Annotated in this window: 46 protein-coding genes and 1 tRNA gene; 21 read left to right on the top strand and 26 right to left on the bottom strand. The window is 52.6% G+C overall.

The window, feature by feature from the left end:
• Positions 1-16 precede the first annotated feature (16 nt).
• From HMPREF1141_RS04605 to nifJ, 4 genes are all read right to left on the bottom strand, one after another.
• Positions 17-544: a flavodoxin domain-containing protein gene (locus HMPREF1141_RS04605; RefSeq protein WP_009061492.1), complete on the bottom strand. Its 528-nt coding sequence runs from the start codon at positions 542-544 to the stop codon at positions 17-19.
• Between the two features lie 20 nt (positions 545-564).
• A complete protein-coding gene (gene fabG, locus HMPREF1141_RS04600; RefSeq protein ID WP_009061512.1) occupies positions 565-1,323 on the bottom strand; it encodes a 3-oxoacyl-ACP reductase FabG in 759 nt (252 codons plus the stop codon).
• Positions 1,324-1,325: 2 nt separating this feature from the next.
• Positions 1,326-2,081: a 16S rRNA (uracil(1498)-N(3))-methyltransferase gene (locus HMPREF1141_RS04595; protein WP_035316555.1), complete on the bottom strand. Its 756-nt coding sequence runs from the start codon at positions 2,079-2,081 to the stop codon at positions 1,326-1,328.
• Positions 2,082-2,694: 613 nt separating this feature from the next.
• Entirely contained in the window at positions 2,695-6,252 is a 3,558-nt protein-coding gene (nifJ, locus tag HMPREF1141_RS04590) for a pyruvate:ferredoxin (flavodoxin) oxidoreductase (RefSeq protein WP_009061450.1), read from the bottom strand.
• Between the two features lie 429 nt (positions 6,253-6,681).
• Here nifJ and HMPREF1141_RS04585 point away from each other — a divergent pair, with 429 nt between their 5' ends.
• Complete coding sequence (locus HMPREF1141_RS04585) at positions 6,682-8,178, top strand: hemolysin family protein (RefSeq protein WP_009061524.1); 1,497 nt, start codon at positions 6,682-6,684, stop codon at positions 8,176-8,178.
• A gap of 173 nt (positions 8,179-8,351) precedes the next feature.
• Here the strand turns inward: HMPREF1141_RS04585 and HMPREF1141_RS04580 are convergent, their stop codons facing one another.
• The 4 genes from HMPREF1141_RS04580 to HMPREF1141_RS04565 are packed head-to-tail and all read right to left on the bottom strand — an operon-like array spanning position 8,352 to position 11,935.
• Positions 8,352-8,576, bottom strand: a complete 225-nt coding sequence (locus HMPREF1141_RS04580; RefSeq protein WP_009061531.1) for a hypothetical protein — start codon at positions 8,574-8,576, stop codon at positions 8,352-8,354.
• Positions 8,577-8,582: 6 nt separating this feature from the next.
• Complete coding sequence (locus HMPREF1141_RS04575) at positions 8,583-9,947, bottom strand: TRAP transporter large permease subunit (protein WP_009061470.1); 1,365 nt, start codon at positions 9,945-9,947, stop codon at positions 8,583-8,585.
• A 30-nt stretch (positions 9,948-9,977) separates the two neighbouring features.
• On the bottom strand, positions 9,978-10,940 hold the full coding sequence (locus HMPREF1141_RS04570) for a 2-hydroxyacid dehydrogenase (protein ID WP_009061530.1): 963 nt from the start codon (positions 10,938-10,940) through the stop codon (positions 9,978-9,980).
• The gene (locus HMPREF1141_RS04565; RefSeq protein ID WP_035316557.1) at positions 10,937-11,935 is read right to left on the bottom strand and encodes a 4-hydroxy-2-oxovalerate aldolase; all 999 of its coding nucleotides are present in this window, start codon (positions 11,933-11,935) and stop codon (positions 10,937-10,939) included. The genes HMPREF1141_RS04570 and HMPREF1141_RS04565 overlap by 4 nt, the downstream gene beginning before the upstream one ends.
• Positions 11,936-12,160: 225 nt before the next feature.
• Here HMPREF1141_RS04565 and HMPREF1141_RS04560 point away from each other — a divergent pair, with 225 nt between their 5' ends.
• The 4 genes from HMPREF1141_RS04560 (at position 12,161) to HMPREF1141_RS04545 (ending at position 16,258) form a co-directional block, all read left to right on the top strand.
• Positions 12,161-13,150, top strand: a complete 990-nt coding sequence (locus HMPREF1141_RS04560; protein WP_009061494.1) for a LysR family transcriptional regulator — start codon at positions 12,161-12,163, stop codon at positions 13,148-13,150.
• Positions 13,151-13,362: 212 nt separating this feature from the next.
• Positions 13,363-13,707: a PadR family transcriptional regulator gene (locus HMPREF1141_RS04555; protein WP_009061491.1), complete on the top strand. Its 345-nt coding sequence runs from the start codon at positions 13,363-13,365 to the stop codon at positions 13,705-13,707.
• Positions 13,691-14,368: a hypothetical protein gene (locus HMPREF1141_RS04550; RefSeq protein WP_009061538.1), complete on the top strand. Its 678-nt coding sequence runs from the start codon at positions 13,691-13,693 to the stop codon at positions 14,366-14,368. The genes HMPREF1141_RS04555 and HMPREF1141_RS04550 overlap by 17 nt, the downstream gene beginning before the upstream one ends.
• Before the next feature lie 1,008 nt (positions 14,369-15,376).
• Complete coding sequence (locus HMPREF1141_RS04545; protein WP_009061533.1) at positions 15,377-16,258, top strand: IS30 family transposase; 882 nt, start codon at positions 15,377-15,379, stop codon at positions 16,256-16,258.
• A gap of 688 nt (positions 16,259-16,946) precedes the next feature.
• On the opposite strand, the gene HMPREF1141_RS04540 is transcribed toward HMPREF1141_RS04545, so the two are convergent.
• The 8 genes from HMPREF1141_RS04540 to HMPREF1141_RS04505 form a co-directional block, all read right to left on the bottom strand.
• On the bottom strand, positions 16,947-18,323 hold the full coding sequence (locus HMPREF1141_RS04540; protein ID WP_009061502.1) for a hypothetical protein: 1,377 nt from the start codon (positions 18,321-18,323) through the stop codon (positions 16,947-16,949).
• 307 nt (positions 18,324-18,630) lie between these two features.
• Positions 18,631-20,502: an asparagine synthase (glutamine-hydrolyzing) gene (gene asnB, locus HMPREF1141_RS04535; RefSeq protein WP_009061517.1), complete on the bottom strand. Its 1,872-nt coding sequence runs from the start codon at positions 20,500-20,502 to the stop codon at positions 18,631-18,633.
• Positions 20,503-20,626: 124 nt separating this feature from the next.
• Entirely contained in the window at positions 20,627-21,259 is a 633-nt protein-coding gene (locus tag HMPREF1141_RS04530) for a CpXC domain-containing protein (RefSeq protein ID WP_009061469.1), read from the bottom strand.
• A 20-nt stretch (positions 21,260-21,279) separates the two neighbouring features.
• Positions 21,280-22,347 (bottom strand): tRNA 2-thiouridine(34) synthase MnmA, encoded by a 1,068-nt coding sequence (gene mnmA / locus HMPREF1141_RS04525; RefSeq protein WP_009061529.1) that lies wholly within the window; start codon positions 22,345-22,347, stop codon positions 21,280-21,282.
• Entirely contained in the window at positions 22,344-22,859 is a 516-nt protein-coding gene (locus tag HMPREF1141_RS04520) for an NAD(P)H-dependent oxidoreductase (RefSeq protein ID WP_009061476.1), read from the bottom strand. Before HMPREF1141_RS04520 ends, mnmA begins: the two co-directional genes overlap by 4 nt.
• A 12-nt stretch (positions 22,860-22,871) precedes the next feature.
• A complete protein-coding gene (locus HMPREF1141_RS04515) occupies positions 22,872-23,402 on the bottom strand; it encodes a hypothetical protein (RefSeq protein ID WP_009061474.1) in 531 nt (176 codons plus the stop codon).
• Positions 23,403-23,551: 149 nt separating this feature from the next.
• On the bottom strand, positions 23,552-24,016 hold the full coding sequence (locus tag HMPREF1141_RS04510; RefSeq protein WP_009061483.1) for an ImmA/IrrE family metallo-endopeptidase: 465 nt from the start codon (positions 24,014-24,016) through the stop codon (positions 23,552-23,554).
• Positions 23,997-24,383 (bottom strand): helix-turn-helix domain-containing protein, encoded by a 387-nt coding sequence (locus HMPREF1141_RS04505; protein ID WP_009061514.1) that lies wholly within the window; start codon positions 24,381-24,383, stop codon positions 23,997-23,999. Before HMPREF1141_RS04505 ends, HMPREF1141_RS04510 begins: the two co-directional genes overlap by 20 nt.
• A 357-nt stretch (positions 24,384-24,740) precedes the next feature.
• Between HMPREF1141_RS04505 and HMPREF1141_RS04500 the strand changes: the two genes are divergently transcribed.
• The 6 genes from HMPREF1141_RS04500 to HMPREF1141_RS04475 all read left to right on the top strand — a co-directional run bounded on the left by HMPREF1141_RS04500 (position 24,741) and on the right by HMPREF1141_RS04475 (position 27,822).
• Complete coding sequence (locus HMPREF1141_RS04500; RefSeq protein ID WP_009061467.1) at positions 24,741-24,977, top strand: hypothetical protein; 237 nt, start codon at positions 24,741-24,743, stop codon at positions 24,975-24,977.
• Positions 24,952-25,260 (top strand): sigma-70 family RNA polymerase sigma factor, encoded by a 309-nt coding sequence (locus HMPREF1141_RS04495; protein WP_009061520.1) that lies wholly within the window; start codon positions 24,952-24,954, stop codon positions 25,258-25,260. The genes HMPREF1141_RS04500 and HMPREF1141_RS04495 overlap by 26 nt, the downstream gene beginning before the upstream one ends.
• 77 nt (positions 25,261-25,337) lie before the next feature.
• A tRNA-Arg gene (locus HMPREF1141_RS04490) sits at positions 25,338-25,414 on the top strand.
• 153 nt (positions 25,415-25,567) lie between these two features.
• Entirely contained in the window at positions 25,568-26,131 is a 564-nt protein-coding gene (locus HMPREF1141_RS04485; RefSeq protein ID WP_009061459.1) for a cyclase family protein, read from the top strand.
• A complete protein-coding gene (locus HMPREF1141_RS04480) occupies positions 26,132-26,611 on the top strand; it encodes a MarR family transcriptional regulator (protein WP_009061478.1) in 480 nt (159 codons plus the stop codon).
• 335 nt (positions 26,612-26,946) lie between these two features.
• The gene (locus HMPREF1141_RS04475; protein ID WP_009061468.1) at positions 26,947-27,822 is read left to right on the top strand and encodes a MurR/RpiR family transcriptional regulator; all 876 of its coding nucleotides are present in this window, start codon (positions 26,947-26,949) and stop codon (positions 27,820-27,822) included.
• 215 nt (positions 27,823-28,037) lie between these two features.
• Here the strand turns inward: HMPREF1141_RS04475 and HMPREF1141_RS04470 are convergent, their stop codons facing one another.
• The 3 genes from HMPREF1141_RS04470 to HMPREF1141_RS04460 form a co-directional block, all read right to left on the bottom strand.
• Positions 28,038-28,517: a flavodoxin gene (locus tag HMPREF1141_RS04470; RefSeq protein ID WP_009061462.1), complete on the bottom strand. Its 480-nt coding sequence runs from the start codon at positions 28,515-28,517 to the stop codon at positions 28,038-28,040.
• 22 nt (positions 28,518-28,539) lie between these two features.
• The gene (locus HMPREF1141_RS16810; RefSeq protein WP_155863493.1) at positions 28,540-28,899 is read right to left on the bottom strand and encodes a 4Fe-4S dicluster domain-containing protein; all 360 of its coding nucleotides are present in this window, start codon (positions 28,897-28,899) and stop codon (positions 28,540-28,542) included.
• A 355-nt stretch (positions 28,900-29,254) separates the two neighbouring features.
• Positions 29,255-29,818, bottom strand: coding sequence for a PadR family transcriptional regulator (locus tag HMPREF1141_RS04460; protein WP_009061489.1), 564 nt, complete (start codon positions 29,816-29,818; stop codon positions 29,255-29,257).
• A gap of 324 nt (positions 29,819-30,142) precedes the next feature.
• On the opposite strand from HMPREF1141_RS04460, the gene HMPREF1141_RS04455 reads away from it, so the two are divergent.
• A complete protein-coding gene (locus HMPREF1141_RS04455; RefSeq protein WP_009061519.1) occupies positions 30,143-30,646 on the top strand; it encodes a pyridoxamine 5'-phosphate oxidase family protein in 504 nt (167 codons plus the stop codon).
• A gap of 207 nt (positions 30,647-30,853) precedes the next feature.
• Here HMPREF1141_RS04455 and HMPREF1141_RS04450 read toward each other — a convergent pair whose 3' ends face one another.
• The 5 genes from HMPREF1141_RS04450 to HMPREF1141_RS04430 all read right to left on the bottom strand — a co-directional run bounded on the left by HMPREF1141_RS04450 (position 30,854) and on the right by HMPREF1141_RS04430 (position 36,661).
• On the bottom strand, positions 30,854-31,198 hold the full coding sequence (locus HMPREF1141_RS04450) for a winged helix-turn-helix transcriptional regulator (RefSeq protein WP_187119611.1): 345 nt from the start codon (positions 31,196-31,198) through the stop codon (positions 30,854-30,856).
• Between the two features lie 292 nt (positions 31,199-31,490).
• Positions 31,491-32,924: an aldehyde dehydrogenase family protein gene (locus tag HMPREF1141_RS04445; protein ID WP_242824558.1), complete on the bottom strand. Its 1,434-nt coding sequence runs from the start codon at positions 32,922-32,924 to the stop codon at positions 31,491-31,493.
• Positions 32,925-32,969: 45 nt separating this feature from the next.
• Entirely contained in the window at positions 32,970-34,013 is a 1,044-nt protein-coding gene (locus HMPREF1141_RS04440) for a substrate-binding domain-containing protein (RefSeq protein ID WP_009061504.1), read from the bottom strand.
• A gap of 165 nt (positions 34,014-34,178) precedes the next feature.
• Positions 34,179-35,171 carry an ABC transporter permease gene (locus HMPREF1141_RS04435; RefSeq protein ID WP_009061536.1) on the bottom strand — a complete coding sequence of 331 codons (993 nt, stop codon included), beginning with the start codon at positions 35,169-35,171 and terminating at the stop codon, positions 34,179-34,181.
• Positions 35,168-36,661 carry a sugar ABC transporter ATP-binding protein gene (locus HMPREF1141_RS04430; RefSeq protein ID WP_009061527.1) on the bottom strand — a complete coding sequence of 498 codons (1,494 nt, stop codon included), beginning with the start codon at positions 36,659-36,661 and terminating at the stop codon, positions 35,168-35,170. Before HMPREF1141_RS04430 ends, HMPREF1141_RS04435 begins: the two co-directional genes overlap by 4 nt.
• Positions 36,662-37,002: 341 nt before the next feature.
• Between HMPREF1141_RS04430 and HMPREF1141_RS04425 the strand changes: the two genes are divergently transcribed.
• The 4 genes from HMPREF1141_RS04425 (at position 37,003) to HMPREF1141_RS04410 (ending at position 42,930) form a co-directional block, all read left to right on the top strand.
• Positions 37,003-38,964: a DUF5107 domain-containing protein gene (locus HMPREF1141_RS04425; protein WP_009061488.1), complete on the top strand. Its 1,962-nt coding sequence runs from the start codon at positions 37,003-37,005 to the stop codon at positions 38,962-38,964.
• A 339-nt stretch (positions 38,965-39,303) separates the two neighbouring features.
• On the top strand, positions 39,304-39,714 hold the full coding sequence (locus HMPREF1141_RS04420) for an Rrf2 family transcriptional regulator (protein ID WP_009061480.1): 411 nt from the start codon (positions 39,304-39,306) through the stop codon (positions 39,712-39,714).
• Positions 39,715-39,777: 63 nt separating this feature from the next.
• Positions 39,778-41,688, top strand: coding sequence for an acyl-CoA dehydrogenase family protein (locus HMPREF1141_RS17065; RefSeq protein WP_009061498.1), 1,911 nt, complete (start codon positions 39,778-39,780; stop codon positions 41,686-41,688).
• Between the two features lie 21 nt (positions 41,689-41,709).
• Positions 41,710-42,930 (top strand): FprA family A-type flavoprotein, encoded by a 1,221-nt coding sequence (locus tag HMPREF1141_RS04410; protein WP_009061472.1) that lies wholly within the window; start codon positions 41,710-41,712, stop codon positions 42,928-42,930.
• A 398-nt stretch (positions 42,931-43,328) separates the two neighbouring features.
• Here the strand turns inward: HMPREF1141_RS04410 and HMPREF1141_RS04405 are convergent, their stop codons facing one another.
• Both HMPREF1141_RS04405 and HMPREF1141_RS04400 read right to left on the bottom strand, forming a co-directional pair.
• Entirely contained in the window at positions 43,329-44,756 is a 1,428-nt protein-coding gene (locus tag HMPREF1141_RS04405) for a flotillin family protein (RefSeq protein WP_009061496.1), read from the bottom strand.
• A gap of 40 nt (positions 44,757-44,796) precedes the next feature.
• Positions 44,797-45,492 (bottom strand): hypothetical protein, encoded by a 696-nt coding sequence (locus HMPREF1141_RS04400; protein WP_009061522.1) that lies wholly within the window; start codon positions 45,490-45,492, stop codon positions 44,797-44,799.
• Positions 45,493-45,679: 187 nt separating this feature from the next.
• On the opposite strand from HMPREF1141_RS04400, the gene HMPREF1141_RS04395 reads away from it, so the two are divergent.
• The 5 genes from HMPREF1141_RS04395 (at position 45,680) to tnpA (ending at position 50,010) form a co-directional block, all read left to right on the top strand.
• On the top strand, positions 45,680-46,168 hold the full coding sequence (locus tag HMPREF1141_RS04395; protein ID WP_009061486.1) for a helix-turn-helix transcriptional regulator: 489 nt from the start codon (positions 45,680-45,682) through the stop codon (positions 46,166-46,168).
• Positions 46,169-46,610: 442 nt separating this feature from the next.
• Positions 46,611-47,618 (top strand): type II CAAX endopeptidase family protein, encoded by a 1,008-nt coding sequence (locus HMPREF1141_RS04390; protein ID WP_009061509.1) that lies wholly within the window; start codon positions 46,611-46,613, stop codon positions 47,616-47,618.
• Between the two features lies 1 nt (position 47,619).
• The gene (gene tadA / locus HMPREF1141_RS04385; RefSeq protein WP_009061460.1) at positions 47,620-48,135 is read left to right on the top strand and encodes a tRNA adenosine(34) deaminase TadA; all 516 of its coding nucleotides are present in this window, start codon (positions 47,620-47,622) and stop codon (positions 48,133-48,135) included.
• 161 nt (positions 48,136-48,296) lie between these two features.
• The gene (locus HMPREF1141_RS04380) at positions 48,297-49,295 is read left to right on the top strand and encodes a choloylglycine hydrolase family protein (protein WP_009061471.1); all 999 of its coding nucleotides are present in this window, start codon (positions 48,297-48,299) and stop codon (positions 49,293-49,295) included.
• 250 nt (positions 49,296-49,545) lie between these two features.
• Positions 49,546-50,010: an IS200/IS605 family transposase gene (gene tnpA / locus HMPREF1141_RS04375; protein WP_035316352.1), complete on the top strand. Its 465-nt coding sequence runs from the start codon at positions 49,546-49,548 to the stop codon at positions 50,008-50,010.
• Positions 50,011-50,116 lie beyond the last annotated feature (106 nt).

Raw genomic sequence — 50,116 nt, 5'->3', positions numbered from 1 at the left:
GGACACAACGCGCTTTTCAGAGCAATCCTCTTACATATTCCACCAAGGGAGCGATCGATGCTTCCTCGATAAAATCCACGGATTTTCCATACGTTTCCAGCATCAGACGATCCTCGTCCGTCCGCTCTTCCGGCGCTTTCGAATCAATCGTCATTTTCTTCATCATCGCCATCATGCCCCGGTGAACCGGCCCCAGCCTGCCGTAATCCATCGCACCGCGCAGATGGAACACCTTGAGCTTTTCCCTTTGCTCCGGGGAGAAATTCCGATTCAGAATCTCCGAATAATCCGTTATCGCCGGGTTTGCCAGCCCCACTGTAAATACCACCAGCGGCGGACAGGGATACTTCGCCACCAGGTCCACGCCGGCAATCCCGCCGGCATACAGACCGCCGCCATACACAACCACATCATATTCCCGCAAAGATGCCGGCGAAACGGCAGAGCGCTCCAGAAGCTCCGCTCCCAAATCGCGGGCAATCCACTGCGCGTATTGCCTGGTCGAACCGTATTTTGACTGATAGATCACCGCAATGCGCTTCATTTGTGTTCCTCCATCCTCTGTTATCCGATCACCATGCCGCCATTGACGCCAAGCACCTGGCCGGTGATAAAATCCGACCGGCTATCCGCCAGAAAGAACACAGCCTCCGCAATGTCACGGCAGGTGCCGAGCATACCGAGCGGCGTTTCTTCGCAGAGCTGCTCGAGCGTTTCCGCCGAAAGCGCACCGTTCATCTCGGTGTCGATTACCCCGGGGGCCACACAGTTCACCTGAATGCCCGAAGGCCCAACCTCTTTTGCCAGGGCGCGCGTCATACCGATCACCGCGGCCTTGGCGGCGGAGTAATGCACCTCGCACGAGCCGCCGATCTGCCCCCACATGGAAGAAACGTTGATGATCTTCCCGCTGTGGCGTTGGATCATCCCCTGCAGCGCACGGCGGCTGCAATAGAACGCGCCGTCCACGTGTACCGCGAACATCCTGCGCCAGTCGTCGTCCGTCAGGTCGGTAAACAGCTTCTGCTGTGCGATTCCGGCATTGTTCACCAATACGTCGACTCCGCCGAAGTGCACCTCCGCCTCGTCAAACATCCGCTCCACCTGCTGCCGGTCGGCAACGTCGGCGCGAACGGGCAGAACCCGTTCTCCCGCGCAAACACCAAGCTGCCGCTCCAGCAAATCCGCCAGTTCCCGCGCCTGTTGTTCACTCGTATTGTAATTCAGCGCCACCCGGTACCCTGCAAGAGCAAAGCGGCGTGCGATCTCACTGCCAATGCCCCGCGAGGCCCCGGTGATCAAAACTGTTTTGCGCTGTTCCAAGCTCATTCCTCCCAAACCGCGTCCTGTTCCATGTTCCCGGTCAGCATCATCAGCACTGAAAGAGCCGCAACCGGGGCCGTTTCCGTGCGGAAAATCCGCGGGCCCAGTGTCGCCACCTGCGCGCCGTTTTGCCGGGCCAGCTCTACCTCGTCCTGCGCAAAGCCGCCTTCCGGCCCAATGAACAGAGAAATCCGCTCCTCGTTTTCCAGACCCAGGCTGCGCAGGCTCTGCCCGCCGCCCTCGTAAAAGAACAGCAGCCTGCCGCCGTCCGCCGCGGCCTGCTCCACCGCCTTCGCATACGGCGTAATTTCCGCAACCTCCGGCACGATTCCACGGCCGGACTGCTTCGCCGCCTCCAGCGCGATTTTCTGCCAGCGCTCCGTCTTTTTCCGCACCGCTTTTTCGTCCGGGCGGGACACACACCGCGCGCTGAGCACTGGCACCACGCGGCACGCGCCGCACTCAACTGCCTTCTGCACTACAGAGTCCATCTTGTCCGCCTTGGGCAAAGACTGATACACCGTCACAAAAACAGAGGGTTCGCTGATGCTTTTCGCCTGCTCCAGCACACGCACCTGTGCGCGGTTCGATTCTGTCTGCAGCAGCACACAGCGGTAATCCGTCCCGCGCCCGTCGCACAGGGTCAGCGCTTCCCCCTCCCGCATCCGCAGGGATTTGACGATATGCGCCCCGTTTTCCCCATCCACCCAGGGCTCGTCCCCCGGTGTGCAGGGAAAATCGATAAAAAATCTCGGCATGCAATCTCACTCTTTCCGGCCGGCGGCCTGTTCTCATCATTCGCTTTATTATATTCCAGGCAAAAAGGGAAAGTCAATCCCAGCAAGGCGAAGAGAACTTTTCCTTCTTTTTGTCGGGAGAAAAACCGCCGGTTTTGCAGTAAAAAGATCAGAAAGCAGCTTCTTTCAATATCATCAAAACTTGCTCTCGATTTTCGCTCCAAAACCGCTTTTCTCCTCAACCCTACATCTGTTTGGCCCGTAAAGAAATAAAGCATTTGGAAAATTTTTCTGTAATAATACGATTTTACTGATGATCAGCTCGTTATTTCAGCCCTGAAAAGCAGCCGCCGCAAATAAGGAAATCGTCTTGCCATCATCATCGAAACTTGCACTTCTCACAGCGCAGGCAGGAAATCCAACCCGCATTTCACGGGTCAGGCAACCGGGTCACCTATTTAAAAGCAAAATTCTCTGTCTCTTGCTTCGCTTTGTGGCAGGCTTTCCCCACCCCGATCGCTCATCCAAAAACGACACAAACGTCAGAATCCCCCGCCGGGCCCGGCGGGGGATTCTGTTCACACCGCAGGCATAAACCGCGGCAACTCTATTATTTGGTCCAACGAAAACGAGATTATTCCTTCGCTCTCGCTTCCAGATCTTCGTAAGCCTTCTTCGCATCTTCCTCGGCCTTGTCGAACAGCTTCTCCGCACGATCGGGGAACGCACGGGTCAGCGAGCTGTAACGAACCTCGCCCAGAATAAAGTCGCGATAGCTCTCGGTGGGAGCCTTGCTGTCCAGCTGGAAGGGATTCTTGCCCTCGTCTGCACGGCGGGGATCGAAGCGGTAGTTGTGCCAGTAACCGGAAGCAACCGCTTTCTTCTCTTCTGCCTGTGCAACGGTCATGCCGCCCTTAATACCATGGTTGATGCAGGGAGCATAAGCGATGATGAGGGACGGGCCATTGTAGCTCTCCGCCTCGTGGAACGCCTTCAGGCACTGGTTGTAATCAGCGCCCATCGCAACATGAGCAACATATACATAGCCGTAGGTCATGGCGATTCCGGCCAGATCCTTCTTCTTGATCGCCTTACCGGTCGCCGCGAACTGAGCCACAGAGCCGGTAGGTGTCGCCTTAGACGCCTGTCCGCCGGTGTTGGAGTACACCTCGGTATCGAATACCAGGATGTTCACGTTCTCGCCGGAAGCGATGACATGATCCAGACCGCCGAAGCCGATGTCGTATGCCCAGCCGTCGCCGCCGAAGATCCACATGGATTTCTTCGCGAGGTAATCGCTGTCATCCAGAATCAGGCCTGCCAGTCTTGCGAGCTCGCCGCCCTTCTGCAGAGCCTTCTCCAGCTCTGCCAACAGAACAGTGGCAGCCTTCTTGTTTTCACCGCTGCTCGGCAGGGTGTCGATATATTTCTGGCAAGCTTCCTTCAGCTCTGCAGGTGCCTCATTCAGCGCCAGAATATTCTCAACATAATCGATCAGGCGGTTGCGGACGGCCTTCTGGCCCAGAGCCATACCAAAGCCAAACTCGGCGTTGTCCTCAAACAGGGAGTTCGCCCATGCGGGGCCGCGGCCCTGACGGTTCACGGTATAGGGAGTCGCAGGTGCGGAACCGCCCCAGATGGAGGAGCAGCCGGTCGCGTTCGCGATAAACATTCTGTCGCCGAACAGCTGGGTCGCCAGCTTGGCATAAGGAGTTTCACCACAGCCCGCGCAAGCGCCGGAGAATTCCAGCAGCGGCTGGTGGAACTGGCTGCCCTTTACGGTGGTTTCCTTAAACTTCTCAAGCACTTCCGGCTTCTCAGAGAGAGTTCTGCCGTATTCAAATACTTCCTCGCCGGCCAGCTGAGTGTCGATCGGCTTAAGGACCAGAGCCTTGTTGCCCTTCATGCCCGGGCAAACCTGCGCGCAGGAGCCGCAGCCGGTGCAGTCGAGGGTGGAAACAGCGATGGTGAACTTCAGGCCCGGCAGACCGTTCAGGTCTTTGGACTTGGTCTGTGCGGGAGCGTTCGCCAGCTCTTCGGGAGTCATGACGAGCGGGCGGATAACCGCATGCGGACATACATAGGAGCAGAAGTTGCACTGAATGCAGTTTTCGGGCTGCCACTCGGGAACATCCACAGCGATGCCGCGCTTCTCATAAGCGGCGCTGCCCTGCGGCACGGTGCCGTCCGCGTAATCCTTAAAGGTAGAAACTGTCAGCTTGCTGCCGCGGAATGCGTTGACCGGGTCAAGAACGTTCTTCACATAGCTGACCAGCTCGGGACGGTCACCCTTGATCACCTTCTCAGCCTCAGTATCGGGAGCATTCTTCCAGCTCTCAGGTACCTGAACCTCAACAAAGCCATCCACACCGCGGTCAATCGCCGCATGGTTCATCGCAACAACCTTGTCGCCCTTCTTGCTGTAGGACTTGGTTGCAGCTGCCTTCATGAATTCCACAGCCTGCTCAATCGGGATGATGTTCGCGATTTTAAAGAACGCTGCCTGCAGAATCGTGTTAATGCGTCCGCCAAGGCCCAGTTCCTTACCAATCTTGATACCGTCGATGGTGTAGAAGTGAATGTCGTTCTGCGCGATGAATCTCTTCATCTTGCCGGGCAGACGATGATCCAGCTCTTCCACATCCCACGGGCAGTTGAGCAGGAAGCTTCCGCCCTTTTTCAGGTCTTCCACAATATCGTACTTGTCGATATAAGAGGGGTTGTGGCAGGCAACGAAGTCCGCCTGAGAAATATAGTAGGTGGATTTGATCGGCTTGTCACCAAAACGCAGGTGAGAAACCGTCAGACCGCCAGATTTCTTGGAATCGTAATCGAAATAGCCCTGCGCGAACATGTCGGTGTGGTCACCGATGATCTTAATGGAGTTCTTGTTTGCGCCAACGGTACCGTCCGCGCCAAGGCCCCAGAATTTGCAGGAATGTGTTCCCTTGGGAACCGTGTTTACACGCTCAATGATGGGCAGAGACAGGTGAGTCAGGTCATCCACAATGCCGATGGTGAATCTCTTCTTCGGCGCCTCGGCCTGCATGTTGCGGTATACGGCGATAATATCGTCCGGGGTGGTGTCTTTGGAACCGAGGCCATAACGGCCGGAGTACACGGACACATCAGAGAAATCGCTGTCGGACAAAGCAGCCAGAACATCCAGGAACAAGGGCTCGCCAATGGAACCAGGCTCCTTCGTTCTGTCGAGAACAGAAATCTTCTTCACGCTCTTCGGCAGCTCGTCAAGCAGATACTTCGCAACGAAGGGACGATACAGGTGAACCTTCAGCAGACCAACCTTTTCGCCTGCGGCGTTCAGGTAATCAATGACCTCTTCGGTACAGTCGCAAACAGAGCCCATGGCCACAATGACACGATCTGCTTCGGGGTGTCCATAATAGTTGAAAGGCTTATAGTCTGTGCCGAGTTTCGCGTTGACCTTGTTCATGTAGTCAATCACAATCTCGGGCACGGCGTCATAATAAGGGTTGCTGGCTTCTCTGGCCTGGAAGAAGATATCGCCGTTCTGGGCGCTGCCGCGCAGTACGGGATGCTCCGGATTCAGCGCACGGCGGCGGAACGCAGCCACAGCGTCTTGATCGAGCATATCGTCCAGATCCTTGTAATCCCACACAGAAACCTTCTGAACCTCGTGAGAAGTACGGAAGCCGTCAAAGAAATGGAGGAACGGAACTCTGCCGCGGATAGCAGCCAGATGCGCAACCGCACCCAAATCCATAACCTCCTGCGGGTTATTGGAGCACAACATGGCGAAACCGGTCTGGCGACAGGCATAAATATCGGAATGATCGCCAAAGATAGAAAGTGCATGAGTTGCAAGGGCACGCGCAGAAACATGAATTACTGCGGGCAGCAGCTCGCCAGCCATCTTGTACATGTTCGGAATCATCAGAAGCAGGCCCTGAGAAGCGGTATAGGTTGTCGTCAGCGCGCCTGCCGCCAAAGAGCCATGCACCGCACCGGCCGCACCAGCCTCAGACTGCATTTCCGTAACCTGAACCTCTCTGCCGAACAGATTTTTCAGTCCATTTGCGGCATACTTGTCCGTTTCATCCGCCATCACAGAGGAAGGCGTGATCGGATAGATGGCAGCAACGTCCGTAAACGCATAAGATACATGCGCCGCGGCGGTATTGCCGTCTATGGTTTTTGTTTTTCTTGCCATGTAATAATTTCCTCCTTTAAGGATACAAATTAGGAAGCGAGCGTATCAGTTTGCACAGCCCTATACCTTTCTGTGCCTTCGTTTATTCTAACATTTTTTTACTATAGTGTAAAGGCTGACGGTTCCGAATTTTGGCTTTTCAGTGTATTTTTCGAAAAAGCAATTAAAGCAACTTTTTGGCTCAAAAAATGTCGGCTCTGCCGGGTCGGGGGCTATTTTTCCCCATTTTGGCGGCAATCGGGGCAAAATAGTCGGGCATTGGATTCTATATCCCGCTTGCAGGGTCTCAACTGCGCGCGCCCTGCGCTGCACGGGCGCAGGCGGTTTGACATGTCTGCTCCCGATACGATACAATAGAAATTAACTAATCTGATCGGGCTCTTCGGAATGTCACCGAGTTATTTTACAATTTGAAAGGGGAAAAAATACATGCCTCCCGAACCTGCGGGCATATTATCCGGCGCACCCATGCTGCTCAGCATGCAAACCGCCGAAACCGTCAATCCAGACTTTAATCCGTTTGTTTCACTGCTGATTCTGTTTCTTCTGATTCTGGTCAACGCATTTTTCGCGGCTTCTGAAATCGCCATCATTACGCTCAACGACAACAAGATTCGAAAAATGGCGGAGGACGGCGATAAAAAAGCGGAAAAAATTCTGAGGCTGACGGAAAACTCCAGCCGGTTTCTTTCCACCATCCAAATTGGCGTTACGCTTTCCGGATTCCTGACCTCCGCATCGGCTTCCCAAAGCTTTGCGGCGATTCTGGCGGAAAAATTGAGCTTCCTGCCGATTTCCACCTCCTTGCTGCACGGCGTCTCCACCGTACTTATCACCATCATCCTGTCTTACTTCTCGCTTGTCCTGGGTGAACTGGTGCCGAAGAAGATCGCCATGCAAAAGGCCGAGGCGCTCAGCTTTCGCTTTATCGGCATTTTAAGCGCCACAGCTTCGATCTTCAGCGTTTTCATTTCGTTCCTCACGGTTTCCACTAACTTTGTTCTGAAACTGCTGGGCCTTGACCCGAACACCACGGAAGATACCGTCACAGAGGAAGAGATTCTGATGATGGTCGATGTTGGCGAAGAAAAGGGCCTGATCATCGGCAGCGCCAAAGACATGATCGAAAACATTTTCGATTTTGCCGACACCACAGTGGAAGAAATCATGACGCACCGCACCGACGTGGGCGCGGTAGAGGATACCAGCTCCATCAGCGACGTCGTGGCCCTGGCCATAGAAGAGGGGTATTCCCGCATTCCGGTATTCCATGAGGACCTGGACACAATCCTTGGCATTATTTATGTGAAGGATTTGCTGAAATATGTAGGCAGCGAGATCAACAGCAGCGTAAAAATCACCGATCTGATGCGCCCCGCGTACTTTGTGCCTGAAACAAAGCGCTGCACGCAGCTGTTTACCGAAATGACCGAGAATAAAGTACAGATTGCCGTGATCGTCGACGAATACGGCGGCACCTCGGGCATCATCACGATGGAAGACCTGCTGGAAGCCATCGTGGGCAACATTCAGGATGAATTCGACGATGAGGAAGAAGAAATCCGCCGCGTCAGCGACAACAGCTACACAGTGGAGGGCAGCACCTCAATCGATGAAATATCCGACCTGGTGGGCGTCGACCTGCCGGAGGGCGATTACGATACCATTGCGGGCCTGGTGGTCGAAAATCTGGGCCGCATTCCAAAACCCGGCGAGCATCCCACAGTTCGCGTGCAGAATCTGGCGCTGACCGTGCAGGAGGTAGAGGAAAACCGTATTTCCCGCCTGTTGATCGTCAAGGATCTCACACCGCCGCCCCCGGAGGGGCAAAGCGGGGATAAAAACGCTCTGTCGGCTAAGGCGGACTCCTCTAAGGAGCACCACCACCATCACCACCTCTCCTCGTTTATCGATACGGAATCGTAATTCATTCGTAACTGTCAGCCCCGCGCCGAATGCTCGGCGTGGGGCTTTTATTCTGCCTACACCATAACTCTTTAGAATTCATTTACAAATGCGCCCCGATCGGTTTTAGGAGCCGATCGGGGCGCATGTTTCGTACTCACTTTGCAGTCAAAGTTTTTTCAGCGTGCCGTCTTTCAGTTTTCCTTTGCCGGTTTAGAAAGATAGCTCATCGCGAAAGCAATCAGTGCGGAGAAAGAGCAGAGGATACAGACGGGAGTCTGCAAGGTGCTTTTCGCCCAAATGGCCAAAGAGCCATTAACAGTGACCACAGAAACGATTTGAATCGCAACCAGGCAAAGAGCGGTCAGTATCGCTAAGATCAAGAAGAAAAGAAAAATATTGTTTATTACACCTTTCATCGTACATCAACCCCCTATAATGGGCAAAAACCCCAAAGCGACCAAGGCGCCTACCAGAACGAGCGGAATCAAATAATGGAAAATCAAAGGCTTGAACATCACGCTGACATTTTCCACCCCGGCAATACTGCTGGAGATAAAAATCGGGGAGGACATCGGGGGCGAGCAGCCCTCTGTAGAAACAAAGAGCAGGAAAGCTACCACAGCGGTAACGGGGGGAACACCCACAGCCACCATGGCGGAATATGCAACCAGGCCAAGGCTGACCGTGGTTGCGGTAGCATTCAACGGGCCGGCCACGAGCGCGATGACGAATCCGATCAGAAGGATCATGGCAACCTTCGGCAGATTCAGGCCTCCCAGAAGAGTGCTCAGGCCATCTCCAAAACCGATCAAAGTCAAGGCGGAGCTCCCGGTCAAGGCAAACAGAGAAACCGCTCCGCAGGAACAAACTGTTTTGGAAGTAGAAGAGAGAAGCTGCTTCCAGCCGTCCCAGGTTTTCGGCAGCAATTTACGGCCCAAAACCAGGCAGATGGACATGATCAATACCGGAACCCAGATGATAATATTGATGGCGCCCACGGCCTTCTCACCAAAGGAAGCCTGATTTTTCAGCACGGAGCTGACAGGGCCAATGGTCAGAAGCAGCGGTACGATGATGCCCAAAAACATAAGTAACGACGTGCCGCCCTGTTTGATCGCAACGCTCAGTTTTTCTGCCTTGCTGGATAAAGCGGGAATCTTGTATTTCGATACATAGTAACGGACTACAAGCAGGCGATAGGCCAGGGCCCAAAATGCACCGCACAGCAGGGGCAGGTACAGATCCCCATAACTGACGGCCTGCGCGATGGGAGCAAAGCTCAGCATCAGGAACAGAGAAGAAGCAGCCGGGCCACAGATGCCAAGGTCTGCATTGCCGGTGTTCATGGTGGCGGCCACATCCTTCGGCCATCCGGATTCCAGCATCCAGGGAACGGTGATGGAACCCACTGTGGCGGAATTGGCGCTGCTCGCGCTTGCTACCATTCCAAACAACCCGCTTGCACAGGCAGAAACATAGGCCGGGCCGCCGCGGACACGCCCCAACAGGGAGTTCAGAATGTTAACCAGATGGTTGATGATGCCCGTTTTTGTCATGATAGACGCCATCACGGTAAACAGGATAATGGCGGCCATAACGTTTTCCTGTATCGCATCGGTAAAACTGCTGGCCAGTGTGGCGGGAATCTGATTAACCCCGTTGAAAGCGCAGGCGATGATCATTCCTAAAAACATCGCCTCCGCGATGGTCCGTTTTAATCCCAGATACCAAAACATAACAAACAGAATATAGACCACAAAGGCCCAAATTCCAATTCCGATCTGCATGAATAGATCCTCCTTTTACAACTCTTTTTATCAAGATCGGGGGAGCCATTGGGTATTTACAATGTCGTGCATCGTCCCTGTTTTCGCCAGGGATGTGACCTTTTCCGCGATGAAAGGAATCATCGCATCGGCAAGATCGGCCGTAGTGCCGCCGATGTGCGGCGTGATAATGACATTGGGACATTGCAGAAGCTGGGCCGTAACAGCGGAATTTTCATCTTCCACACAATCCAGTCCAACCCCGGCCAGATGGCCTTTCTGCAAACTCTCCAGCAAAGCGGCATCGTCGATCAAACCGCCTCTGGCGGTATTCAGCAAATATGCTGACGGTTTCATCGCGGCCAGCTGTTCTGCACCGATCATATGCCTGGTACTGTCCAACAGGGGGACGTGGAGGGAGATCAGGTCCGAAGTGGACAAGAGCTGATCCAGCGGCACAAAGGTCATGTGATGCTGCTGTTCCACTTCTCCCGGCAGGCGGATCGGATCGTAATACTGCACCCGGGCGCCAAAAGCCTGCGTCAGCGCGGCGACACGTCGGCCGATACTTCCCCCTCCGATGATCCCTACGGTTTTGTAATTCAGGGAAAAAGAAGCGTTTCCGTAAATTCCCCGATCCCAATTTCCGGACTGCACGTTATGGCAGTAGCCCAATATTTTGCGGCTCAGCAGGATCATCAGGCCCAAAGTCAGTTCCGCTACGGCGTAGGCGTTGACGCCGGGAGTATTAGCCACCATAACGCCGCGCTTTCCGGCTGCCTCAATGTCCACCGAATCATATCCGGCGCCCCAGCGAATCACGGCTTTCAGGTTGGGGTTATGTTCGATCACGCCCTCCGGGGTTTTTAAAATGCGGACGATGATACACTCCGCGTCGGTCATGGCATCGTATTCCTCCTGCGTCAGAACCGAGGTGACACGATGTTCTGGAAGAAGCGACTGAAAGTGTTCCAATGTACCGGTAGGGTAAGGGCCTGCAAGGATGATGTTCATGCTTTTGCCCCTTCCGTTTGAATGCGGGCAGCAATCTCGCGCATCAGCGCCTCGCTGGGATTTTTCCGGTCGATTTTGGACGTTTCTACAATCAGCGGGTACAGTCCTACGCCGCATTCCGCAGCTACTTTACGAAAGACCGACATAAACGAGGAGTGAGCGCCGCTGTAGCCCAAAACCAGATCTCTGGGTTTGATGGGGGTATGATACCCTTCCTTTTCCATGATAGGAATCAGTTCCTGATCCTCAAAATCCAGAAGCTGATAAAGGTCAACCTCCTGCGCAGCTCCTTTCATCTGCATCAGCGCGACAGCTACTTCCGTGGGAAGGTTGCCGGCGCTGCGGGCCATGCCGAGCAGACCGCAGTCCAGTACATCCACCCCATTTTCGTAGGCGGCCAAAGCATTGCCGGTACTCAGCCCCAGATTATTGTGGCAGTGGAAACCGACAGGAATATGTAAGCGGTCTTTCAAAGCCTTGACATATTCACCGGCATCCTGCGGCAGCATCGTACCGGCAGAATCCATAATGGTGATTTCATCCAGACCATGGGCCTCCAACTGGGCAGACTCTTCGGCCAATTCCTCCGGGGAAAGCAGATAGGCTTTCATCAGAGAGTACCGTGCCGTGATGCCGTGCTTTTTGACATCCTCAATCACGTGATAAATCTTCTCACCGTCACCGGCGTCCATACCAATGCGCAGAAAAGAGATTCCTTTCTCTGCCGCCATGGCTACGTTTTCCGGTTCATAACGCTTGGCGTTTAAAAACATGCCGATTTCTGCCTGAGACAGGTAAGGGTGGATCAAATCCAGATAAGCGGCGTCGCTGATTGGGGCAGGACTCCCCTTTTCTGTCGCACCAAGCCCTTTTGCATTGCCCATTTCGATGATGCGGATATTGCTGCGGATCAAGCCTTCGATCATCAGCCTGGTCAGCTCAGGGGAAAAGCCGTTGCCAACCACATTCGCGCCATCGCGCAGCGTACAATCCATAATTTTCACAAAATCACTCCTCAATCAAGCTAATTGATGTATTTTTTCACCACAATTACCATACAGGAAATCCGATCAAATGTGAAACACAGGTATTTTTTCGGCTCAACAAAAAATTTTTGTCCCTCAGTCAAAATTTCTGCGTTTTGACAAACATCTATAAGTCAGGTATTCTGATTTAGAAAGAATCATTTGTGAAATATGGATTGCTTGAGGAGGTAGAGTATGGATACCGCCAGTCTTTATTATTTTACAGAGGCGGCCAAAGACCTGAATTTTACGCAGACAGCCAACCGCTTGTTCTTGTCGCAGCAAAATTTGAGCAATCACATTGCCAGAATGGAAACGCTTTTGGGGTGCAAGCTGTTTCAGCGAAAACCAAAACTGGAGCTGACCTACGAAGGGGAGCTGTTTCTCTCTTATGCCAAGGAGGCCGTTGCGTCAGAAGGCAATATCATCGCAACGTTAAAATCCATTCAAAATGAAAACGCAGGCGAATTGCGCATTGGCATTACAACACCCCGCGCCAGTATCATTGTGCCCGAAATGATAGAGGTTTTCAATGCGGCTCATCCAGGAATCCATATCAAGCTGTTTGACCAACCCTCCTACCTGCTGGAAAAAATGCTGGCAGATAACCGGCTGGACTTTTGCATAGGAGTGATCTATTCCGAATACCCTGAGCTTCAGTCCACTCATCTGCTGACCGATAAAGTTTATCTTTGCGTCTCTGACAGTCTGCTCCGCAGCTGCTATGGGGCGCAGGCCGATAAATTGCGAAAGCAAGCGGAACACGGTGCGAATGTTGCGGATTTTTCCCGTCTCCCCTTGGTTATGTCCACAGACAGCATTCCGCTGACCCGTGCCATCCTCTCTTGCTATGAAGAGATGGATACCCAGCCGAACGTACTGCTGACCACCACTTATCCGCAGCTTTTCCGCTCCCTGTATTTCAGCGGAATTGCGGCCACCTTTATGACGGAAATGATTCTGGCCGATACTCTGCGCCATCAGCAGCAGGGAACAGAAAAACTGTATGCCTTTCCCCTGCTGCGCAACGGAAGCTTTTTATGCCGGGACGTCACCCTTACCGTCAACTGTCACCGGTACCTGTCAAAACCGGCCAAGCATTTTATATCCTTAACGCAAAGCATGTTTTCTACCATTGAAGAAAAACGAAAAACAGAGGACAAGGATGAGGTCGCCGCAAAATAAAATCACCGAAACTTTATATATAGAAATTTAGTCCCTATGCGCCTTGGAACGGCCTTCAAAAGCCAAGCCAGGCGTATTTTTTTGCCTTTTTAAATCGCACTTTGCATCCCTTTTCAGGAAAAAGGGCTTGACACTTCTCCTATCATGCATTACAATATAGCCAGTACATTGCATTGCATAATAGCTGTGCCGCAGTCAGGAGGAAGCACCGCATGATACCGTCACAAATGCTGAAAGGTACGCTGGAGGGCTGCATACTGAAAATCATCAGCAGGCAGGAAACCTACGGCTACGAAATATCGCAGCAGCTGCAGCAGTATGGATTTGCCGACATTTCGGAGGGGACGATCTATCCCCTATTGCTGCGGCTCGAAAAAAGCGGACTGATCACCGCCGAATACCGGGAATCCCCTCTGGGGCCCCGGCGAAAATACTTTTCTCTTTCCGCGGCGGGCCGGGCCGAGCTCGACGGATTTCACGCGAACTGGAAAGAGCTTGAGCAAGCGGTAAACAATCTGTTCATTCATGGAGGAGATAACGATGAATCAAAAGGCTAAGCTGCTCAACCGCAGCAACAATCAGCTTGATGAACGCCTGAGTGCCGAAAACGACCGGGTGATGACCGATATGGTCTGCTATCTGCGCGCATCCGGCCTGTCCGAATATAATCAGGAGCTGGTTCGGCAGGACCTGCTGGAAATGGTGCTTTCCGCACAGGAGCGCGGCGATTCCATCGATACGGTCATCGGCGGGGATTACCAGAGCTTCTGTGATGAGATTATCGCGAGCCTGCCGCCGAAAAGCGCTTTGCAGAGGATAAGCGGCATTCTCAGCACCTTTTTTCTGTGTTCCGCGATTCTGTGCGCCATCGGCGTCGTATTTTCAAAGGATACCTTTGAGCTGATTCGCTCGGCCATCTCCGGCCGGCCTTTGAATTTTCAGATTTCCGTACCGGTCAGCAGTCTCGTGTCCTTTGCCCTGATTATCGCCTTTTCCGTTTTTATCGTGCAGTATATCTGCAAGACGGCTTTCCGCACGAAAAAACCAAAACCGAGCCTTGGAAAAAACTTTTTGATCGGAATGGGAATCATGGCATTCTTTCTGGTGATCGCATGGTTTGGGCGCACCGTGGCCTTTACCGTTTCCCTTTGGGCCGCGTGCATCGGAATCGTCGTCATGCTCGCTCTATACAAGGTTCTGGAACAGTATGAAGGATAATGACTTCTCTCTGCTGGGTGGTTTCCGGCAATCCACAATCAACACATAAACCAAAGCCTTCCTGTCATTTGCAACAGGAAGGCTTTTTTCTTTTTGCAAAGTAGAATCTCAAAAGCTACTGTTAGCAGGGTTCCCCCACATGGGGATTTTACTGGTATAGCCTACAGGCTCAGCCTGCAGTCACGTCGCGGGACAGCTCGGAGAAAAGCTTTCGCTTCGCACTCCATTCGTCGCGCTGTGCTGGCTGTTCTCACGAAGAAACCGCCACCGACCCCCACCCCGTGCGGTATTCGAATTGACGTCTTGGACGTTTTTGGAATAGAAGCTTTTCAGCGGATGCCCCGCGCGAGGGCGCCCCTCGTGCCGGGGCAAGATCTCTTTTTCGTTGCTTTATGCTTTCCATTTGTTTTTACATAAAGGGATGAATTTTTTCTTTGCGGCTATACCGCGGGGTTTCTGCTGGCGCAGGGCATGCCCCTCGTGCCGGGGCGGGCACTTACTTTCGCTACGAGGCGGCGTTAAGCAAAGACTCGCCAAAGGACACCTTTGGAATCCGTTTGGGGAACAGTTCCTGACAGTGTAAACAAAAACTATCCGTAAGGCGCTCCAATGAAAATGCCCACTCTCCTAGCAACAGAAAATCAAAAGCTTAGCGCTTCGTCCGTCGGCGGGCCTTTTCAGAGCGCTCTCGTTGGCTCGCAGAGGGCGGCCTGACGAGAGTTTTGGACTATCCCATAGCCGCCCGGTAATTTCTTGTACTTTTTGCGGGTGTTAAGGCTTCCTCCACGTACTCGCTTCACGCGCAGGCCATGCCTGTGCGTGAAACAGAACCAGAGCGGGAGCTTCTCCCGGTTTCCAAAGGCAGCGCCTTTGGTCGTTGAGAGGGGGTTCCAAGGGGGAGAGGGCAGATTATAATATTAAGAGCAACACGGTTAGATTTAGAATAGACTGCAAGATAACCAAGGTATAAAATGAAGTTACCACACACCATTTTAACCGGAGGTTATCATGCAGCCATATCAACATTTTACACTGGAAGAACGGGAAAGTCTATGGTTTAAACGGCAGGAAAGGAAAAGCATTCGCCAAATAGCAAGAGAAATGAAAAGGAACCCTTCGAGTATTAGCCGTGAATTGAAGCGAAACGGGAAAAAGGACGGTTCATACAACGCATGGTGGGGGTGTTCTCTGTATATTTGGAGACGAAAAAAATGCGGAAGAAAAAGTCGTATCGGTCAGGATGAAAAACTACGTCAATTTATTTGTGAAGGATTAAATCGGTTCTGGTCTCCAGAGATAATAGCGGCAAAATGGAATGAAACAAACCCAGGTGAAAAGATAACATACAGCAGTATTTATAATGCATTAAAAAAGGATTTAATTGAAGGTTACAGCAGGAAGAAGCACCTTCGCAGGCAAGGGAAGAAAAAATATATTCGGGGCTTGAGTGCTGCCATCCATCCGGAACACCGAATAGGTGACAGACCAAATGAAATCGACGAAAGAAAGCGTATAGGTGATTGGGAAGGAGATACCATACTGGGAGGTTTAAACAAGGGCGGGTTAATTTCTCTTGTGGATAGGAAAAGCAGATATTTAATTTTATCTCTCATTCAGAATAAAAGTGCGAAAGAAACAAAACAAACCTTATGCAGTTCATTAAAAGACAAGCCAGTTCTGTCAATTACACTGGATAACAGCTGTGAATTTGCGGGATTCAAAGACAAGAAAGGAAGGGCCTGCCCCGGCCTGAGGGGCAAGCCTGCGCCAGCAGAATCCACACGGGGAACCCATAAAGACAAAAACAATGATTACAATGGAAAGCCGTCTGCGTGTAAAAACAACCATCGCACGCGCGACGAACGGATCACAAAGCAGAAGTTCTTCTAAGTACTCCCCCGCAACCTACGTGCAGGTTTAACCTGCCGCGACATGTATGCGGGTTCAGCCCACCTTACAAAAAAGCGCCGGATTCCTAAAAATCCGGCGCATCCTATTCCAATGTGACAATTTTTCTCATATCTGTATTTTATCTTGCAAAAAATCCCAAATAATGGTAGGATACCCATGTAAGGCATGATTAAAGTGCAAAGCAGGAACGGAGTGCGGGAACACCCCGTCCCCTGCTTACGGAGATAGGCCCTCCATAAGCAACGGCAAAGCCGCACTATGCAGACACAGTATAACTCATTTTTCCCCTTTTGTATAGGGGGGCTGTAGCAAGAATGAGAATCCCACCAACGCGGGAGTTGTGTATTGCACTTGGTGATTTAGGCGCTGTGTTTATGGAAACAGCCCTTTTCAGGGATTCCGTAACACGCGCTTTTTTGTTGCCTTACAGGCAAGCCCCGGCACGGGCCGGAGAATTTTTTCATGAACATTCTCCCCCGAATCTCATGCTGAAACGCGATGTTCGCAGTTCATCGCCGAAATTTCGGCCCTGCCGCCCTTGTCTGTAAGAGAATCCTTCCCGCACACATCGCCCATGTGCGGGTACCCGGCCATTCAGGCCGAAAGCGCCGTTCCTCAAAAGGAACGGCGCTGTTTTTTGCAGATTGAGCCTGCGCACGTTATCGGCTCAGCTCGTAAAATAGCTCAGGTTGCGGGCGGCTACGCCATGCTGCTTCACCCCGGCCGTTACCAGCACCCGGATGGAGGAATGCGTGCCGCGCACCGAGGAACTCACGGTGGTCGGGTCTGCGCTGGCCCTCAGGGCAGTAATGCGGTAATACACATCCACCAGCCCGTCGCTTCTGGTCACACGGCGCAGCTCCTTTACAGACGCGATATGCGAACGGCTGGAAGCCGTCTGTATCTCGTTGGCAGAGGCGCCGGAAAGCGTCACCTTATAATCATAAATGTTGCCCGGCGCGAACTCATAGCTCACGGTATCGATCATCACCCATCCGCTCTTGTTTGTCGGTGTAGAGCTTGATGTGACCGTCAGCGTATAGCTGGTGGTGGTTCCATTCGAAGATTTCACCGTAAACACAGACGTTCCCGCGGAAAGGCCCTGCACCTGGTATTGGGTGCCGCCATTTACCGCGGTGCCCGATCCCAGCACCTGCGCGACATTGGGATTGCCGGACGTTACCGTAAACGTGCCGGAGGTAGGCCTCTGAATGAAAATAGAAGCCGTTCCGCCCACCGCTACCGTGCCGGAATAGCTGCTCAGCTGCACGGAATCCGTGGTGCCGGAGCCACTGTTGCTGCCGGAGCCGGAAAGCCCCAGATTGGTGGGGGTCAGTACATAAGAGCCACCGTTGGAAAAGCCGATCTTAAACTGATCATCGTCATTCAGTTTATACTTTGAGCCCGTCACATAAGAAAGCTTGGAACCGGAGAGCTTATACAGGTAAAAGGAATTCTTCTCCGCGTTCTCCAGATCGTAAAAGACGGGGTATGTGATTTTGGCATCGTCGCCTTTATCCACAGGGAGGATCAGCGACGTATTTTTCGGCAGGGCCGACGTGTATTTCATCTGCAGCACCGCGCTGTTGATCGTGATGGGGTCTGAAATCGTTACAGTAGAAATGGAAGCCATCTTAAGCGCCAGATTGATGTCCGTAAGGGTGTCCATTTTGCCGCTGGTAAATTCCCAAGCGTATTCCATGTCGCCCTCTTTGGAGTAAATCTCGAATGTGGCCTTTCTGCCGCTTTTCTCAATCGCCTGCAGCGTAGATTTCGGCAGGGTGATCGAGCTCATATCCTGCACAGCCTTCGAGGTAGCGGATTCAAAATTCAGTTGAACCCTTACGTTATCGCGGTCGTTTGTCAGGATATATTCAATCTCCGAAAGCTTCGCGGCATCAAATTTAAAACTGGAAGTGCTCATTATATCAATATCTACGGTCTCCTCGTCTGTCGCGGCCTGGGCTGTCTGAAAAGGCACTGCAGTCCACATCAGCCCCAGCGACAACACTGCCGCGATCCATTTCTTCGACGCTTTTTTCATGGCTTTGCTCCTCCCTGCATTCATGCCCACTCCCCGCAGGCGTTTTTATGTAACCGATCAGATTTTATCACAAATTTCCTGTTTTTCCCTCTCATTATATATAAAATCTAACTCTGCGTCAAGGCAAAGGAGCAGCCCGCGCCGATTCTCGCCTCCCGTGATACACAGGTCAGCGTGTTCGCTTCACACTGATTTCCCGCTTAAAACACAAAAAAGAGTGCAGCAACATCGCACTCTTTTTTTGATTGATTCTCTGCCAGCGGATGCTTCCGTCATCCGGCACTTTCTTTCTGACGTGCTGCCTGTATCAATCTGCAAAGTTGGGCATATCGCCCTCTTCGTGGCCGGCTCCCTCAAAATAAACCTGGTACCACAGCAGGAACACAAACACCGTCCAGATGCGGCGGCTATAATCGCGGCGGCCCTTAAAGTGATCCTCCAGATACCGCAGAAGCTCCTCCGTGTGGAAGAACTGCTTCGCCAGATCGGACGAAAACGCATCCTTCACGATTTTATAGTACCGCTCGTCGCGCAGCCACACACGGGTAGGCACCGGGAAACCCAGCTTCTTCTTCTCAGCGGTGCGCGCGGGCAGATGCCGCAGCGCCGCCTGACGCATGGCGTATTTGGTAGTGTCGTTTTTCAGGCGCAGGCTCTTCGGAATCGCCGACGCCACACGGAACACCTCTTTATCCAGGAACGGCACGCGCAGCTCCAAAGAGTTCGCCATGCTCATACGGTCGGCTTTGAGCAGGATATCGCCCACCATCCACAGGTTGATGTCGAGATACTGCATGCGGGTTACGTCGTCCAAGTCCTTCACGCGGTCGTAATACGGCTTTGTCAGCGTCTGCGGGCGCGTCGCGATGGACGGGTCCCTGAGCAGGCGCAGCTTATCCTCATAGCCGAACATTTTAGCGTTGCCGATAAAGCTTTCGTTTGTGGGGAATTCTCCGCGCGTGATAAAGCCCTGCCCCACAAAGTGCCACGGCACCTTCTGCACCACGCGGCGCAGGAACGTGCGCAGCCACTGTGGCAGCTTATGGTAATTCCGGAATACGTCCGGCTCGTTGTAAACGGTGTAGCCGCCGAACAGCTCGTCAGCACCCTCACCGGACAAAACAACCTTGACATACTCGCTCGCAAGCTTCGAAACAAAGAACAGCGCAATACAGGACGGGTCGGCCAACGGCTGATCCATATGGTACTGCACCTTTTTGATGTTGCCCCAAAATTCCTCCGAGGTGATCAGCTTTTTATGGTGTTCCACACCGATCTCTTTTGAAAGACTTTCAGCCCAGTCGATTTCATTGTATTTTTCGCCGAAATCAAAGCCGACGGTAAAAGTTTTCTGTCCCGGGAAATACGTCGCCACATAGCTCGAATCCACGCCGCTCGACAGGAAGCAGCCCACCTCTACGTCGCTGATCTTGTGGCACTCGACCGATTCCTCGAACACTTTTTCAATCCGATCGATCGCTTCCTCTTCCGAAAGGGACTCGTCCGGGTCAAAGCGAGGCTCCCAGTAACGGGTGGTGGTCACCTTGCCGTCGCGGAACCACAGGTAATGGGCAGGCAGCAGGCAGGAAACGCCCTCAAAGAACGTCTTGGGCGGAACAGCGTACTGAAACGACAGGTAGTTGTTCAGCGTATCGTAATCCAAGCGCTTCTCAAAGCCCGGGAACTCCAGAATGCTCTTGATCTCTGAGCCGTACACAAAGTGGTCGTTGACCATGGTGTAATGCAGCGGCTTAATGCCGAAGAAATCCCGCGCGATAAACAGGGAATCGTCCTGCGTATTCCAGATCGCAAACGTGAACATGCCGCGCAGGCGGTTCAGCAAGTCTTCATGCCATTCCTCGAATCCGTGGATCAGCACCTCCGAATCCGTTTGCGTCGTAAATACATGCCCTTTTTCGATCAGCTCCGCGCGCAGTTTCTGATAGTTATAAATCTCGCCGTTGAAGGTGAGCACCAGCGTTTTATCCTCGTTGAAAATCGGCTGGTCGCCCGTAGACGACACGTCGATGATGCTCAGGCGGCGAAATCCCATTGAGATGTCGTCCGTCTGAAAGGCGCCGCTGCTGTCCGGCCCACGGTGCGTGATTTTATCGGTCATGCTTTTCAGCACAGCCTCCCTGTCAATGATTTCGCCTGTAAATCCGCATATTCCACACATAATCTGATTTGTTCCCCTTCTCCGGTTGAAAGTGTTTCCTCGCGAGGGATACTGATATGTCTTTTCCCCACCTTCGACGGGGAAAAGACACAGATATCATTCTTTCAGTAACATCCTTCTCCGCCTATTGCTCCAGCAGCGTTCTGGCCAGCGCCAAATCCACCAGCTGAAAGCCTGATTCCTGAAAATCCACACGCTCCGCGGCGCGAAGCGATTTTTCATATACCTCCAGCCGCACTCCCTGATACACCGGCTTTTCCTCTCCCCGCAGGAACATGGAAAAGCCCAGGTAGTCCAGCTCTTCGCTCTCTGTTAAAAAGAATGCTTTTTCCACTCTGGTTTGCTGCTTGCGCTCGGTCAGCTCCTGCAGCGCCAGCTTGACCATCTCCAGCGCCACGTCATTCAGGCCGCTTTCAAAGATCATCACTTTTTCTTTCAGTTCGGCGGGCGTGAGCACCAGCCGCTTTTTCAGCCCGGCAAGGGCCGGATGCCGCTGCTCCGCCTCAATCACCTGCTGAGTGCGCCCCGCCGGTGAAAGGCAGATCAAAAAACCGCGCTCCTTGTCGTGATACAGGCAGGGGTACACCATCTGCGCATGATAATCGCAGTCCGGGCATTCCCAGTAAAACAGGGTCTCGTTTAAAATCTGCTCCCGCTGCTCCGGATCGGCCGACGCGTCGATCTCGACCCACATGCGGCTTTTGTTCACCGCCCCGCAGCCGGGGCAGCTGAGCTCTTTGGTGATGCAGGCTGCCACAATAACACCCCCGTCGCTTCTTATAAAATCGTTCCGCCGCCGACTACCAGATCATCCTGGTAGAACACGACAGCTTGTCCCGGTGTAACGGCGCGCTGCGGCTCATCGAACAGCACGCGCACCTTTCCTTCCCCATCAGGCAGTACCCGCGCGGCCGCAGGCCTTGCCTGGTAGCGTACCTTGGCCTGCACATGCAGCTCGGCCGGCGGCTCGTCAAAGGCAATCCAGTTCAGATCGCCGGCGATCAGCTCCGAAGCATACTGGCTGCCCTCAGGCCCCAGAACGATCCGGTTGTGCTCAACGTCGATCGCATTCACATACATCGGCTGCGGAAAGCTGATGCCAAGGCCCTTGCGCTGGCCCACGGTATAATGGGTAATCCCCTTGTGGCGGCCGAGCACATGGCCCTCAGCGTCCACAAAATCGCCCTCGGGCAGCTCTTGGCCCGTATATCGGTGGATGAAGCCCGCGTAATCCTTGTTTTCCACAAAGCAGATTTCCTGACTGTCGGGCTTTTTTGCCACGGGGAGCCCGGCCTCCTGCGCGATGCGGCGCACCTCGGGCTTTTCCATCTCGCCCAGGGGGAACAGCGTATGCGCCAGCTGATGCTGCGTCATAGAATACAGCACGTAGCTCTGATCCTTCCCTGCAGGGGAACGGTACAGCAGCCAGCGGCCGTTTTGATTCTGCCGCACAATCGCATAATGCCCGGTAGCGACAGCGTCAAAGCCGAGCTGCTGCGCACGGCGCAGCATTTCTTCAAACTTTAAATACCGGTTGCAGTTGATGCAGGGGTTCGGCGTGCGCCCGGCCTGATAGTCTTTGGCAAAGGGTTCGATCACATCGCGCTCGAACTCCTCGGTGAAATTCATCACCAAATGCTCAATCCCCAGCCGATAGCAAACGCGGCGCGCGTCATCTATGTCATCCAAAGAACAGCAGCCACCGCTCTGGCTGCTGCACATGTACTCGTCCGGGCGCAGACGCATCGTCACCCCTGTTACCTCATACCCCTGCCTCTGCAGCAAAAGAGCAGCGACAGAGCTATCCACCCCGCCGCTCATTCCCAGCAGTATTTTTTTGCTCATGCTTTCTTGTCTCCGTCCTGTTCGCGCAGCTCCAGCTTTCCGTCGTCTGTCAGGCGGAACGCTTTTCGCTCCGCCTTAACATCATAAATCAGCTCCCGCGTTGCCTGCAAGTCCAGTATATGGGGGCAAACTGCTCCGGCCTGCTCCAGCTCCTGGCGCATCAGATTCAAAGCCTCGCCGGCGCCGCCGGCGTGAGTAACGAATCCGTATACCGTCTTTCCTCGCAAATCGTATTCCCGGATAAAATCGTTCATCGCGGGCGTGATGTTCCCGGCCCAGACCGGCGACGCCACGATCAGCGTTTCATATTCGGCAATATCGGAATCCACGGGAAGAATATCGCCGCTTTTGCGGCGGATTGCGTCATACACGCCCAGTGTATACGCGCTGACCAGACCCCGGTGGGCAATTTCCCTCAGCTCCACAAAATCGGCGTCCAGCGATTTTGCCATGCAGCCGCACAGCTTTTTTGTTTTCCCTGTCTGGGAAAAGCAGACGATCAATGGTTTCATGCCGGCGCTCCCTTATTCTTCTGTGGGAGGAATCACACTGCCGTCTGTCTCGTCGGCCGCTTCACCGGAGGTTTTTGTTTCGGAAGTGCTGAACTCCTCATCATACTCCGAGGCGCTGTGAGAATGGGTTCCCCCAACTCCGTCAACCCGGTGCAAATCACGCTCATCCTCGTACATATCGTCATCGTAGCTGTCGAACTCTGCGTCGTGTGCCTGGCAGGCATAGCAATCCTCATAGTCCTCGTACTCGTCGTACTCATCCTCTTCCTCGTCGGTCAACTCCTCCAGACGAGTCAAAGCACGATCCAGACGGCGGCGGGAATTTTCCAGGGCCAAACAGTGGCGCTCAGTCTCCTCAAGGTTTTTGTCACGCAGATTATTAAAATAGTATTTTCCCAGAGCAATATACGCGCGGTCGATGTTCTTTTCCTCACAACGTACCACAGCCTTGATCCGGTTAATCAGCGCGTTCTTTCGGTTGGCTTCCACTACAAAATCAATCGCTTTTGTCACATTGGATGCGACGGAAGATAAAATTTTCATAGCTTCTCCTTTATCCGCTGCACCGTTCCGTTTGATTTACCGGTGGCCCGGCCAGAACGGCAAATTTTTTCAATTGCTGCCCTTATTATATCGCAAAAGGCCTCGGAATAACAGAAAATTTTTGTGAATTTATTTTTAGAAACCTCTTTTCAGGAAACCAGGGCATGGCCGTCGCCCACGCAAAGGTTTACCACCCGCGCAGGCAGGCCGGAAAGCTGTGCCACACACTCCACGGTCAGCGGGCTGTACCACTCGCGCCAATCCGGCAGCCTGTCCTGCAGCAAAAGGCAGGCCGCAAAATAATCTGCCTGATTCTCCAGCCGCGGCATGCACAGGTTTGTCGTTTCCGCGAGCTCGACCGCATTCGTTTTCCCGTGCAGCAGCACGTGCCCCAGCTCATGTGCGCACACATACGCGCGCAACTCCGGCGGAACGCTGAGATTCAACACAATGGTAAAACGCTGCTGAAAGCAAAGGCAGAAGCCGTTCACCGACAGGGGCAGATCCTGCCACAACACGGGGATGCCCAAATGATCGCACAGCTCAAAAACGTCGCCGCCGTCAAACCGCAGCCTAAGTGAGCGAACCAGCCGGTCAATCCTTTGATTCGTCATTTTCTCCCTCCTCCGGAATGGCGATCGCCGCCGCCACCCGGATTGCATTCACGATTTTTTCACGGTCCGCCTCGGAAAGAGGCGCGCCGTTAAACATCAGCCCCTGCTGATTTTTCAGGATATTCGTAAAGCGGTCAATGACGGTATTGACCTCCTGCTGAGCCTGTGGTTCCTCCCGGATGCCGAGCAGCACATCCGTGCTGACATGGAACATGCGGGCCAAACGGGCCAAAAGCTCGCTGTCCGGCTCGCGCCGGCCCTGCTCATACATTCCCACTGCCGAGGCGGAAATACCCAGACGCCTTGCCAGCTCTGCCTGGGTCAGACCGTATTCTGTCCGTAGTTTTTTCAGTTCCACCGAAAACATAACGCTCACCCATCCCCCAATTTCACCCCGTCCCAGCCGGGACGCACCTGCACCAGGCAGGCGGCACGCCGACCGCGCAAACGGCTTTGCCGTTTGCGGCCGGAAGCTTTGATGCGGCCATTCTACCACACACTCCGTGTTTTTTCAAGAGCAAGTTTTCAAATTTTCGCCCTGCCTGCTGTCACTGTCCCATTTATCTCCCTGTGATCATTTTATCGAACATTTGTTTTATATTTCTATTGAAGTTCGGGTATTGCTATGATATGATAAAGCCTGACAAGCCCCGGTAATTCCATTCCACTCTGCCGCGCTTTGTCATTCAAACTACACGAATCGTGTATAAAAAGGAGAAATGACATGGATTATATGAGTTGGGGAGAAGAATACCTGGAGGAGGCGCGAGCGCTCAAAGCCAGAGTCGACTGTTTGCGCAAGCAGCTGAAAAACGCTACTCCCAATGAGGCCAAAGAACTGAATGAACGCATCACGCTAATGTATTCGATGTATTTAGACTGCCGCGAAACCGGGCGGTTGCTGCAAAGCTTCGCAAAAGAAAGGGGGGCGCGCCATGAAAAGGAAACGCTTATCTCTTGATCAGTTCACAGAGGGCCTTGCCGGGGTTCAGGAGTACCTTCGCCAGGGGGAATCGACAGATGCGGAATACCGCCGCATGCTGCATACGCTGCGCCGCGCCATGGAGGGCGAGCTCACCGACCGCCAGCGCCAGTGCGTACAGCTCTGTTTTTTTGAGGGCCTTACCGCGCGGCAGGCGGCACAGGAGCTTTGCATTCACGAATCGACTGTCAGCCGGCACCTGAAAAAGGCGCGGCAGCGGCTGGGGCGTGTACTCCTATACTCGTTCGACCGGCTGGAATAATGTTGACAAACGCTCTGTCCTGCTGTAAAATAGAACAGCTAATTGCCCCGCAGGACAGAGCGGACAATTTCATATTTGTCCCCGTAGCTCAGCTGGATAGAGCGTTCGCCTCCTAAGCGAAAGGCCGTGCGTTCAAATCGCGCCGGGGACGCCAGCAGCATGATGCTGCACCTAAATCGCGCTCCTCACCTTGGTGGGGAGCGCGATTTGTTCTATTCATGCATTATAGCTTGTCTCTTTTTGTTGACATGGACACAAAGCAATGTTATTATAATCGTGTCCCAGGACACAAAAGGAGTGTGATCGTATGTATATTGATATTACAACAAAAATAACACCGAAAATAATCAAAGATGCACAGGGAAACGAAACGAAGGCCCTGATCGGTCATCTTGGAACGCATTTTGATGTCATGAATAAAGAATTTCCGCTGGAATACCTGAAGAAAACAGCGGTTATTTTTGATGTAAGAAATGTGAGAGAAAGAGATATCAGCATAAAAGATATCGATCTGGATCAGATTCAAGAGCAGATGTTTGTCATTTTCCATACCGCATTCATAAAAGATGAAGGGTATGGTACAGAAAAATATTTCAAAGAGCATCCACAGCTTTCAGATGAATTAATTGATGTTCTTCTGGAAAAAAAGGTATCTATGATCGGCATTGACTTTGCAGGAGTCCGCAGAGGAAAAGGGCATACGCCCAAGGATCAATATTGTGCGGACAGGGGAGTTTTTATTATCGAGAACCTGTGCAATCTCGGGGAAGCTTTGCGTAATGAAGCACAGGTTAAAATGACTGCATATACCTTCCCGGTAAATTATGCGGAAATGACAGGCCTTCCATGCAGGGTTGTTTTGGAGGTGTAAATGTTGCCGGAAGGGTATCGTGAATTACTGGATCAGTTCGCCGAATACTTAGAGAAGCAGGAAATGCTTTCAAGACTGACTGAGGCGGATTTTCTGCACGGATACAGTTATGCGGAAATCCACTGTATTGGTATGATCGGAGAGATGGAAAATCCAACTGCTTCTAAGATTGCAGAACGGATGAAGATGACCAGAAGCGCAATCAGTAAGATGACGAAAAGGCAGATCAAAGCAAAGCTGGTTGAAAAGTATTCCCTCGATACGAACAAAAAAGAGGTGTATTTCAGACTAACGGAGGCAGGATGGAAATTATATCGGGAGCATGAAAACAGGCACAGGCTCTGGGAGCAGAGAGATACGGAATTCTTTCAACACCATTCGGCAGAAGAGCTGAACAGAGTACTCCAATTCATGAAGGAATTTAATCAGTACCTGAGAGTGCAGATAGATAAAATAAACAGCCAGCAAGTTACCGGTTGAAAATTGAAATTTCCCTTCGACGAAGGCATTCTTCAAAAAATCTTTTTCACTATTGCTTTAAAAGGCCTGCAAAGCATCCTTTGCTTCACGGACCTTTTTGTTACGGAATATTCCAGCTGCCCCGCTCTCTCAGGAATTCCTGTTACTAAAAATCATAAATTTGCAAATCATTCGAATATTATCGTTATTCCCTTTGCCGTTCATGTAAATCTATCGTTTCCACACAATTGAATCTCGCTATTCCACAAGCTGATTTCATGTTATTCGATTGACAAAATAGATCATCAATTATAAAATAAAGAGTATCATACAGATTATGGATAAGGTGTAAATATATGGAAGAATCTGCCCTTAATCAGATTATTCGAGTAAAAGACCGTCTTTCCAAAAAGCAGCGTGTGCTTTGTGAATATATCGTATTAAACTACAATCAGGTCATTACGATGTCTGTAGCGGAGTTAGCGAAAAATGCAGGCGTAGGAACCACAACGGTTATGCGCCTGATCAAAGAGCTGAATTACGAATCCTATCAGGAATTCAAAAAAGCGCTTGTGGAAGATACCATTATCCGCACCACCGAAATTTATTCCAATATGAAGCAGTCCCTGCTTGCACACCCTAAAAATGAAAAAAACACGCTGACTACCATCATGCAGATGCTCAACCGCATTGCATCCGACTTGATGGGCAGCGTAAACACGCAGCAGTTTGAAAAGTCCGTTCAAATGCTACTGGACGCAGAGCATATTTTTCTGTTGGGCTTTCGCAGCAGTTATGCGGTCGCCAAATATTTTGAAGACTCCGTGCACATCTTCTCCAGAAAGGTCATGCAGCTTTCTGACACACAGGAATACTTATATGACTATATTTTGCACATGAAGCCGACGGACGTTTTGTTTGTGATCTCGGAATGGCCGTGTACACAAAAAACGGTGGACTTTGCGTATTTATGTCATAAAAACGGGATTCCGATCGTACTGGTTACCAATACGTTGCTTAGCCCCATGGCAAAATACGCCGACGCCACGATTTCAACGAATGTGGTCAGCTCGCGCGCAGGGCGGCTTCCGTCCATGCTGGTGATTGAAGCGTTAGTGCAGGAGCTTGGGCGCAGAACCGCTCCGCAATCGATCGAGATGCTCGATTCTTTGCAGACCGTGCTGACTGAAAACCAAATTGTCCTGTATCATGATAAAGACATCAATAATTGAATTTGCAATTTATCTGAAAGCATTTGGCAGATATCCGGGTGCAGAAACACCCGCGGATATTAGATCCGCGCACATCGGTATTGATATCTAAACTTGTAATCCTAACTATAAAAAGCCGGCCCTGAAAGAGGGCCGGCTTTTTTCATGAATCACAGAATCATTCCGTCAGTGTATAAGCGAAAAACAGCCAGCAGCAGACAATTGGGCGCGGCGGGTTAAATCGCCAGGCCCTTGGCCCACTCGGCAGCTCTTAAAGCGTTTTCCTCTGTTTTCTTCTTTGGCTCAACAAAATCAATTTCACCTAGAAACTCGTTCCCGGGAAGCGCTTTCTTCAGCTTGGTAAAGCACTTTTCGGCTCCGCCCCCTCCATGGCTGGCGAACAGAGCGATCCGCTTTCCAGAGATTTTCGATTGGCTGATAAAGCTTTTGATTGGCGGCGCAAATGATCCGGCCCAAACAGGCGTTCCGATGATTATGGTATCATACCGGTTCAAGTCGATGCGTTCGTTTGTCAGCTCCGGCTCCTCACCGAAAATAACGCTCTTCCCTCCCCAAAAATATTTGCGGAATCCCTCTGTCGGGTACTCCTTGCTTGTTTTTAGCTCGACGACATCGGCGTTTATTGTCTCAGCAATCTTTTCCGCAATCATTTTTGTGTTGCCGTTAAACGAAAAATATACCACCAGAGTGCTCATAGTCATTCTCCTTTTCCGTATGTTATCTCTGTTTCGGATACATTCCGAAGCGGATGGCTTTTTTAGGGCAGCTGTCGACGCATTCAAGGCAGTTGATACATTCGGGGGAATCCATATGGCCGGATTTCACCATCTCAGCCACATTCAGACCCATCGGACACACGCTGCTGCACTTCCCGCAGGAAACACAAGTGTTGGGGGCAGGCATCAGTCCAAATCTCGGGATGTGGAGAAGGTCCGAAAGCTTCTCGCCCGTTACCATAAACGGGGCCATCCAGCAAAGGCTGTGGCACATGCCGCGCCGGCCGGTTAGGAGTGTGAACAGGTATATGATGGACATGACGATCGCGTATATCATGATATAATGCTTATCGATATCCACAAGATACAGAAAATTCCCCTTGAGCGGGCGATTTTGGAACCAGAGGAACACGATGAATGAAATCCACACCGCCCAGATGATGTATTTGGAGAGGTTCCTCCCTTTGCTGTTCCATTTGCGGTTATTTGCACCAGAAATATAATCCTGCCATGCTCCGCCGGGACAGAGCCATCCTCAGAAAATACGGCTGCCAAAAATGGGAAACAGCAGGAGCAGTCCGAAAACCATTGCGCTTCCGTTCACTATGCCACTTGCAGCGGACAGAACAATCACAAACGGCGACAAAAAGAAAAAGGTCAGCGGAAACATGAGTGCGGAAAAAGCAAGGATGCCTTTGCGGGCCCTTTGTCTCATGTTAGGAATCAGCTCCCCTCTCAGAAATGATTTTCTTCGCTTCAACTGCCCAGTCCCTCATTGCGGAATAGATATACACGCCGCAGAGTGCGGTCAGCTGACTGTAGAAGCAGTCAACCTCTTTCTCCTTTAACTCTTTGAAAAGCTCGATATATCCGTTCATATCCTTGACCAGCTTTTCATTCCGCCCGATGAAACTGTCCAAATGCCCAAGTAGCACCTCTGGCTCCGTGTTTTGCCCAAAGGAAATCTTGAGTAAGATTTCGTACCGCAGCTTCTCGATTTCAGGCTCCTTTTGCAGCCAATCAGAAAGCTCTTTTCTGCCTGCGTCGGTAATGCTGTATACGATCTGCCCGCGTCCGTTTTCGGGCTGTGTACGATCAGAGCTGACGGCAAGCCCCTCTGCAACCAGCTTCTTAAGCGTGGGATAGATCTGACCGAAGCTCTCCTGCCAGAAATGACTGTATTCGTTCTCTATCCATTTTTTAATCGTATAACCAGTCTGTGGCATGCGCGCAAGCATCCCCAGCATGACATATTTCGATATTCCTGTATTCTCTTTCACAATATACACCTGCTTTTCTCAACCTATCGAAATGATATATCATTATGATATGTTTGTCAAGAGAGAAAAATTTAATATTCAAAAACAGAAAGACTGGAAAACCCGAATACAGAAAAGTTTTTTTCACTATTTCTGGTCCTCATAAAATGCAAAGCGATCGATCCCATCTGCGCTGTTATCGATTTACAGTTGAAAAAGACATGGGATTATGGTATATTTCATATTGAATTTGCCGCCGGGTAAACGTCTTTCATTCATTCCATTAGGCCATTGAAGGAATGAGTGTCAGGCGTTTTATTTTTTATACCAGAAAGAGGTGCCGATATGTTTAGAGAAATGCGTCGTAAAAAACAGGCTTTATCTTTAGAAGAATGCATTCAGGTGTTGAATCGGGGAACGTCAGGTGTGTTAGCGGTATCCGGGGACGATGATTATCCCTACGCTGTTCCGCTCAGTTATGTATATCGCGACAACAAGATTTTCTTTCACTGTGCCAAAGCGGGGCACAAGCTGGATGCGATTGCTAAAAATGCAAAAGTATCGTTTTGCGTGATTGATCAGGATCAGGTGATACCGGACGAATACACCAGCTATTTTCGAAGCGTTATTGTTTTTGGCAAAGCTCATATCTTAGAAGAGGAAACAGAAAAAAGAAACGCCATCGATATGCTGGCCGAAAGATATGCTCCCAGTCATGAAGAAAGCCGCCGCCTGCAGGCAATTGAAAAGGAATTTCACATCCTGTGCATGATCGAGCTTACGATTGAGCACATCAGCGGCAAAGAGGCGATCGAGCTGGTCAAAGCCAAGCGTGTTCAAGGCAATTAAAATCGTATGATTTCAGCTTTTTCGCGGAAAAACTTGAAATCAGGGATGATGAGCAGCCTCTGGCCCTCACATCGCATCTACCGTTCCCCTGCCTTGTCACAAAAAAGTGCCGGAAAGAGTTTCTCTCCGGCACTTTTTTTGTTGTTGATTTTTATGATACAGCAATCTCTGATTGCCGGATTCGACCGAAAGAACAAAAAACGTCTGTCAGTCTTCTTCTTCGTCGTCCTCCGCTTCCTCACAGCCGGGATCGCTCTGAACATTCTTCCTGGCCAGCTCAGCATAATACTGCATGTTCGTCTTTCCCCATTCAAACATCTCATCCACAATCGGAACCAGCGTTCTTCCAAGCTCCGTCAGGTGGTACTCGACTCTGGGGGGAACCTCATCAAATACATTCCGGTAAATAATTCCATCCTGCTCCAGCTCGCGCAGCTGCTTGGTCAGAATCCGGTTGCTGATGTTCTTAAACAGCCGGAACAGCTCGCCGTACCGAAGCGGACCCTCGTGCCCAAGGTGCCACAAAATCACAATTTTCCACTTGCCGCTCATCAGTGAGAGCGTAAGCTCTTTTTCGCAGTTATACTCTCCGTTTAAAAGCCGCTTTTGAAGACTCTGCCTTAGCGTCAGTACCAAAACAATGGCCTCCCTTTTTCTGAAGATCTTTCGTCTTCATCCTTTTTCAAAATCCGTATTACCAGTATAAGGCAATTTTATGAAAAAGTAAATAAAAATAAGGCGGATTCTCCGAATATTTTAAAGCAGGAATGCCAAACAAGACCCATTACTATTTGTAATGAGCCTTATTTGGCATTTGTCCAATCTATGCTATCACTCAGGAGGCTTATGCGCGTAAAACATTTTTCAGGATATAGGATTTTTCCTGTGTCATTTCATCCAGCGTGACGCTGATTCCTTCCCGGCCGATCCCGCTCATTTTCCACCCGCCGAAGGGCTGGTCGGTATGGCGGTAATTGCCCGAACCATTGATGACCACGCCGCCGCACTCCAGCTGCGATGCAACGCGCATCACCCTCTTCATGTCGCGGCTCATCACACCGGCCTGCAAACCGAAAATCGTATGATTCGCAATCCGGACTGCTTCCTCTTCCGTGTCAAACCCGATGATTGGGAGCACCGGCCCGAAAATTTCCATGTTGCAGGCTACCTCCATCTCGGGTGTCACCTGATCGAGGACGGTCGGCTCAAAGTACGATTCATCATAAAGGTCGCCGCCATACAGAAGCTTTGCTCCCTGCGCCACCGTGAGATCTACCTGCCGTTTTACTTCCCGCGCGGCCTTGGGGCTGATCAGCGAGCCGAGCTCGGTCGCCTCATCAAGCGGGCTTCCCAGCTTCAGGTTCTCCAGCCTTTGGATCACCCGTTGGATAAACTCCTCCTTAACGGAGTTCTGCACCAGAAAGCGCTTCGGCGCGCAGCAGGTCTGGCCCGCATTCTGCACACGTCCCTGCACTGCGTCGGCTACAGCCAGCTCCATGTCGGCGTCCTCAAACACGATAAAGGGATCGTTGCCGCCCAGCTCCAGGAAGATGCGCTTGAGGGTTTCCGCTCCGGCTTTGGCGATGCCTCTGCCAACCGCGGTGCTGCCGGTCAGGCTGATCGCGTTGATCCCGTCGCTGTTGACCAGCATATCGCCCACCACGGCACCGCCGCCGGTGACCAGCTGCAGCACGTTGCCGGGAACGCCGCACTCAAGGCAAAGCTCCACAATCTTCATAATCGTCAGGGGATTATCTGTGGCCGGTTTAATAATGACTGCGTTCCCCGCCGCCAGAGCCGCTGCCGCTTTCTGCGAGCAGAGCTCCACCGGGTAATTGAATGGGGAGATACAGGCGACCACGCCGAGCGGCTCCCGCTGGGTAAAGATCATGTCGTTTTCCGTACCGACCTGATAATCTGTCATGGTTTTTCCATAGTGGTGGTTTGCGGCCTCCGCAAAACCGCGGAAAATCTGTGCGCAAACGCGGATCTCGCCGCGCGCCTCGCGGATGATTTTGCCCATTTCGGTAGAGAGGCTCACAGCAAGCTCTTCCCTGCGGGCATCGATTGCATCCGCACATTTTGTCAGAATCCTCGAACGCTCGTGAACGGGAGTCGCCGCCCAAACCCGCTTGCCAATCTGCGCCGCGTCGACCGCACGCTGAACATCCTCCGCAGTCGCCACCGGAATCGTATCAAGAAATTCCTGCGTTGCGGAATTCAGAACATCTGCGGTGGCCGCATCCCCTGCGTCGACGCGTTCTCCATTGATAAACATTTTCAATGTAAGACACCTCACCTGTCTGTTGAATTTTGTGCGGGATCAGAAGGAAGCGTTCGGGTCGTAATACTTATCCACGTTCTTCTTGCTGACGCTGACCGGATCCAGATAAATCGTTCTGGAAATGCTCTCGCCGCCGTACCATTTCAGCACGGTTTCCAGAGTCAGCGTTGCGCATTCCTTGGGGTCGTTTCTGCCGGTAGCCAAAATCTGGCCGCCCTCTTTGATCAGGCGGTACATTTCCTTCTGGCCGTCTGCGCCGACGATCACGATGTCGTTTCTCTTTGCCGCCTGAACCGCTTTGAGCGCGCCCAGCGCCATATCGTCGTTTTCGGCGACGATGCAGTTAATGGAAGGGGCTGCCATCAGCATATCCTCTGCCGCGGAAAGGCCGCCCTCCTGGTTCCAGTTGCCCCAGCCCTGTGTCAGAACCTGCACGCTGGTTTTGTTGGATTTGCCGAGCTGTGTTTCAAGAATGCCCTTCATTACGCCCATTCTTCTGTCAACGCCCAGCGCGTTGCCCTGATTGCCGCTGAGCAGGCCGATCTTGATTTCCTTATCGCCGAAGTGCTCGGCTACGTCGATGCCGACCTTGTTGCCCAGCTCGTAGTTGTTCGACTGGATCATCGCAATGTAATCCGCCGTGGGGTCAGCCGTGTTATCCATAATAAACACCGCAATTCCGGCCTTGGTCGCTTCCTGTGTTGCGGGAATCACACCCTTGGGGTCCTTGGGATTGATCACGATTACATCGCAGCCCTTTGCAATCAGATCCTCAATGTCGGCCTGCTGCTTCGTCATATCACCGTCGGCGTTCGCCGTAAAGCAGGTGATCCCCTGCTTGGCGCAGGCTTCCTTAAAGGAGCTTTCCTGCGTGGCAAAATACGCGCCGCCCAGCGTTTGCATCGAAAGGCCGATTTTCAGCTCTTTTACGTCCTTTTTCGTTTCCGCCGAAGAGGAAGTTCCGCCCGACGGAGTCTCCGCCGGCTTTTCTCCCGTCGAAACTGCGCCCGCGCAGCCGAATAAGGATGTTCCCATCATGCAGGCTGCGAGCAGCACACCCGCCACCTTTTTCCTGTTTTTCATTACTACAATCCTCCCTATCAAATGATTCACACCTGTTTTGTTTGTCGCAGAATCCCCGCTCCGGGAAAAACGCCTTGGTAGTGCGTGGGGCGTTTTTATCCCTTTGCAGGGGAATCCAGGTATTTGAACGGCGGCACTACTCGCCGAACCCCTGCCAATGCCATGCTAATTCTTTTTGCGGCTGCCCTGCAGCAGTACCGCAACAATAATGATGATTCCCTTGATGACCTGCTGCGGGTAACCCGCCACGTTCATCAGGTTCATAATGTTGCCGATCAGCCCGAGGATCAGAACGCCTACCAGCGTATTGATCGCCGTGCCGCGCCCGCCGGAAAGGCTTGCGCCGCCGATCACGCAGGCCGCGATCGCGTCCATTTCCATTCCGCTGCCGATGGTGGGCGAGCCCACACCGGTGCGCCCGTCGCTGATGATGCCGGCAAACGCGCACAGAAAGCCCGAAATGGTATAGACCATCCACTTATAATAGTTCACCCGGATACCGGAAAGGCGCACCGCTGTTTCGTTGCTGCCGATCGCCTGTACAAACCGGCCGAAGCTGGTGTACCGGAGCAAAAACGCGATCACCACAAATACCAGAAGCGCCGTGATCACCGGAAACGGGATGGAATACAGGGAGCCCTGACCGAAAATAGAAACCGCCCGGCTCTGAATCGGGATCGGCGTACCCCTCGAAACGATATAGGCAATGCCGCGCGCGGCGGACATCATCGCCAGCGTAACCACGAACGGCGCCATGTTCTGAAACGCCGAAAAATAACCGGAAATCATGCCGCACAGCGCCGCGAAAAAGAAGGTCAGCAACAGCGCGACCGGCAAGCTGGTAAAGGTTGCAAAATAAGCAAACAGAACGCCGCTCAGCGCAACGACCGATCCAACCGAAAGATCGATTCCTCCGGTCAGAATCACCAGCAGCATACCCATGCTGACAATGGTGGTACCCGAAAGCTGCCGCAGCAGGTTCGAAAGGTTTTTCTGTGTAAAAAACGCGTCCGATATCGTACTTGAAATGATGATCAGCAGCAAAAGCACCACAAGAGCTATGTATTTCTTAAAAAGCTCGGAGGCACGTTCCTGCCCCGTGAATTTTCCCCGCAGTCCTCCTTGCAGCTTCAAATCGTCGCCTGCAGAATGGTTCATTTCGCATTCCCTCCAACCGCTAGTTTCATAATGTTCAGCTCAGAAAGCTCTTCCTTTTTCAATTCTCCCTTTTTTTCGCCGTTGTCGATCACAATCGTTCGGTCACACATGCCGATGATCTCGTTCAGCTCAGAGGAAATGATGATCACACCCAGATTGCGTTTGGCAAACTCGTTGATCAAATTATAGATTTCGATTTTGGCCCCGACATCCACTCCGCGCGTCGGCTCGTCGAAAATAATCACCTGAGAATCGGTGTTGAACCATTTGGCCAGCACCACCTTCTGCTGATTGCCGCCGCTGAGCTGATGCACCGCCGCATCGATGCTGTCTGTTTTCACCGTCAGCTTTTCCACAAGCGACTGTGCAAGACGGTTCTCCTGCCCCTGCCGGATGACGCCAAGAAACCCCCGAACGCTGCGGATATTCGGCATGGTGATGTTGTGCTTGATGGCAAAATCCAGCACCAGTCCCTGCTCCTTGCGGTTTTCGGGAATGAGACCGATCCCGAGCCTCACGGCGTCCTTCGGGGAATGGATCGTGACCTCTTGTCCGTTCAAATACACTTTCCCGGATTTCTTCCTGTCCGCGCCGAAAATCGCGCGCACAATCTCGCTTCTGCCGCTGCCCACCAGGCCCGAAATGCCAAGCACCTCGCCCCGGCGCACAGAAAAGCTGATCCGGCGAAAGGCCTCGCCCTCCAGCTCCTCCACCCGCAGAATTTCTTCGCCCATCTCGACTGCGCGCGGCGGAAACATGGTGGAAAGCTTACGGCCGATCATCAGCTCGATCACCTGGTTCATCTCCATCTGATCGCGCCGGCCCGTGCCGGTCACCTCACCGTCGCGCATGATCGTAATGGAATCGGCGATCTGAAAAATTTCTTCCATCCGGTGAGAAATGTAGATGATGCTGACCCCTTCACTGCGCAGCTTATTCAGCGTTTCAAACAGCGCTGCGGTTTCCTTCGGGCTCAGTACGGCGGTCGGCTCATCCAGAATCAGAATTTTTGCGTTCTGCGAAAGCACCTTTGCGATTTCGACCACCTGCTGGTACGCGACGCTCAAATCCTGCACACGGCTTTTCACGTTAATGTCGAAATTCAGACTATGTAAAACAGCTTCGGCCTTTTCGTAAAGGCGTTTCCAGTCGATCAGCTTGCCGCTGCTCAGCCGGTCCAGAAAAATGTTTTCGGCCACCGTCAAATCGCCGGCCAGTTCAAATTCCTGGTAAATGATCCCGACCCCCAGCTCTTTTCCCCGGCGCGGGGAACCGATTTCCACCGGTACGCCGTCAATCTCAATCGTTCCCTCGTCTTTCTGATAAGCGCCGGACAGAATTTTCATCAGCGTGGACTTTCCGGCTCCGTTTTCGCCCACCAGCGCATGAATTTCACCGGGCCTTACCGCAAGGCTTACGCCGCTCAGCGCTTTTACGCCTCCAAAACTTTTTTTGATCCCTTCCATCCGGACACGATACCTGTCCTCCAAGATTCTGCCTCCTTTCCCCCAAAACACAAGCACGCACGCAATTTGTTATATTTACTAAAAAAATTACCGTTTTGTTTTTAATATTATTATAATCTTCTTGAGGCGAATGTAAAGTACGCACATTTTTGTTAGTGTGATAGTTACAAAAATGTGCGTACTTTACAATGAGAAAAAATGAGGTATACTGAAATCAGAAAAATTTACAAAAAATACCATAAATGTAAATATTTTATATTTATCCTGAACAGTAAGGAGGTGATACCCATGTGCTAACTTCTTGTAAACTCAGAGACGCCTAGTTGAATGAAGCTAGAGACAAAAGAAAGGAAGCGTGAAAAATCATGAAATCGTGGCTTAAAAAACTGTCTGTTTTAGCAGTCGCCCTGACGATGGTGTTTTCCACCACAAGTGTGGCTCTCGCTGCTGATGCCAAAGAAAGCTCTTCTCTGACGCTATATGATTCCACCACCACTTTCCGCCATTTTGACTTTACATTGAACGCTGACAACTCCTTTCAGACAGGGAATCCTTCCAGCATTGTCAACCAGGTTTTGAACACCAAAGTCATTGAGAACTCCTATATTAAGGCTACGTTCCTGCCGGATTACGGCGCGAGGCTGATTTCCCTGATTTACAAGCCGACCGGGAAAGAGCTTTTGTACCAGAACCCCGTCGGAACGCCTTATGGGATCAACGAATACAATTTTTACTACAACTGGCTGATGGTTTACGGCGGAATCATGCCGACCTTCTCGGAGCCTGAGCACGGAAAATACTGGCTGACTCCCTGGAGCTACCAGGTCGTCGCACAGGATTCCGAAAAAATTTCGATTCAGATGACAAAAACCGACGATGTTAATTTTGCAGCGACCCCCGGCAAGTTCGATAACGGCGCGACCGGCATCACCTGCAAGGTAACGTATACGGTTTACGCGGACAAGCCGACCGTAGAAATGAAGGTCAATCTGAAGAACAACAAGAATCAGGCTGTCAAATATGAATACTGGACCTGCAACACGCTGGCGCCAGGTTCCACCCCCGGCAACACCGTCGGCTCCTCCTCCATGGAGATCGTAGCCCCGATGACCGAGGTAAAGAGCAAAGATGACTGGTGGCCCTGGATGGCTACCGTGGACGATGCGGTAGACGCTTCGAATCACATCTTTAAGTTTGACAACCTCGCGCATTTCTCGAATTGGGACGACATGGGCATTGCCTATGCGAACGATCTTTCCGACAACTGGTGGGGCGTCATCAACCACGATAATGAGCAGGGAATCCTGCGCATCGCCGACAATGCCAACGCCACACCCGGCATGAAACTCTGGACCTGGGGACATGACCAGAGCTACGCCGTTAACCCGGAAACCTCTTATGGCAATTCCGCACGTCCTTATATCGAACTGTGGGGCGGCAACTCCTTTGAGTTCTTTGCCGACGCAACCCTGCAGCCCCTTGAGGAAAAAGAGTGGACAGAATATTATACTCCTACCGTAGGGCTCAGCCAGGTTACCAAGGCGAATCAGAACGCCGCAGCTTACCTGACCAAGAGCACCTCGGGCACGCAGGCCACCTTCGACGCAAAGGTCAACACTACCCTGCCGGGGAAAACGATCCGCGCGACAATGAAGCTGGTCGGCAGCACCAATTACACTCTTCTGGACACCACCTTTACCGCTCAGGCAAACAATGCACAGACGCTGACCGCAAACGCTGATCTGAACAACATCGCGGCCGGAAGCTACACCTATCAGCTTGAGCTGAAGGATTCCTCCAATCAGGTTCTGCTCGTCGCCTCCATTCCCTTCACCAAATCCGGCGGCGGCACCTCTCCCGATCTGCCCAGCGCGACCTGGCATCTGTACAACCAGAACGTCAGCGGCACTTCTCCCAGCGGCCAGAACCTGCAGACCACCAACAGCGGACTCACCGGCTGGCAGCCGATCCGTGAAATCACCTCTGCTCCCGCTTATTGGTACAGCCCCGAGTTAAACGGCGCGTATGCTGCCGGAAACTGGGACTTCACCCTTTGGAGCTCCGCGCCCGCGGGTGCCTCTAATGTGACCGTGGAACTGTATAAGACAGATCTCAACGGCGGGAACGCCACACTGATCGGTTCACAGACCAAAGACGTCTCCCTTACGGGCACCGGGAACCATCCGTCTCAATACACCTTCAGCAACGTCGGCAAAACGACATTCTCCGGCCAGCGCCTGATGGTGAAAATCACAAAAGCCTCCGGTGCATCTGTCACGATGGCCTACAATACCAACGACTTCCCAACCCGGCTTGTCACCCCGTAACGCGGGAACAGCGGTGAGGAAAGTTCCACCTTCCGCTGAACCGCCGCACTGAGTTCTTCCTAATGCCGGCCGGTCTCATTCAAAATGGGGCCGGCCGGCATTTTTTGCAAATCGCTGTGCGAGTCCGCCTCCTATCTCCATTTTACCACCCCGATTCCTGCCAAGATTCTCGAAATACGGGGATCCATTTCCCCGGAAAGGACACACATATTGCTTTATTTGTAATAAATAGATAAAATTTTGAAAAATGATATCTGCAAAAACAGCTTTTTCCTTAAATTAATCTTGACAAAAATTATCCAGTTTGCTAGAATGCAGACAGAAAGTGGAGGTGGCACCTTGCTCATCACAAAAGAGACCGACTATGCATTGCGAATTCTGCGCGCATTGGCAGGCGGCGATCGTCTGACTGCCTCAGAGCTGGCCGCAAATGAGCAGATCCCCCAACAGTTTGCCTATAAAATATTGAAAAAGCTCCACAAAGCGGGCTTTGTTCAAATCGCGCGCGGGGCCGACGGCGGCTGTACCCTGGACGCCGACCTCAGCAGCGTCACGCTGTTCCAGCTCATCCGTGCAATGGAACGGGACGCCACCGTGAGCGCCTGCACCGCTCCCGGCTACGAGTGCCAGTGGCGGCGCGCGCACGGGGGCGAGATCTGCAAGGCACACATCCATCTTGCGCAGATTCAGCAGGCAATCAACCGCGAGCTGGATTCCCATGCCCTGAAAGATATTTTATTTGGCAGCTGACCCTTCCCTCTCTTACCGTCAGCAAAACTCTAACGATACACAGTCGCAAAAGGAGGAAGCAATATGTTATTCAAGACCACACAGCAGCACGAGGAACTCCGGGCGAAGGTCCGGAACTTTGCAGAGGAGAAAGTCAAACCCCTGACCTTCCTGCTGGACAAGGAAAATGAATTCCCGGCGGAAGCAGTCGCCGAGCTGGGAAAAATGGGACTGCTGGGCATCCCTTACCCCAAGGAATGGGGCGGCCTGGGACTGGATATCATCAGCTATGCCATCGCCGTAGAAGAGCTCTCCCGCATAGACGGCGGAACCGGAGTTATTCTTTCGGCACATACCTCTTTAGGCACATGGCCTATTTTCGCCTTCGGCACCGAAGCCCAGAAGAAAAAGTACTTAATCCCGTTATGTAAGGGCGAAAAGCTCGGCGCCTTCGGACTCACAGAGCCGAACGCGGGCTCGGATGCCGGCGGAACGGAAACCACCGCCGTAGATAAGGGCGATTATTACCTGCTCAACGGCGGCAAGATTTTCATCACGAACGCCCCCAAGGCAGATACTTACGTGGTCTTTGCAGTGACCACCCCCGACATTGGTACACACGGAATTTCGGCCTTCATTGTAGAAAAGGGCTGGAAGGGCTTTGAATTCGGCGATCATTACGACAAGATGGGCATCCGCTCCTCCTCCACCGCTGAGCTGATTTTCAACGACGTAAAGGTTCCCAAAGAGAACCTTCTCGGCAAAGAGGGCGACGGCTTTAAAATCGCGATGGCCACGCTCGACGGCGGCCGTATCGGCATCGCCTCTCAGGCGCTTGGCATCGCGCAGGGCGCGTTCGAGCAGGCGGTGGATTACGCCAAAGAGCGCGTTCAGTTCGGCAAGCCCATCGGCTTCCAGCAGGCCATCTCTTTCAAGCTTTCTGATATGGCAACCAAGCTGCGCTGTGCGCGGCTGCTGATCTACTCCGCCGCAGAGATGAAGGAAAACCACGAGCCTTACGGCATGGAGTCGGCCATGGCCAAGCAATATGCCTCCGACATTGCGCTTGAAGTCACAAACGACGCGCTCCAGATTTTCGGCGGCACCGGCTACCTGAAGGGTATGGAAGTGGAGCGGATGTACCGCGACGCCAAGATCACCACTATTTACGAGGGTACCAACGAGATTCAGCGCGTCGTCATCGCGTCCCACATTCTGGGCAAGCCGCCGAAAAAAGCCGGCGGGGCCGACCGCCGCATGCAGAAGCCCGCTCCCATCACCGGCGTGCGCAAAAAGGTACTGTTCCGCGAGGGCGACTCCAAAGAGCAGGTGCAGGCGTTGGCGGAAGCCCTGAAAAAGGACGGCTTCGACTTTACAGTCGGCATTCCGATGGATACCCCCATTGCCAGAGCGGAGCGCGTTGTTTCCGCCGGCAAGGGCATCGGCGACAAGAAGAACATGAAGCTGATTGAAAACCTGGCCAGGGCCGCGGGAGCCGCCGTCGGTTCTTCCCGCCCGGTCGCGGAAACGCTCAAATATGTTCCGCTCAACCGCTATGTCGGCATGTCCGGCCAGAAGTTCACCGGCAACCTGTACATTGCCTGCGGCATTTCAGGCGCGACTCAGCACCTGAAGGGCATCAAAGACGCCTCGATCATTGTGGCGATCAACAAGAACGCCAACGCTCCCATTTTCAAAAACTGCGACTACGGCATCGTCGGCGATGTCAACGAGATCCTGCCCCTGCTGGCCGAGGCCCTCGGCACCGCTGAAAAGCAGCCGGCCCCGCCCATGATAAAGATGAAGCGCCCGCAAATGCCAAGACCCGAACCCATCGGCCCCCGCTACGTCTGCAGCGGCTGCGGCTACGAGTATGTGCCGGAGCTGGGCGATGAGGAAAGCGAAATCGCACCCGGCACCCTGTTCCAGAACCTGCCGGAGGATTGGGTCTGCCCCGAGTGCGCCGAGCCGAAGGATCAGTTTATTGAGGCATAATGTCAGAGGGAGGAAAAATTTATGTATTGCGTCAGAAATGTAACCGAAGATTTATACTGGGTCGGGGCCAACGATCACCGGCTCGCCCTGTTTGAAAATGCATATCCCATCCCCAGAGGCGTTACCTACAATTCGTATCTTCTGCTGGATGAAAAAACCGTGATGTTCGATACGGTGGACTGGTCCGCCTGCCGCCAGCTGGTAGAAAATGCGCAGCATGTGCTGAAGGGCCGCCCGCTGGATTACCTCGTCATCAACCATCTGGAGCCGGACCACGCCGCTTCCATCGATGAAATCCTGCTCCGCTGGCCGGATGTAACGCTGATCAGCAACGAAAAGGCGTTCATGCTGATGCGTCAGTTCGGGTTCCACGTGGATTCCCACAAGATCATCGAGGTAAACGAAGGCGACACTTTCAGCTTCGGCAAGCACACCGTCACCTTTGTATTCGCGCCTATGGTGCACTGGCCCGAGGTCATGGTCACGTTCGATACCACCAACGGCGTTCTGTTCTCCGCCGATGCGTTCGGCACCTTCGGCACTCTGGACGGAAAGCTCTTCGCGGACGAGGTCAACTTTGACCGCGACTGGCTGGACGATGCCCGCCGGTACCTGACGAACATCGTCGGCAAATACGGCCCGCACATTCAGCTGCTGCTGAAAAAGGCCGGCGGGATACTTGACCAGATCAAATACATCTGCCCGCTGCACGGCCCCGTGTGGCGTAAGGATTTGATGTACTTTATTCAGAAATACGATATTTGGAGCCGCTATGAGCCGGAGGAGAAAGGCATTCTGGTCGTCTATGCCTCCATGTACGGCAACACCGAATCCGCCGCACAGGCGCTGGCTGCAAGGCTGTGCGACAAGGGCATGACAAACGTCGCGCTGTACGACGTTTCCTCTACCAACGTGTCTCAGCTGATCTCCGAAACCTTTAAATACAGCCATCTGGTGCTGGCCTCCGTCACCTATAACCTGGGTATTTACCCTGCCATGCACAACTACCTGCTGGATATGAAGGCTCTGAACGTGCAGAAGCGCACCGTCGCCATTGTTGAAAACGGCTCCTGGGCCTGCAAGTCCGGCGATCTGATGCAGAAGTTCCTCACGGAAGAAATGAAGGATATGACCGTGCTCAATGAGCGCGTCAGCATGGCGTCTGCCCTTGGCGAGGATAAGGAAGTGGAGCTGGATACTCTGGTGGATGCGATTCTGGACTCCATGAATGAGAAAAAATAACCGATTACCCTGCGGTACGTCAGCTGCCACTCCCCTTGTTTTAACCGCCGCGCGGCTAAACTGGATGCTGACGCGTGCAGACTGATCCCGCAGCCGGATCGCCGGGCCTCTTGCCGGTACCCCTATCTTGGCAAGAACCCGGCGGTCTTTTTTATATTCACAGCAGCGATCGCACAGCGTGTCACCTTCCAATTTCACTTGTGCGCGCTCCTCCTGACCGCTCGTGTGTTACACTCACGGCAGGCCGAACCTGCGCGCGCAACGCATATTCCACCAGGGTGTGTAGCATCTTTATCGGCACGTAGAAAACCCTCCCATCGCAGCTTGTGTCCGCGACAGGAGGGTTTCATACAATAGGCCGGGGCTTTTGAGCCCCGGCCATATTTTAACATTCTCTATTATGAGGGGGTGGTCGTCATTTCTTCCTGTTTTTCTTCCGGGGCAGCCGGAGCGGCTTCACCAGCCGGCGTAGAATCTGTGCCGAGGAAGTTCGGCAATGTCATACCCGCCTGCTGGAACAGTTCGTTCATCGGCGGAATGGATTTCAGCATACCGGAGAGAAAATTGGCCGTGGTCGGGGAGCCGTTTTCTCCGCCCATGCTGTCCCATACGGTGACCTTGTCGATCTTGATATTCTTGATGGCGTCCACCTGAAGCTGCACCAGCTGCTCCAGCTTGTCGGCGATGATAAACTTGACCGCCGCATCCGGATCACCGCCTGCCGCACTGACAAGCTGCTGCATACCGGCTGCCTGTTTGGTCAGGATTTCCTCAACGCCTCTTGCCTGCGCCTCCATTCTGGCATAGATGGCGTCCGCCTCACCTCTGGCCTTACGGCGGGTTACCTCTGCCTCTGCTTCGGCCGCAATTTCCTTCTGCTGCTTGTCGATTTCGGCCTTTACGACGATATCTGCCTGCTGAGAAGCCCGAACCAGCTCGGCGCGCTGCTGCTCCGCGCGCTGCTGCGCACCGTAAGCCTCCTGCAGCGCCATAGCCGCCTGCACCTTTTCCGCAGCCGTTGCCTGGCGCAGTGCCTCGGCTTCCTTTTCGCGCCGGTTTGCATCCGATTGGGCAACCTCTATTTTTGCGTCGTTTTCACCCTGAATGGCAGTGGCATCCGCCGCAGCCACCTGAATGCGCTGATCCTTGAGGGCGTTTGCATGGCCGATTTCACCGTCGCGATTCTTTTCCGCCACGCTCTTTTTCGCGTCGTTAATGGCTTTGGCCGCCGCTTCCTTGCCCAGCGCATCAATATAGCCGGATTCATCGTTGATATCCGTCACGTTCACGTTGATGAGCCTCAGGCCGATTTTCTTCAGCTCGATCTCTACGTTATTCGACACCGCAAGCAAAAACTTGTCGCGGTCGGTATTGATCTCTTCTATGTCCATTGTCGCGATGATCAGACGCAGCTGACCGAAAATAATATCCTTCGCCAGCTCCTGAATCTCCACCAGCTTCAGTCCCAAAAGCCGCTCCGCCGCGTTTTGCATGATCCCCGGCTCTGTGGAAATGCCGACGGTAAAGCGCGAAGGCACATCCACCCGGATGTTCTGCTTGGACAGAGCGTTCTTCAGGTCAACATTAATGGAGATCGGCGTCAAATCCATATACTGGTACGCCTGAATGATGGGGATGATGAAAGCCGCGCCGCCGTGAATACATTTCGCGGACCGCATCTGCCCCGACGTGTCGTTCCCAACCTTTCCGTAAATGACCAGAACCTTGTCGGACGGGCATTTGCGGTAGCGTGAGAGCACACCGATCAAAGCGGCGAAAAGCACAACCACAATGATCGTAATTGCTACAATAATTTCAATTCCCATAAAAAGACCTCCCGATTTCTATATTTTCATATTGTTCCTGTCATTGCGCAGGATCAGAGGGCTCTTCCTCCTCCTGCTCCACAACAAGAACATTGTCCGCGCGAACATCCACTACCCGCACAAACGCCCCGCTCGGCAAACTGACCGCTCCGTCCGTGATGGCGGAGGCTTCGATAAAACGCTCCTGCACCGTCAGATTTACCTTTCCCTGCCCGGCTCCCCGCGCCGGAATCATCAGATACACCGTCGCCGTCTGCCCCAGGGCGTTGCGCATTTGCAGCGTCCCGTTCGAGGCCAGGCGCGCCGTCAGCTGAATGATCTTTGCCACGCCATACATGGCCAGCGCGCCCAGAACAGCGCCAATGAACACGGAAAGCGTTCCTGCTACGCCGGACTGATACGCAAGAATTGCCGTCCAGCTGAAAACAGCGAGAAACGCCACAATCCCTTCCAGCGTAAACAGGTGCAGCGCGCCCAAATCGCCGGGACTTCCGCCGTCCCCCGTGCCGGGGTCAGCAGAATCCAGCCCCGCATCCCCGCTGATGTCCACATCGAAATCGACCGAATCCCCAAGGCTGTCAAGGCCGGAGAGGTCATCCGGATTGATCCCCGGGCCGCTTTGGCCAAAGCCGACAATCGTCATCACGATCTGGATCAATAAAATAACGCTCGACGGCACGGCAATGCAGTATAATACCTGCGAAAGCAAATCCAGAGTTCCCCACCACTCCTGCATATTCCTCACCTCAACGTAAATGTAATTTACTTTTAGTATACCACTCCGGTGAATATGTGTCAATTGATTTTATCGTTATTCACAGCAGACCTTTTCGGATTTTTTGAGATATTCAGTTGAAAAACCGTAAAAAGATTGCTATACTGATGTAAATAAAATTTACGTACGCAGCACAGAGGTGACTGGGATGGATGCACAGAAACTTGGCCGAAAGATACGGGAAGCCCGCCTTGCCAAGCGCTTGACGCAGAGCGAGGTGGTCGGCGACTTTATTACACGCAATATGCTCAGCCAAATCGAAAGCGGCGCGGCGACCCCCTCCATGAAAACACTGGAGTATTTATCTAAGGTTCTGTCTGTTCCGATGAGCCAGCTCGTTCCGGGGGACGACCCCATTGAAACGCTGACGCAGGCGAAAACTGCCCTGGCGCAGGGGCAGGCGGAACGCGCCCTCTCTCTTGTGGGGGATTTCATTTACGATCTGCACGACGAAAGCGACGCGATTGCAGCCCGTGCCCACCTGATGCTGGCGCGACAGTTTGCGCAGCACCACGAATATGTATCTGCCGCCACGCACGCGCGCCTGGCAGCAGAACGCGCCCAGCGGGGCATTTACGCCTGTGCCGACGTTCGCGTGAGCGCGCTTTCGCTATTGGATGAAATAGAGCAGTCATAAGGGATGCCCCGCGCTGCCATCTGCAGACCGCACCTTTTGCATCTGTGGGCACGGTTTATAGCAGCCGCGGCTGCGCCCCCAAATTTCACCGCTGTGGTTCCAATTTGCTTTTTTATATGTTATAATTACTTCACACTGCACGCCGAAGCAGAGCTTCGGTCAGCTGAGAGAACATTGAAACATCCACCTTAGAGGGAATCATATTTTGTCTCACTCTAAGAAAGAAGAAACAGCCATAGGATATTCTAACAACCTCACACCGCAAATCAAGGCAAAGCCTTGGGTGGTTGAGTCGTCTCAGAAATCCGGGTAGAATTATCATCAATCGGTTTGATCATTGATGATAGCATCATTTTACTGATATCGATCCCGGGTACTGTTTCACGTCGGGTCCGCTATTCACCCCGCCGCGGGGTGTTTTGCATATTAAAGGAGAGTTAGCATGAATCAACCAGCCACCGGCTTCCCCACCGATTTCAGCCGGTACTCCGCCGGGCAGGAAAAGAAGGCTCTTCGCTGGGAGGCGAACCGCCTTTGCATTGTTTTAATTGCGATTCAGGCACTTGTGGCGGTTTTATCACTGCTGTCACGAATTTATCTGCGCGAGCTGGGCCTCATGGGTTACCCGCTCGATGCGTTTCAGGGAGTTCCTCCCATCCTGTACTTTTTGTCCTATGCGTCTTTGTATCTTGTCGGCCTCACGCTGCCGGTGCTCCTATATTGGGGAATTCGCCGTATTTCACCCGTACAAGCTTTGCCATTTGAGCCGGTTCGGCCCATGGCCGCCTTCTGGATGATTCTGTTCGGCGTAGGGGTCTGCACCACCGCAAACATTCCCTCCAGCATGGTGGTATCCTTTTTCAAGTCCATGGGGTACAGCGGCAACATACCCGATCTTCCCCTGAATGAGGATCCCTTCATTCAGGTACTGTTTTTTCTGACGCTGGCGGTGATTCCTCCCCTTACAGAGGAACTGATCTTCCGCGGCGCAATTTTAAGCGGACTGCGTCAGTTTGGCGATACAGCGGCAATTTTCGGCTCTGCGTTTCTGTTCGCGCTCTACCATGGCAATTTCGCTCAGATGGTGTTTGCGTTCCCGTGCGGCCTGGTGCTGGCATTCGCCGTCGTCAAAACCGGCAACCTGTGGGTAGCGGTTTTGATCCATTTCATCAATAATGGAACCTCGGTTCTGTTCCAGCTTTCTCAGTTTTATACCGATCAGGCGACCGCCTCTACCGCTTATACCATTTACTTTATCGGCTCAGCCTTGGCGGGTGTCGGGGCGCTGATTCTTCTGTCCCGCCGCAACAAAAGCTTGTTCCGGCTGGATAACTACAACTCCGCGCTTTCAACCTCGCAGAAATTTGTCACCACGCTGTGGAACCCGGGCGCCGTCGCTCTGATTCTGCTTTCACTGGTCAGCGCGGTTTACGTTCTGGAGACCTATTGACATGACAAATCTGGAACGCGATGAAAAAATGATGCGCCGTGCGCTCGAGCTGGCGCGGCAGGCCGCACTGGAGGGCGAAGTCCCCGTCGGCGCCGTTGTTGCGCGGGGGGATGAAATCATTGCGGAGGGTCGGAACCGCCGGGAAGCCTGCAAAAATGCCCTTTGCCATGCGGAGATTGAGGCGATCGACGCCGCGTGCCGCGCGCTTCATGGCTGGCGGCTGTGGGAATGCGATCTTTATGTCACCTTAGAGCCATGCCCCATGTGCACGGGCGCGATTCTGAACGCCCGAATTGCTCGGGTGATCTTCGGCGCCAGCGACCCCAAAGCCGGTTCCTGCGGCTCCATTGTCAATCTGTTTGATCTGCCGTACAACCACCATCCCCAGCTGGTATCCGGTGTTCTGCGCGAGGAATGCGGCGAAGTTCTCACAGAATTCTTTCAGCGGCTGCGCGACCAGCGGGCTGTGAAAAAGCCATCAGAACCGAAATCCCCCGCAAAAGATGGAACAGAATAATCACCGGGATGCCAAAGCCGGCGGATGAGGCTTCACATAAATTCCGCCCGCGGATTATAATGGCATCAGGGAACCCACAGTTACTAAAAAAACTCAAACCAGCAGCCTGCCATTTGCAGGCTGTGATTTTTATCTGATTGACGAGAGGATGGAAAGCCGATATGTGTACATCGATCACACTGCTGAATGCGCAGGGAGAAAACTTTTTTGGACGAACCATGGATTTTTCTTACGATATTGAGCCGGAGCTGTATGTGCTGCCGCGAAATTATGTGTGGAACGGCGCCTGTGGCGGTCAGAGAATGCACAATCTGTATGCCATCATTGGCGTAGGGCAGGAGGATGGCCCCCTGATGGCTTTTTATGACGGCGTGAATGAAAAAGGCTTCGCCGCAGCTTCTCTGTATTTTGCCGGGTACGCGGCATACGAAACAAAACCGATGCCGGGGAAAATGCCTGTGGCCTCGATGGACTTTCTCCATTACATGCTGGCAAACTGCACCTCTGTAGAGGATGTGGAAAAACTGGTTTCACAGGTTTCGATCATCGGCGTGCCGGACCCGGTGACAAATACGGCCGCCCCGCTTCACTGGATCGCCACAGACCGCAGCGGGAAAAGCGTTGTCGTCGAGCGCACAGAGCAGGGCACACGGGTATACCCAAACCCCATCGGCGTGATGGCAAACAGCCCGGAATTCCCGTGGCACATGACGAATTTAAAAACCTACGCGCAGGTATCGCCCCGGCAGGCGACGGAGAACCAGTGGGGGAATCTCACGTTAAAGCCGTTCGGCCAGGGTGCGGGAACCTCGCTTTTACCCGGCGGATACACCTCCCCCGAGCGCTTTGCGCGCGCGGCCTACCTGAAAACACACCTGCCCGTCCCACAGACCAAGGAAGAAACGGTAATGTCCTGCTTCCATGTGATGGAGAGCGTATCCATCCCGAAGGGCGCGGTGATCAGCAACCGCGAGACATTTGATTACACACGGTACACGGTATTTTTGAACACCAAGACCTGCGAGTATTATTTTAAAACGTATGAGAATTCACAGATTCACATGGCCAGCATGTGGGAGAATTACCGTGACGGAGAATCCCGAATCCGACTGGGGCGTTTGAGCCGTCCTGTTCAATTTGGAAAGGTTACTGTCGTTTAAACCGAATGCTCCTGGAGCTCATCCTCTAAACACACAATCCAAACATCTACAATCAGTAGAAAGGAAAGTGCTTTCAACCGCTTGTTAACAAATGGTTGAAAACACTTCCTTTTTGTAATACGAAAACCCCCGGCTATGCCGGGGAGTTCAAAAAAGCTTTAGCGGTGAGTATAGTAAAAAAACTCCTTTTGATATAATGAAGCTGCGGTCTGCCAACTGCAGCAAGACATATCAAAAGGAGGACATTCGCATGAAGACGAACGACATAGATAGTTTAAACCATACGAGCTGGAATTGCAAATACCATATCGTATTTGCACCCAAGTACCGTAGGAAAGTAGCATATGGAAATATGCGAGTGGAAATAGGAAAAATATTGAGGGAGTTGTGTAATTGGAAAGGAGTAGAAATTATACAAGCAGAGGTGTGTCTGGATCATATCCACATGCTGGTAAAGATACCACCGAAGATAAGTGTTTCAGGATTCGTGGGATTTCTCAAAGGAAAGAGCACACTGTTGATCTTTGAGAGACATGCAAATTTAAAATACAAGTATGGGAACCGGACATTCTGGTGCAGAGGATATTTTGTAGACACGGCAGGAAAGAATGACAAAGCAATTGCCGAGTATATCAAAAATCAGCTGGCAGAAGACCAGATTGAAGATCAGATGACGCTCAAAGAGTACGTCGACCCGTTTACGGGTAGCAAGTAACAAACCCTTGCAAGTGGCAGACCGTACCAGCGCCTTGAGGCGCCGCCAGAAAAACAGGGCTTTGCCCGCATATGAAGAACCCCCGGCTTTGCCGGGGGGTAACTAT

Source organism: Clostridium sp. MSTE9 (assembly GCF_000277625.1).
Classification (GTDB): Bacteria; Bacillota; Clostridia; order Oscillospirales; family Acutalibacteraceae; genus Faecalispora; species Faecalispora jeddahensis.
The sequence above is the reverse complement of the archived record's forward strand: the minus strand, read 5'-3'. Positions and strand labels throughout refer to the sequence as shown.

What these genes read in the sequence shown, in the direction of transcription:
- HMPREF1141_RS04605 (WP_009061492.1), bottom strand. Translation starts at nt 544, where the DNA reads ATGAAGCGCATTGCGGTGATCTATCAGTCAAAATACGGTTCGACCAGG.
- HMPREF1141_RS04595 (WP_035316555.1), bottom strand. Translation starts at nt 2,081, where the DNA reads ATGCCGAGATTTTTTATCGATTTTCCCTGCACACCGGGGGACGAGCCC.
- nifJ (WP_009061450.1), bottom strand. Translation starts at nt 6,252, where the DNA reads ATGGCAAGAAAAACAAAAACCATAGACGGCAATACCGCCGCGGCGCAT.
- HMPREF1141_RS04585 (WP_009061524.1), top strand. Translation starts at nt 6,682, where the DNA reads ATGCCTCCCGAACCTGCGGGCATATTATCCGGCGCACCCATGCTGCTC.
- HMPREF1141_RS04580 (WP_009061531.1), bottom strand. Translation starts at nt 8,576, where the DNA reads ATGAAAGGTGTAATAAACAATATTTTTCTTTTCTTCTTGATCTTAGCG.
- HMPREF1141_RS04575 (WP_009061470.1), bottom strand. Translation starts at nt 9,947, where the DNA reads ATGCAGATCGGAATTGGAATTTGGGCCTTTGTGGTCTATATTCTGTTT.
- HMPREF1141_RS04570 (WP_009061530.1), bottom strand. Translation starts at nt 10,940, where the DNA reads ATGAACATCATCCTTGCAGGCCCTTACCCTACCGGTACATTGGAACAC.
- HMPREF1141_RS04565 (WP_035316557.1), bottom strand. Translation starts at nt 11,935, where the DNA reads ATGGATTGTACGCTGCGCGATGGCGCGAATGTGGTTGGCAACGGCTTT.
- HMPREF1141_RS04560 (WP_009061494.1), top strand. Translation starts at nt 12,161, where the DNA reads ATGGATACCGCCAGTCTTTATTATTTTACAGAGGCGGCCAAAGACCTG.
- HMPREF1141_RS04555 (WP_009061491.1), top strand. Translation starts at nt 13,363, where the DNA reads ATGATACCGTCACAAATGCTGAAAGGTACGCTGGAGGGCTGCATACTG.
- HMPREF1141_RS04550 (WP_009061538.1), top strand. Translation starts at nt 13,691, where the DNA reads ATGAATCAAAAGGCTAAGCTGCTCAACCGCAGCAACAATCAGCTTGAT.
- HMPREF1141_RS04545 (WP_009061533.1), top strand. Translation starts at nt 15,377, where the DNA reads ATGCAGCCATATCAACATTTTACACTGGAAGAACGGGAAAGTCTATGG.
- HMPREF1141_RS04540 (WP_009061502.1), bottom strand. Translation starts at nt 18,323, where the DNA reads ATGAAAAAAGCGTCGAAGAAATGGATCGCGGCAGTGTTGTCGCTGGGG.
- asnB (WP_009061517.1), bottom strand. Translation starts at nt 20,502, where the DNA reads ATGTGTGGAATATGCGGATTTACAGGCGAAATCATTGACAGGGAGGCT.
- mnmA (WP_009061529.1), bottom strand. Translation starts at nt 22,347, where the DNA reads ATGAGCAAAAAAATACTGCTGGGAATGAGCGGCGGGGTGGATAGCTCT.
- HMPREF1141_RS04520 (WP_009061476.1), bottom strand. Translation starts at nt 22,859, where the DNA reads ATGAAACCATTGATCGTCTGCTTTTCCCAGACAGGGAAAACAAAAAAG.
- HMPREF1141_RS04515 (WP_009061474.1), bottom strand. Translation starts at nt 23,402, where the DNA reads ATGAAAATTTTATCTTCCGTCGCATCCAATGTGACAAAAGCGATTGAT.
- HMPREF1141_RS04510 (WP_009061483.1), bottom strand. Translation starts at nt 24,016, where the DNA reads ATGACGAATCAAAGGATTGACCGGCTGGTTCGCTCACTTAGGCTGCGG.
- HMPREF1141_RS04505 (WP_009061514.1), bottom strand. Translation starts at nt 24,383, where the DNA reads ATGTTTTCGGTGGAACTGAAAAAACTACGGACAGAATACGGTCTGACC.
- HMPREF1141_RS04500 (WP_009061467.1), top strand. Translation starts at nt 24,741, where the DNA reads ATGGATTATATGAGTTGGGGAGAAGAATACCTGGAGGAGGCGCGAGCG.
- HMPREF1141_RS04495 (WP_009061520.1), top strand. Translation starts at nt 24,952, where the DNA reads ATGAAAAGGAAACGCTTATCTCTTGATCAGTTCACAGAGGGCCTTGCC.
- HMPREF1141_RS04485 (WP_009061459.1), top strand. Translation starts at nt 25,568, where the DNA reads ATGTATATTGATATTACAACAAAAATAACACCGAAAATAATCAAAGAT.
- HMPREF1141_RS04480 (WP_009061478.1), top strand. Translation starts at nt 26,132, where the DNA reads ATGTTGCCGGAAGGGTATCGTGAATTACTGGATCAGTTCGCCGAATAC.
- HMPREF1141_RS04475 (WP_009061468.1), top strand. Translation starts at nt 26,947, where the DNA reads ATGGAAGAATCTGCCCTTAATCAGATTATTCGAGTAAAAGACCGTCTT.
- HMPREF1141_RS04470 (WP_009061462.1), bottom strand. Translation starts at nt 28,517, where the DNA reads ATGAGCACTCTGGTGGTATATTTTTCGTTTAACGGCAACACAAAAATG.
- HMPREF1141_RS04455 (WP_009061519.1), top strand. Translation starts at nt 30,143, where the DNA reads ATGTTTAGAGAAATGCGTCGTAAAAAACAGGCTTTATCTTTAGAAGAA.
- HMPREF1141_RS04450 (WP_187119611.1), bottom strand. Translation starts at nt 31,198, where the DNA reads ATGAGCGGCAAGTGGAAAATTGTGATTTTGTGGCACCTTGGGCACGAG.
- HMPREF1141_RS04445 (WP_242824558.1), bottom strand. Translation starts at nt 32,924, where the DNA reads ATGTTTATCAATGGAGAACGCGTCGACGCAGGGGATGCGGCCACCGCA.
- HMPREF1141_RS04440 (WP_009061504.1), bottom strand. Translation starts at nt 34,013, where the DNA reads ATGAAAAACAGGAAAAAGGTGGCGGGTGTGCTGCTCGCAGCCTGCATG.
- HMPREF1141_RS04435 (WP_009061536.1), bottom strand. Translation starts at nt 35,171, where the DNA reads ATGAACCATTCTGCAGGCGACGATTTGAAGCTGCAAGGAGGACTGCGG.
- HMPREF1141_RS04425 (WP_009061488.1), top strand. Translation starts at nt 37,003, where the DNA reads ATGAAATCGTGGCTTAAAAAACTGTCTGTTTTAGCAGTCGCCCTGACG.
- HMPREF1141_RS17065 (WP_009061498.1), top strand. Translation starts at nt 39,778, where the DNA reads ATGTTATTCAAGACCACACAGCAGCACGAGGAACTCCGGGCGAAGGTC.
- HMPREF1141_RS04410 (WP_009061472.1), top strand. Translation starts at nt 41,710, where the DNA reads ATGTATTGCGTCAGAAATGTAACCGAAGATTTATACTGGGTCGGGGCC.
- HMPREF1141_RS04405 (WP_009061496.1), bottom strand. Translation starts at nt 44,756, where the DNA reads ATGGGAATTGAAATTATTGTAGCAATTACGATCATTGTGGTTGTGCTT.
- HMPREF1141_RS04400 (WP_009061522.1), bottom strand. Translation starts at nt 45,492, where the DNA reads ATGCAGGAGTGGTGGGGAACTCTGGATTTGCTTTCGCAGGTATTATAC.
- HMPREF1141_RS04395 (WP_009061486.1), top strand. Translation starts at nt 45,680, where the DNA reads ATGGATGCACAGAAACTTGGCCGAAAGATACGGGAAGCCCGCCTTGCC.
- HMPREF1141_RS04390 (WP_009061509.1), top strand. Translation starts at nt 46,611, where the DNA reads ATGAATCAACCAGCCACCGGCTTCCCCACCGATTTCAGCCGGTACTCC.
- tadA (WP_009061460.1), top strand. Translation starts at nt 47,620, where the DNA reads ATGACAAATCTGGAACGCGATGAAAAAATGATGCGCCGTGCGCTCGAG.
- HMPREF1141_RS04380 (WP_009061471.1), top strand. Translation starts at nt 48,297, where the DNA reads ATGTGTACATCGATCACACTGCTGAATGCGCAGGGAGAAAACTTTTTT.
- tnpA (WP_035316352.1), top strand. Translation starts at nt 49,546, where the DNA reads ATGAAGACGAACGACATAGATAGTTTAAACCATACGAGCTGGAATTGC.